At 39.5% G+C, this 57,671-nt stretch carries 45 protein-coding genes and 1 tRNA gene (2 of these 46 cut by a window edge); 13 read left to right on the top strand and 33 right to left on the bottom strand.

Annotated features, from left to right (window positions below; translation table 11 throughout):
- The 3 genes in view from ACFP65_RS01140 to ACFP65_RS01130 are tightly spaced (at most 40 nt apart) and all read right to left on the bottom strand, a layout consistent with a single transcriptional unit that may run on beyond the window.
- On the bottom strand, nt 1-980 hold the 5' portion of the coding sequence (locus ACFP65_RS01140) for an ABC transporter substrate-binding protein (protein ID WP_379915105.1). It extends 400 nt beyond the left edge of the window; the window shows 980 of its 1,380 coding nt (coding positions 1-980); its start codon is at nt 978-980; its stop codon lies beyond the left edge, outside the window.
- Between the two features lie 40 nt (nt 981-1,020).
- Entirely contained in the window at nt 1,021-1,920 is a 900-nt protein-coding gene (locus tag ACFP65_RS01135) for a carbohydrate ABC transporter permease (RefSeq protein ID WP_379915103.1), read from the bottom strand.
- A gap of 1 nt (nt 1,921) precedes the next feature.
- Nucleotides 1,922-2,833, bottom strand: a complete 912-nt coding sequence (locus tag ACFP65_RS01130) for a carbohydrate ABC transporter permease (RefSeq protein WP_379915101.1) — start codon at nt 2,831-2,833, stop codon at nt 1,922-1,924.
- A gap of 228 nt (nt 2,834-3,061) precedes the next feature.
- Here ACFP65_RS01130 and ACFP65_RS01125 point away from each other — a divergent pair, with 228 nt between their 5' ends.
- The gene (locus tag ACFP65_RS01125) at nt 3,062-3,697 is read left to right on the top strand and encodes a glycerophosphodiester phosphodiesterase family protein (protein WP_379915099.1); all 636 of its coding nucleotides are present in this window, start codon (nt 3,062-3,064) and stop codon (nt 3,695-3,697) included.
- Nucleotides 3,698-3,946: a hypothetical protein gene (locus ACFP65_RS01120; RefSeq protein ID WP_379915097.1), complete on the top strand. Its 249-nt coding sequence runs from the start codon at nt 3,698-3,700 to the stop codon at nt 3,944-3,946.
- Nucleotides 3,947-4,121: 175 nt separating this feature from the next.
- On the opposite strand, the gene ACFP65_RS01115 is transcribed toward ACFP65_RS01120, so the two are convergent.
- Nucleotides 4,122-5,237 (bottom strand): SDR family oxidoreductase, encoded by a 1,116-nt coding sequence (locus ACFP65_RS01115; RefSeq protein ID WP_379915095.1) that lies wholly within the window; start codon nt 5,235-5,237, stop codon nt 4,122-4,124.
- A 219-nt stretch (nt 5,238-5,456) separates the two neighbouring features.
- On the opposite strand from ACFP65_RS01115, the gene ACFP65_RS01110 reads away from it, so the two are divergent.
- Entirely contained in the window at nt 5,457-6,149 is a 693-nt protein-coding gene (locus ACFP65_RS01110; protein WP_379915093.1) for a class A sortase, read from the top strand.
- Nucleotides 6,150-6,241: 92 nt separating this feature from the next.
- On the opposite strand, the gene ACFP65_RS01105 is transcribed toward ACFP65_RS01110, so the two are convergent.
- Nucleotides 6,242-16,504, bottom strand: a complete 10,263-nt coding sequence (locus tag ACFP65_RS01105; RefSeq protein WP_379915091.1) for an adhesive domain-containing protein — start codon at nt 16,502-16,504, stop codon at nt 6,242-6,244.
- Nucleotides 16,505-17,043: 539 nt separating this feature from the next.
- Between ACFP65_RS01105 and ACFP65_RS01100 the strand changes: the two genes are divergently transcribed.
- Together ACFP65_RS01100 and ACFP65_RS01095 are read left to right on the top strand one after the other, a co-directional pair.
- Nucleotides 17,044-17,682, top strand: coding sequence for a deoxynucleoside kinase (locus ACFP65_RS01100; RefSeq protein WP_379915089.1), 639 nt, complete (start codon nt 17,044-17,046; stop codon nt 17,680-17,682).
- A 32-nt stretch (nt 17,683-17,714) separates the two neighbouring features.
- Nucleotides 17,715-18,224 carry a methylated-DNA--[protein]-cysteine S-methyltransferase gene (locus ACFP65_RS01095; protein ID WP_379915087.1) on the top strand — a complete coding sequence of 170 codons (510 nt, stop codon included), beginning with the start codon at nt 17,715-17,717 and terminating at the stop codon, nt 18,222-18,224.
- A 57-nt stretch (nt 18,225-18,281) separates the two neighbouring features.
- Here ACFP65_RS01095 and ACFP65_RS01090 read toward each other — a convergent pair whose 3' ends face one another.
- The 8 genes from ACFP65_RS01090 to rsmG all read right to left on the bottom strand — a co-directional run bounded on the left by ACFP65_RS01090 (nt 18,282) and on the right by rsmG (nt 25,449).
- Nucleotides 18,282-19,049, bottom strand: a complete 768-nt coding sequence (locus tag ACFP65_RS01090; protein ID WP_379915085.1) for a CPBP family intramembrane glutamic endopeptidase — start codon at nt 19,047-19,049, stop codon at nt 18,282-18,284.
- A gap of 123 nt (nt 19,050-19,172) precedes the next feature.
- Nucleotides 19,173-20,651 carry an IMP dehydrogenase gene (guaB, locus tag ACFP65_RS01085; RefSeq protein WP_379915083.1) on the bottom strand — a complete coding sequence of 493 codons (1,479 nt, stop codon included), beginning with the start codon at nt 20,649-20,651 and terminating at the stop codon, nt 19,173-19,175.
- A 286-nt stretch (nt 20,652-20,937) separates the two neighbouring features.
- Nucleotides 20,938-21,657: a DUF1129 domain-containing protein gene (locus tag ACFP65_RS01080; RefSeq protein ID WP_379915081.1), complete on the bottom strand. Its 720-nt coding sequence runs from the start codon at nt 21,655-21,657 to the stop codon at nt 20,938-20,940.
- A 30-nt stretch (nt 21,658-21,687) separates the two neighbouring features.
- Nucleotides 21,688-22,788 carry a redox-regulated ATPase YchF gene (gene ychF / locus ACFP65_RS01075; RefSeq protein ID WP_379915079.1) on the bottom strand — a complete coding sequence of 367 codons (1,101 nt, stop codon included), beginning with the start codon at nt 22,786-22,788 and terminating at the stop codon, nt 21,688-21,690.
- Nucleotides 22,789-22,846: 58 nt separating this feature from the next.
- On the bottom strand, nt 22,847-23,050 hold the full coding sequence (locus ACFP65_RS01070) for a DUF951 domain-containing protein (RefSeq protein ID WP_379915077.1): 204 nt from the start codon (nt 23,048-23,050) through the stop codon (nt 22,847-22,849).
- A gap of 18 nt (nt 23,051-23,068) precedes the next feature.
- Nucleotides 23,069-23,950, bottom strand: a complete 882-nt coding sequence (locus ACFP65_RS01065) for a ParB/RepB/Spo0J family partition protein (protein WP_225742964.1) — start codon at nt 23,948-23,950, stop codon at nt 23,069-23,071.
- The gene (locus tag ACFP65_RS01060) at nt 23,940-24,704 is read right to left on the bottom strand and encodes a ParA family protein (protein ID WP_379915075.1); all 765 of its coding nucleotides are present in this window, start codon (nt 24,702-24,704) and stop codon (nt 23,940-23,942) included. The genes ACFP65_RS01065 and ACFP65_RS01060 overlap by 11 nt, the downstream gene beginning before the upstream one ends.
- Nucleotides 24,705-24,732: 28 nt before the next feature.
- Nucleotides 24,733-25,449, bottom strand: coding sequence for a 16S rRNA (guanine(527)-N(7))-methyltransferase RsmG (gene rsmG, locus ACFP65_RS01055; RefSeq protein ID WP_379915073.1), 717 nt, complete (start codon nt 25,447-25,449; stop codon nt 24,733-24,735).
- Nucleotides 25,450-25,818: 369 nt separating this feature from the next.
- Between rsmG and ACFP65_RS01050 the strand changes: the two genes are divergently transcribed.
- A complete protein-coding gene (locus ACFP65_RS01050; RefSeq protein WP_379915071.1) occupies nt 25,819-26,706 on the top strand; it encodes a helix-turn-helix domain-containing protein in 888 nt (295 codons plus the stop codon).
- A 665-nt stretch (nt 26,707-27,371) separates the two neighbouring features.
- Nucleotides 27,372-27,830, top strand: coding sequence for a GNAT family N-acetyltransferase (locus ACFP65_RS01045; protein WP_379915069.1), 459 nt, complete (start codon nt 27,372-27,374; stop codon nt 27,828-27,830).
- Between the two features lie 221 nt (nt 27,831-28,051).
- Here the strand turns inward: ACFP65_RS01045 and ACFP65_RS01040 are convergent, their stop codons facing one another.
- Entirely contained in the window at nt 28,052-29,719 is a 1,668-nt protein-coding gene (locus ACFP65_RS01040) for an FAD-dependent oxidoreductase (protein ID WP_379915067.1), read from the bottom strand.
- A 15-nt stretch (nt 29,720-29,734) separates the two neighbouring features.
- Nucleotides 29,735-30,064, bottom strand: coding sequence for an ArsR/SmtB family transcription factor (locus ACFP65_RS01035; RefSeq protein WP_379915065.1), 330 nt, complete (start codon nt 30,062-30,064; stop codon nt 29,735-29,737).
- Nucleotides 30,065-30,236: 172 nt separating this feature from the next.
- Here ACFP65_RS01035 and chrA point away from each other — a divergent pair, with 172 nt between their 5' ends.
- Nucleotides 30,237-31,427 (top strand): chromate efflux transporter, encoded by a 1,191-nt coding sequence (gene chrA / locus ACFP65_RS01030; protein ID WP_379915063.1) that lies wholly within the window; start codon nt 30,237-30,239, stop codon nt 31,425-31,427.
- 40 nt (nt 31,428-31,467) lie between these two features.
- On the top strand, nt 31,468-31,752 hold the full coding sequence (locus tag ACFP65_RS01025) for a hypothetical protein (RefSeq protein WP_379915061.1): 285 nt from the start codon (nt 31,468-31,470) through the stop codon (nt 31,750-31,752).
- A 43-nt stretch (nt 31,753-31,795) separates the two neighbouring features.
- On the opposite strand, the gene ACFP65_RS01020 is transcribed toward ACFP65_RS01025, so the two are convergent.
- A complete protein-coding gene (locus ACFP65_RS01020; protein ID WP_379915059.1) occupies nt 31,796-33,166 on the bottom strand; it encodes an aldehyde dehydrogenase in 1,371 nt (456 codons plus the stop codon).
- Nucleotides 33,167-33,284: 118 nt separating this feature from the next.
- Nucleotides 33,285-34,205 carry a methyl-accepting chemotaxis protein gene (locus tag ACFP65_RS01015; protein ID WP_379915057.1) on the bottom strand — a complete coding sequence of 307 codons (921 nt, stop codon included), beginning with the start codon at nt 34,203-34,205 and terminating at the stop codon, nt 33,285-33,287.
- Between the two features lie 429 nt (nt 34,206-34,634).
- Between ACFP65_RS01015 and ACFP65_RS01010 the strand changes: the two genes are divergently transcribed.
- On the top strand, nt 34,635-36,260 hold the full coding sequence (locus tag ACFP65_RS01010) for an ABC-F family ATP-binding cassette domain-containing protein (protein ID WP_379915055.1): 1,626 nt from the start codon (nt 34,635-34,637) through the stop codon (nt 36,258-36,260).
- A gap of 197 nt (nt 36,261-36,457) precedes the next feature.
- Here the strand turns inward: ACFP65_RS01010 and ACFP65_RS01005 are convergent, their stop codons facing one another.
- Nucleotides 36,458-36,826, bottom strand: coding sequence for an endolytic transglycosylase MltG (locus ACFP65_RS01005; protein WP_379915053.1), 369 nt, complete (start codon nt 36,824-36,826; stop codon nt 36,458-36,460).
- On the bottom strand, nt 36,819-37,949 hold the full coding sequence (locus ACFP65_RS01000) for an LCP family protein (RefSeq protein ID WP_379915051.1): 1,131 nt from the start codon (nt 37,947-37,949) through the stop codon (nt 36,819-36,821). The genes ACFP65_RS01005 and ACFP65_RS01000 overlap by 8 nt, the downstream gene beginning before the upstream one ends.
- Nucleotides 37,950-38,488: 539 nt before the next feature.
- Between ACFP65_RS01000 and ACFP65_RS00995 the strand changes: the two genes are divergently transcribed.
- Nucleotides 38,489-39,256, top strand: coding sequence for a helix-turn-helix transcriptional regulator (locus ACFP65_RS00995; RefSeq protein WP_379915049.1), 768 nt, complete (start codon nt 38,489-38,491; stop codon nt 39,254-39,256).
- A gap of 69 nt (nt 39,257-39,325) precedes the next feature.
- Here the strand turns inward: ACFP65_RS00995 and ACFP65_RS00990 are convergent, their stop codons facing one another.
- Together ACFP65_RS00990 and ACFP65_RS00985 are read right to left on the bottom strand one after the other, a co-directional pair.
- Nucleotides 39,326-39,853: a hypothetical protein gene (locus tag ACFP65_RS00990; protein ID WP_379915047.1), complete on the bottom strand. Its 528-nt coding sequence runs from the start codon at nt 39,851-39,853 to the stop codon at nt 39,326-39,328.
- A gap of 144 nt (nt 39,854-39,997) precedes the next feature.
- A complete protein-coding gene (locus ACFP65_RS00985) occupies nt 39,998-40,870 on the bottom strand; it encodes a hypothetical protein (protein ID WP_379915045.1) in 873 nt (290 codons plus the stop codon).
- A 267-nt stretch (nt 40,871-41,137) separates the two neighbouring features.
- On the opposite strand from ACFP65_RS00985, the gene ACFP65_RS00980 reads away from it, so the two are divergent.
- Nucleotides 41,138-41,641 (top strand): hypothetical protein, encoded by a 504-nt coding sequence (locus ACFP65_RS00980; protein WP_379915043.1) that lies wholly within the window; start codon nt 41,138-41,140, stop codon nt 41,639-41,641.
- 257 nt (nt 41,642-41,898) lie between these two features.
- Here the strand turns inward: ACFP65_RS00980 and ACFP65_RS00975 are convergent, their stop codons facing one another.
- Both ACFP65_RS00975 and ACFP65_RS00970 read right to left on the bottom strand, forming a co-directional pair.
- Entirely contained in the window at nt 41,899-42,366 is a 468-nt protein-coding gene (locus ACFP65_RS00975) for a LapA family protein (RefSeq protein ID WP_379915041.1), read from the bottom strand.
- A gap of 219 nt (nt 42,367-42,585) precedes the next feature.
- Nucleotides 42,586-42,658: transfer RNA gene (locus ACFP65_RS00970), tRNA-Val, on the bottom strand.
- A 139-nt stretch (nt 42,659-42,797) separates the two neighbouring features.
- Here ACFP65_RS00970 and ACFP65_RS00965 point away from each other — a divergent pair.
- Nucleotides 42,798-44,087 carry a hydroxymethylglutaryl-CoA reductase, degradative gene (locus ACFP65_RS00965; protein WP_379915039.1) on the top strand — a complete coding sequence of 430 codons (1,290 nt, stop codon included), beginning with the start codon at nt 42,798-42,800 and terminating at the stop codon, nt 44,085-44,087.
- 71 nt (nt 44,088-44,158) lie between these two features.
- On the opposite strand, the gene ACFP65_RS00960 is transcribed toward ACFP65_RS00965, so the two are convergent.
- The 10 genes from ACFP65_RS00960 to ACFP65_RS00915 form a co-directional block, all read right to left on the bottom strand.
- Nucleotides 44,159-44,491 (bottom strand): tRNA-binding protein, encoded by a 333-nt coding sequence (locus ACFP65_RS00960; RefSeq protein WP_379915037.1) that lies wholly within the window; start codon nt 44,489-44,491, stop codon nt 44,159-44,161.
- A gap of 124 nt (nt 44,492-44,615) precedes the next feature.
- Nucleotides 44,616-46,754 (bottom strand): cellulase family glycosylhydrolase, encoded by a 2,139-nt coding sequence (locus ACFP65_RS00955; protein ID WP_379915035.1) that lies wholly within the window; start codon nt 46,752-46,754, stop codon nt 44,616-44,618.
- 63 nt (nt 46,755-46,817) lie between these two features.
- Nucleotides 46,818-48,842, bottom strand: coding sequence for a beta-galactosidase (locus ACFP65_RS00950; protein ID WP_379915032.1), 2,025 nt, complete (start codon nt 48,840-48,842; stop codon nt 46,818-46,820).
- A 20-nt stretch (nt 48,843-48,862) separates the two neighbouring features.
- Nucleotides 48,863-51,178 carry an alpha-xylosidase gene (yicI, locus tag ACFP65_RS00945; protein ID WP_379915030.1) on the bottom strand — a complete coding sequence of 772 codons (2,316 nt, stop codon included), beginning with the start codon at nt 51,176-51,178 and terminating at the stop codon, nt 48,863-48,865.
- Nucleotides 51,179-51,188: 10 nt separating this feature from the next.
- Nucleotides 51,189-52,658, bottom strand: coding sequence for a glycoside hydrolase family 1 protein (locus ACFP65_RS00940; protein ID WP_379915028.1), 1,470 nt, complete (start codon nt 52,656-52,658; stop codon nt 51,189-51,191).
- 1 nt (nt 52,659) lies between these two features.
- Entirely contained in the window at nt 52,660-53,571 is a 912-nt protein-coding gene (locus ACFP65_RS00935; RefSeq protein WP_379915026.1) for an ROK family protein, read from the bottom strand.
- Nucleotides 53,572-53,664: 93 nt separating this feature from the next.
- Complete coding sequence (locus ACFP65_RS00930) at nt 53,665-55,341, bottom strand: ABC transporter substrate-binding protein (protein WP_379915024.1); 1,677 nt, start codon at nt 55,339-55,341, stop codon at nt 53,665-53,667.
- 59 nt (nt 55,342-55,400) lie between these two features.
- Entirely contained in the window at nt 55,401-56,333 is a 933-nt protein-coding gene (locus ACFP65_RS00925; protein WP_379915022.1) for a carbohydrate ABC transporter permease, read from the bottom strand.
- A gap of 14 nt (nt 56,334-56,347) precedes the next feature.
- Nucleotides 56,348-57,328, bottom strand: coding sequence for an ABC transporter permease (locus ACFP65_RS00920; RefSeq protein ID WP_379915020.1), 981 nt, complete (start codon nt 57,326-57,328; stop codon nt 56,348-56,350).
- A gap of 144 nt (nt 57,329-57,472) precedes the next feature.
- Nucleotides 57,473-57,671 carry the end of a DUF624 domain-containing protein gene (locus tag ACFP65_RS00915; RefSeq protein WP_379915018.1) on the bottom strand. It continues 467 nt past the right edge of the window, so 199 of the gene's 666 nt are visible here — the last part of the coding sequence; the start codon falls outside the window, past its right edge; it ends in the stop codon at nt 57,473-57,475.

The raw sequence follows: 57,671 nt of genomic DNA, 5'->3' as shown, positions 1-57,671 counted from the left end.
ATAGATACGCCGCCTTGATCTTCTTCAGAAATGGAAGGAAGATAAGCTGTTCCCACTTCAAATTCTCCGCCAACTTCACTAAGAATCGAAGAAAGACTTGCAGTTGAACCAATCATCATGGCTGATTGACCAGATACGAATTCAGTAGATCCTCCGTCACGACCTACATTTGGAGCTGCATCAGATTCATAAAGAGCATACCATTCTTCAAGTACATTTTGCATTGCACCATTCTTGATAAATTCGACTTCAGTTGGAATCGCCTCACGACCATTTCCATTGTTTGCGAACTCAAGTCCTTGCTTCGCAATAAATTGTTCTACGAACCAGCCATAAATATTCAATGAAATCGGCATTTGTGCACCTGCTTCAGTTAAAGCATCTTTCATTTCACCAATTTCTGCTAGAGTAGTAGGTGCTTCTTCAATTCCAGCTGCTTCAAACATGGCTTCGTTATAGTAAAGAACTGGTGTAGAAGAATTAAATGGCATAGAATACAAGTTATCTGCTACTGTGTAATACGCAGCAATGTTCGGTTCGATTTGAGAAATATCGTAATCTTCTGAATCAATAAATTGTTGCATCGGAATCGTCAAGTCAGAATCAATCATATAACGTGTTCCAATATCATAAATTTGTACGACATCAGCATCTAAATTCCCAAGTGAAGCACTTCTTAATTTTGTAATCGCATCATCATATGTACCTTGGAATTCAGATACAACAGTAATATCTTGATCATTTGTTTCATTGAAATTATCTACGATGGCTTCAAGCGCTTCTCCGCCAGCACCACCCATTGCGTGCCAGAATGTGATCGTTTGACCTTCGGCTGAAGCATCTTCTGTTACAGTATCTGATAATTTAATGCCTGCGTCTTCTGCCTGTGCTTCTGTTTCAGCGTCCCCCGCACATGCTGCAAGTGCTAGTAAACTTGTTGCTGATAAAGCCAGTGTTTGAATCCATTTTAGTTTCTTCATTTTAGTTGTTTCTCCTTTTTTGTGTTTTAGTTTTAATGGGTTAACCTTTTACTGAACCTGAAAACAAGCCTTTGACAAGTGATTTCTGTCCGACAACAAAAATCAGTAGTGAAGGAATCAATACGATAACGACTCCTGCAAGCATGAGCACAATGGATTGTGAATCGACACTGTTCATCATGCTTACACCTATCTGCACTGTTCGTGCATTATCAGAACCCGATACGAGTAGTGGCCACATATACATATTCCAAGCATTGATAAAGGCATTTACAGATACAGCCCCAATAGCTGGTTTGCTTAGTGGTAAAAGAATCTGAAAAATGAAGCGCAGATTACTACAGCCATCTATTTTAGCTGATTCATATAGTGCAATCGGAAAACTTTTAAAAAATTGTCTGAACAAAAAGATGGTCGTAGCCGATGTCAGAAACGGTACAATCAAAGCTGGAAAACTATCCAACCATCCCCACTGACTGATTTGCAGGTAATTGGAGACAATCGTCGCTTCTCCCGGTACCATCAAGGTGGCTAGAACTAAAGCGAATATCACTTCTTTTCCTTTTGACTCTAAAAATTCAAAGGAAAATGCTGCGAGTGCTCCAGAAACTAATTGTCCCCCCGTAATACTCAATGACACAATAAATGAGTTGAATATATATCTACCTAAAGGTGCTGCTTTAAAGGCATCTCTGTAATTAGAAAACTGCCAAGCTTCTGGTAAAAACTGAAACTCTGAAGTATAAACTTCTGATGGTGACTTCAATGACATTGTCACCGCATATAGCAATGGAAAAAGTACGACACTGACCAATACAATGTTGACTGCTAGTAACGCAAATTTTGTTAGATTTTCTTTCATTTCTTGTTTTTTGATCAATGCCAGTTGTTCTTCGTCCATTACAAATGGTTGTGTATTTTCTTCTATATGAACCGCCAACTTAAGTCTCCTTTCTCTGCGTTCTGAACATGAGCACAGTTAAGATAGATATGATAATAAATAAAATAACTGATTCTGCGGAAGCTAGTCCGAACCGGAAATTCTGAAAAGCATTGCGGTAAATATCATGTACAATAACATTTGTTGATTGTCCTGGTCCTCCAGAAGTTAAGATTCTGATTTGTCCAAACGATTGGAAAGCTCCGATAATATTAACAACAATGACATAGAAAGAAATATGTTTTAATCCAGGCAACGTGATATAGAGAAATTGATTCCATCCATTTGCCCCATCAACTGATGCACTTTCATACAAGCTACCATGAATATTTGACATCCCTGCACTAAAGTACAAGAAATTGATCCCACTGTTCAGCCAGCCTGTTAAGACCGCTACACTTAATAGAGCCCACTTTGGATCTGCTAGCCAGTTGATATTTGTTCCTAGTAGTTGATTGACTGCTCCGATATTCTGATTCAACATAATCCCAAACACCATAGCGATTCCGCTGGAAGCAATCGCCATAGGCATCGCATATACAGTAGAAAAGAATCGGAGTCCTGGGAACGTTTTATTACATAAAACTGCTGTTAAAAATCCAAATCCCATTCCAATTACCAATACGATCATCACGTATTGTGCAGTGACCAGCAAGCTGTTCATGAAAGACTCTGAGGTCATTAAGTCGGTATAGTTTTTAAGTCCTATAAATACTTTTTCAATACCACGGTTGTCTGTTAAAAACATACTTCGGTATATCGTTCGCAAGAATGGCCAGTATGTAAACATAAAAAAGATACCAATAGCAGGTATTAAATACATATAAGGTTCTACAGACCATTTGCGTTTCTTGTCTTTTTGATTTATCCTTTTTCCTTTATCTGTAATGAGTGGTTGTTGATTGAGTTGCATAGCGTTCCTCCAATTAAAAGTCCGTATTCTATTTCTCAACAGGCTAATCTTAACAAGACTATGTAAAATTCTTGCCAATCTCCTTTGGTATTATTGTTAAGATTGTAAAGTTTCTTTATCTATATATAAGTTAAGTATGATTTGTAAAATTAACGTGAATAGACTATATATCCTGTCTTTAATACGCTATGCTAATAGTTCACCCCCTTTGACAGGAGAAATGATCTAATGTTTCGTAAGTATTTTTCTATTATTGTAGTAGCTTTGCTAGGTATCGGTACTGCGTTTTTCTTCTATAAAAATACCCTTTCTGAGAAACGACCTACTTCTTTACCAGATGATTTTGTCTTAATTGCTCATAGAGGCGCCAGCGCATACGCGCCTGAGCATACGCTGCCTGCTTTTCAAATGGCATACGATTTAAATGCTGATTATCTTGAAATTGATTTACAACAAACAAAAGATGGCGAACTCGTCATCTTACATGACGAAACACTTGATAGAACGACTGATGGTACCGGGCGCGTTAGTGACTTTACTTATGAAGAACTAAAAACCTTAGATGCAGGTACTTGGTTCAACGAAGCTTATCCTGACAAAGACAAAGCATATGAACAATTTGAGGGATTGCCTATTATCCGTCTAGAAACTCTTTTTCAAGAATATGGGCTGAATGCCAACTATTATATTGAAACGAAGAGTCCTGAGATTTATCCATATATGGAAGAAAATTTATTGAATCTTTTAGACCAATATCACTTGTTAGATGACGCTGGAGATGCGCAAAAGCTTTTACTTCAATCTTTCAGTGAAGAAAGTCTTCAAAAAATTCATCAATTGAATCCTGAGATTTCTTTGATTTAGTTGTATCATTTCAAAAATACTTCCGCACAGTTAACGAGTGATCAGCTAGCATCTGTTGCCTCTTATGCTAGCGGAGTTGGGATCAACTATGCCGCTTTAAACACAGACTTTTCAAATAGTCTTGCTTCAAAAGACTTACTTTTGCATGTTTACACGGTTAACTCTTTTGAAGAAGGTCTTGATGCTTATGGTATGGGCGCTGATGGGATTTTCACTAACACTCTAAAAGAATTCAAACCTACTGACTAAAAAGCGTATGTAACATATAAATGGTTTAAATGCATTGAGTGCTCGTTTTCTACTCATCTATTATTGATTGAGTTAATCCTTTACTTTGAAAGTACTTGATTGACCGTATATCGTTAGAGAGTGAACGCAAAAAAGCCAGAATAGCTTGAGTTCAGCTATCCTGGCTTTTGTTTTCTTAAAAGAAGCTTTTTTTGAGCTTTTTGATTTCCATTACTTTTTTGACTTCCATTGCTTTTTTAACTTCTATCACTTTTAATGCCGCTACTGCAGCTCCAATTGCCACAAGTCCAATAGTTGAAAGTGCAGGATGTTTTTTTGCTTTAACCATAAGGCTTTTCGGTCTATGCCAACCTAAATTTGCTCCGCGTTCGTAAAGATCTTCTTTTGGTTCAAATAAATTTCCTGCTTCTGGAGCTGGAGACGACTGATTCTCGTCGTAATTTGTTTGGAATGTATTGATTTCCATCAGTTTATCCGTGATTCTTGGATGAACCATCCCGAAGATAGAAAAGAATTTCGCTTGTGTACCTACATACATGTCGCGTGTAGGATGTTCAGCTACATGTAAAATCGCTTCTGCAACACTTTCTGGCGGGTAGACAATTCCTTTATGTGTCGGTTTTTTATCGATATAGCTAGTTGCATGATCTGTATACGGTGTATCTATTCTGGCTGGGTGTATCTGAGAAACAACGACCGGCGCATGCTCTTTTTCAAGTTCCATACGAATCCCATCTGTAAATCCTCTGATAGCATGTTTACTAGCAGAATAAATTGACTGTACTGGGAAAGCACGATTGCCGACGACACTCCCTAAATTGATAATTGATCCTGGTTCTCCTTTTTCTTTGTAATGTGCAACGGCTTTTCTAGTTCCGTATACGATACCCCAGAAATTAATATCAAAAAGATGACGCATATCTTCTACTGGTATCTCTGCAGAATATCCATATAACGCTACCCCTGCATTATTAACCCAAGTATCAAAGCCACCGAAGTGTCCAATAGCTCTATCTGCAATTTTATCAATATCTTCTTCCTTAGAAACATCTGCCACTACATATACAGACTCTGTTCCCCTTACTTTCAACTCTTTTTGAAGAATGTTCAACGCCTCTTCATTTCGAGCCGCAAGTACTAATTTTACACCTTGTTCCGCTGCCATTCTCGCAGTAACAAGTCCAATTCCACTTGTTGCTCCAGTGATTACCATTACTTGATTTTTTAATTTTTTCAATTTCAACTTCATACTATTTAAGGGCATTCCTGTATCTATCGTTCTCTGATCCATTATAAAGTCCTCCTTAAGAATTTGTTCATCTAATTTACACTTATCTTAAGGAAAAAATGTAGACGTATACAACTAATACGCTTAAAGTAACGGATATTATTTCATTTATAATTAAAAACCTCTTTTTCTTTTCGTACGTTCACTTTTTCTAACACATATGTCCATTAAATACTGTATACTGTGTATATCGTCATAATCTAAATCTAAAAGGTGAGATACATGTCTGATAAAACAAAATCTAAAATCATTTCTTTTCTTGCTGCTTTTTTACTTATTATAGGCCTTATGTTCTTAGCTGCAGAACCTTTGCAAAATTTTTTAGTGCAACGAAGGAGCGCAGAAACGTTAACAGTTACTACATCTGATATAGAACAAAACCTTTCTTATGCAGATGGGAATTTTGATTTTGAATCCGTTGAGGAAGTCTCTATCACAGATGTCCTCAAAGCGCAGTTGTCTGCTTCAGATTTACCTGTGATTGGTTCGATTGCCATTCCGGAAGTTGGCTTGCACCTTTCTATTTTAAAAGGTCTCTCAAACAACAACCTTTTGACTGGCGCAGGAACGATGAAGCAAAATCAACAAATGGGACAAGATAATTATGCACTGGCAAGTCATAATATGAAGGATCCCACTTTACTATTTGCACCTCTTCACAGGGCCGAAATAGGTATGAAAGTTTATCTGACAGATGCTTCAAATTTTTACGTGTATGAAATTGTTACCCATAAAATCATTGATCCCACGCAAGTTTCTGTAATCGAAGATACAGATGAAGCCTTGGTCACCTTGATTACCTGTAACTATGATGGTGATAAACGACTTTTAACTCAGGGTACATTACTTGATACTATTCCTGTTGACGAATCAGAAGAAATTGCTTCCTATTTTTATTTAAACGAATCAATCTAATTCAATTTCATTTCATGCTAAAAAGCCACTACCCTAAGATTTCAGGGTAATGGCTTTTTTAGTCTATGCTCACTTAATTTAGTCTACTATTTTTACGCTTTATTTTTTCTTTTTCTATTTTTGAAGAACAATGCTCCTGCAAGTCCAATCAATCCTAAACCAATTGCTGTCAGAGTGATTGTATCTGCGCTAGAAGTCTGAGGTAAGAATCCACTAGGTCTAGACGATGGTCCACGAACACTATCTCTACCTGGTACGGTTCCAATCTGTCCTCTTCCTGCTGACATAACCACTGTATCACTCATCATTTCTTCACCGTCTCTTGTAATCACAGTGTAAACTCTGATGATTTCTCCTGAAGCGACTGGTCTTCCTAAAGGAATATTGAAGCTTCCATCAGCATTGACGGGTCCTCTGATAACTGTTCCATCAGGTAAGACGACTACAACTTCGATTTCAGAGCCTTCTGGGAGTTGAGATGGCGGTGTAGTTGTTCCACCAACTGAAGTATCCCCTGGTCTGATTGGATTGACTACTGGTGTTCCCGGAACGCCTGGTTGTCCTGGTGTTCCCGGTCCTCCCGGTTGTCCTGGTGTTCCTGGTGTTCCTGGTCCTCCCGGTTGTCCTGGTGTTCCCGGTCCTCCCGGTTGTCCTGGTGTTCCTGGTCCTCCTGGTTGTCCTGGTCCTCCCGGTTGTCCTGGTTCGCCTGGTCCTCCTGGTTCGCCCGGTTCACCCGGTTCACCCGGTTCACCTGGTTCACCTGGTTCGCCTGGTACCAAGCCAGCTACCGTTGCAAACGCTGGAAGGCTCATTCTCATTTCCTCTCCGTTGAAAGCAACCATTCTAACTGTAATCCAACTTCCAGGAACCAAATCAATTCCATCTAATGATAATCTAAAGAATCCATCTTCATCTACTAGAACTCTAAATGTTTCATCATATCCTTCAATCGTAATATATGCCCATAATTCCGTTCCTTCAGGCAGATTGGATGCAATATCTGGTGTTCTACCAACTAATTCAGTTGAATTTTCAAATACTGGTCGAATTGTAGGAACGGCCGGTTCAAAATCAGCCCATTCGTTACCTGGTTCCTCTGGATCTACCGGTACTTCTCCTGCACCTACTGTTATTACAGATGGCATACTGGAAACTGTTTCGTCTCCATTCATCGCTACGATTTCAACATTTAGCAAATCTCCTGCAGTTAACGTTACACCGTTGAGAGAGAAAGCAAATGTTCCATCTGGATTAACCATGACCATAAATACTCTTCCATCTGGTAGTGTCAGTCTGGCAAACAGCACTGTTCCTTCTGGATAACGATCTAGTGTATCAGTTGTTCTACCTGTTAGAACTGTAGAGTTTTCAGTTACCGGATCGATTGCCGGAATGAATGGTGTGATGCCATCGAAAATACCTTCATCTGGTTCTTCTTCTCCGGGTTCTTCTTGACTAGATCCGATAGTCACTTCGGCTGGCAAGCTTTCTACTCTGTCACCGTTATATTCTCCTACGATGATAACCGAGATGGTATCTCCTGGTTCTAACTCTCTACCTTCTAGATCTATTTCAAATGTTCCATCTTCGTTGACAACACCTGTTAAGACTTCTCCATTTGGCAATGTCACTTCAACAGTGAGCGTAGCACCTGCCGGTAAACTAGATGGTAGGTTTGGCGAACGTCCTGTAATGGTTTCAGAATCTTCTGTAATTGGATCTACAGCTGGAACGCCTGGAACAAAGTCTGCCCATTCATCAACTGGATCTACAATTTCTGGTCCAACAGTAACAGTTGAAGGATCACTTGTTTTCGTTTCATCTCCTCTAGAAGCTTCGATAACAACTGTGATTGTGTCTCCTTCACTCAGCTCGACATCGATTGGTACAGTAAACGTTCCATCATCATTTACAGGAACTCTTACTTCTTCTCCGTTAGGCAATGTTACGACGACTTCCAGTTCTGTTCCTTCTGGAAGGTTCGCTGGAATATCTGGTGTTGAACCTGTGATTTCTTCTGCGTTTTCTGGTACCGGATTAACTACTGGAATTGCTGGAGTATAGTTATCCCAAGCATCATCCTCATCAAGTGCACCTGCAGTGACAGTTACAATAGAAGCCCCACTGGTTATCGGATCATTTCCCTCTCTTGAAGCAATGATTACGACTGAAAGTAAGTCGCCTTCTTCTAGAGCCACGCCTTCTAGTGGGAATTCGAATGAGCCGTCTGGATTTACTACTACATCAATTTCAGTACCATCTGGCAGCGTAAGAACAGCTGTCAAAGTTGTACCTGTTGGTGTATTTTCTGGTGTATTTGCTGTAAATCCTGTTAGTAAGGTTGAATCTTCTGTTACTGGATTCAAGCCTGGAATCGCTGGTGTAAATGCCGCCCACTCTTCATCCGGATCAACTGGATCAGTAGGATCGACTGGATCAATTACACCTGAACCAATCGTGATTGTAGCAGGAGTACCTGTAGCTGTTTCATCTCCTAGTGTCGCAACAATCGTTACTGTAATCGTTTCTCCTTGTGTTAATTCAATCCCATCTAACGGTAAACTAAACGCTCCATCAACGACCGGTACCGTTTCAGTTCCACCTCCTGGTAACGTAATCACCGCGTTGAGTACTGTTCCTTCAGGAAGATTGGCTAAGATATCCGGTGTTGTTCCTGTCAATTCAGTAGAGTCTTCTGTTACTGGATTAACAGTCGGTACCGCAGGAATATAATCTCCCAATCCGGGTGCTGGTTCTGGATCGACCGGATCAACCGTACCTGTACCAACAGTCGTACTAGCTGTACCACTGAATCTTGGTTCTTCCCCTTCTCGTTCCGCTCTTATCGTTGCTGTAATAATTGACCCAGCTTCGAGTGAGCCTGCTGGAACTTCAATAGTGAAGACTCCATCTACAACGTCTGCTTCAACTTCTCCAATTCCTGGAATACTGAGTACTGCAAACAGTGTTGCATCCGCCGGTACTGCATCTCCAACATCTACTGTATTCCCGCTAACAACTGTCGAATCAGCATCCACTGCATTAAGTGTCGGAGTCGCTGGTGTATAAGCCTCCCACGCTTCATCTGGATCTTCTGGAAGTGGATCCGGTGTCCCTTCACCAATTGTAATAGTAGCTGGCGCACTAGTTAATGATTCTTGCCCTTCTAACGAAGCCGTAACGGTTGCAGTAATCGTTTCTCCCGCTACGAGTGCCGCACCTGCAAGTGACGTACTGAATGTGCCGTCTGCTGCGACCGTCTCAGTAACTGTTCCTAATCCTGGAATAGTGAAAGTGACTGTCAGTACTGTTCCTTCTGGATAAGTTCCTGCAATATCATTTGTGCTACCGTTTAAAACTGTGGAATCTTCTGTAACTCCTGCTAAACTAGGAATCGCCGGAGAGTATCCTAACCACGGATCAGCCGGTTCCTCAGGTTCTTCTGGAGTACTTGGACCACTTGATCCTACTGTTGTTGTAGCTGGTAAACTGACTTTCTCTTCTCCTTCACGGACAGCAAGGATGGTTGTTAAAATTTCTTGTCCTGGTGTTAAAGCATTTCCTTCCAAATCAACTGCGAATGATCCATCTTCTCCAACTGGCGCTGTAAGCGTACCTCCGCCTGGTAAAGTTACTACCGCAGTTAAAACTGTACCTGCTGGTACTTCCCCTGGTCGATTCTCAGTTGTTCCTGTAACGGCCGTAGATGCATCCGTTAATGGATTAACTGTCGGAACAACCGGATTGAACGCTTCCCATTCTTCGTCTGACGGATCTTCTGGAACTACTACAGTACCTGTAGCAATTGTAGTAGTCGCTGCTGGACTGTCAATTCTTTCCCCAGCTCTTTCAGCAAAGATTAATGTTGAGATAGTCTCCCCTACTGGTAAAGTTTGTCCTTCAAGCGATACAGCGAACGTTCCGTCTGCTGCTACCAGAGTGTTCAATACCGTACCATCTGGTAAAGTAACTTGAGCATTTAAAGTTGCGCCTTCCGGCAATAATCCTGGAGTATTCAGTGTAGAACCTGTCAGTTCGACAGAATCTTCTGTTACTGGATTGACTGTTGGTGTTGCCAGTACTAAATTATCCCATTGATCGTCTGGATCTATTGCACCTGTACCGATTGTGATTGTAGAAGCTGGACTTGTTCTGGTCTCGCCATTTCTACTCGCAACCACGGTAACAGATATCGTTTCTCCAGCAGTCAATGACTGACCAGCTAGCGAGAATTCAAAGTTACCAAGTTCATCTATTGTAGCGTCTACTTCAGTTCCATCTAGTAAAGTTGCAACTGCAGTTAATGTTGTCCCTTCAGGTGCATCACCTGGTAAATTCAGTGTTGTTCCTGAAAGTACAGCCGAATCTTCTGTTACTGGATTTAAGAATGGAGTAGATAGTTCATAATTTTCCCAAGCTTCGTCTGGATCTGTTGGTTCTTCCGGATCAATTGCTCCAGCTCCAACCGTTGTTGTTCCGATCCCACTTGAAATCTCTTCTCCACCTAATGCTCCAAAGATCTGAACGGAAACTGTTTGCCCTTCAAGTAACTCAAAGTCTCCTAAAGGTGCTGAGAACATGCCTGCTTCGTCTACATCTACTTCTAGTGTACTTTCATCAGGTAATGTAATGACTGCTCTTAACACAGCACCTTCTGGAACGTTAGCAGCGATATTTCCAATCATTCCGCTAACCTCTGCTGAATCCTCTGTTAAAGCATTCAATGTTGGAACACCTAGAACGAAGTCTCCCCATGGATTTTCCGGATCTACTTCTCCTGGTGTTACTGTACCTTCTGCAGGTGTACTTGAACGTGTTTCGCCTTCTAAAGTAGCAACCGTTCTCACTTCGAACGTATCTCCAACCGCAAATACTGTATCTGATAAGTCAAATGTGAAAGTACCATCTTCACCAATATCTGCTGTAACGATTGGTCCATCTGGTAGTATTCTAAATTGAGCTACCAATCCTACACCGTCTGGTAAGTCGCCTGGAATATCAGCTGTTGTGCCTGTTAATGAAACAGCATCTGCGGATAATGTACCTACTGTTGGTGTACTTGGTAAGAATCCTTGCCAGTCAGGTGTATCTGGATCTGTCGGCTCTTCATCTTCGCCTGCTGCTACAACGGAAACAGCTGTAGGACTGGTTGATGTTACTCCATCTAAAGTACCCACTATTTCAACTGCTACGATATCTCCCTCAGATAATTCTAATCCGTCGAGATCATAAACGAATGTACCGTCTGGTAATACTGGTGTTTGAACAACCGTTCCATTTGGTAGAGTGATATACGCAGTAGACTCCGCGCCTTCTGGAACATCTTCTGGTGCGTTACCAATTGCTCCACTAATGGTGTCTGAATCTGCAGTTAATGGCTCAATAACTGGTAAACCAAATTCGAAGTCTCCCCATGGATCCGCTGGTTCTTCATCTTCTCCTGCTAATACTGTAGTAGAGGCTACGCCACTTGATAAGCTAACACCTTCTAGAAGTCCTGTAATTTGAACAGAAACTTCGTCCCCTTCAACTAGTACACGATTACCTAGTGATACTGAGTACGTTCCATCGACTACTGGGGCTGTCAATACTTCTCCGCCAGGTAGTGTAATACGAGCTGTCAGTACGGCACCTTCTGGAATATCCGCAACATCGTTACCGATGACTCCGCTAATGACTCCAGTATCTTCTGTCACTGGATCAATGGTTGGTAAGCCAAACTCAAAGCCTGCCCAAGGATCTGCTGGCTCTTCATCTTCTCCTGCTAGTACTGTTGTTGTTGCCGTAGGACTTGTAGCTGTCGCGCCTGCAAGATTCCCTACGATTTGAACAGAAATTTCTTCGCCTTCAGCTAGCGTTACTCCACCTAATGAAGCTGTAAATGTTCCATCTGCTGCTAGAGGTGCTAATAGTATATCTCCATTTGGCAATGTGATTTCAGCTGTCAAATCTGCTCCTGCTGGAACATCTCCAATTGGATTTCCGATGGCTCCGGTGATGGTTACGGAGTCTTCTGTTACAGCATCAATAATTGGCGTGCCAAATTCGAAGTCTGCCCATGGATCTGCTGGTTCTTCATCTTCTCCAGCCAATACTGTTGCTGTTGCCGTGCCACTTGTTGAAGTTACCTCATCAAGGGTTCCAACAATTTGAACAGCGACTGTTTGACCTTCAAGTAATGCTAAGTCTCCAAGTTCATAAGTGTATGTTCCATCTTCTGCTACATCTACTTGAACAACAGCACCATTTGGTAAAGTAATAGAAGCTACTAGCGTGGCACCTTCTGGGATGTCCGCAATATCATTACCAATTGCTCCAGTAATGGCCTCGGAATCTTCAGTTAATTCATCGATGGTCGGTAATTCAAATGTGAATCCTGCCCATGGATCTGCTGGCTCTTCATCTTCTCCGGCTAATACTGTTGTTGTTGTTGGTGCACTTGTCGCTGTTACGCCTCCAAGTAAACCTACAATCCGTACAGATACAATGTCATCTTCTTCAAGCACATTGCCCGCAAGTGACGCTGAATACGTTCCATCTGGCAGTACTGGGGCATTGATCGTTGTTCCACCTGGTAGTGTAATTACCGCTGTCAATTGTGCTTCCGCTGGAATTTCTTCTACTGGATTTCCAATCGATCCACTGATAATTTCTGAATCTTCACTTAGTGGCGCAACTGTTGGTGCTTCTAGCGTGATTCCTTCCCACGGATCTGCTGGCTCTTCTACTTCTCCAGCTAGTACCGTTGTAATTGTTGGTGCGCTTGTCGCTGTTACGCCTCCAAGAACTCCTACGATTCGTACAGAAACAATGTCATCTTCTTCAAGCACATTGCCTGCAAGTGATGCTGAATACGTTCCATCTGGTAGTACCGGGGCATTTATAATTGTTCCACCTGGCAATGTGATGACAGCCGTTAATTGTGCCCCTTCTGGAATTTCTCCAATTGGATTTCCAATTGCCCCATTAATGATTTCAGAATCTTCACTTAGTGGCGCAATTGTTGGTGCTGCTAGCGTAATACCTGCCCACGGATCAGTTGGCTCTTCTACTTCTCCAGCTAATACCGCTGTTGTTGTCGGTGCACTTGTCGCTGTTACTCCTCCAAGTAATCCTACAATTTGCACTGAGACAATATCATCTTCTTCAAGTTCAATTCCAGCAAGTGATGCTGAATACGTTCCATCCGGTAACACTGGGGCATTAATAACTCCCCCGCCCGGTAGCGTAATTACAGCTGTAAGTTGCGCTTCATCTGGAATATCTTCTACTGGATTTCCAATCGTTCCACTGATGATTTCGGAATCTTCACTGAGTGGTGCAACCGTTGGTGCTCCAAGTGTAATACCTGCCCATGGATCTGCTGGTTCTTCAACTTCTCCAGCTAGTACTGTAGTCGTTGTTGCTGCACTTGTCGCTGTCACACCTTCAAGTACCCCAACAATTTGTACAGACACAACGTCACCTTCTTCAAGCACGTTTCCTGCAAGCGATGTTGAATAGGTCCCATCGGCTGATACCGGTGCTTGCACTACTGTTCCATCTGCAAGTGTAATGAAAGCCGTCAATTGAGCGCCTTCTGGTACTTCTGTAATTGGATTTCCGATTGCTCCGCTGATAACTTCAGAATCTTCGCTGAGCGTTGAGATTGTTGGTGCTGCTAAAGTGAAACCTGCCCATGGATCTGCTGGTTCTTCAACTTCTCCGGCTAATACCGTTGTAGCTGTTGGTGTACTCGTAATGCTCACACCTTCAAGCACTCCGATGATTTCAACAGTAACAATATCATCTACGCTTAACTCATTTCCTGCAAGTGACACCGAGTACGTCCCATTCGGTGATACTGGTGCAGTTAATACGGTTCCGTCCTCTAAAGTAATTGAGGCCGTTAATAAAGCACCTTCTGGTATATCAGCAATTGGATTTCCAATCGCTCCTGTAACAATTTCAGAATCTTCACTAAGTGGTTCAATCGTTGGAGCGGCTAACGTAAAGTCTCCCCATGGATCTGCTGGTTCTTCTTCTGCTGGAAGAATAACATCGAAGTATACATCGCTGTCTCGGAATTGACCATCTGCTGTTGATGCTCTAATAATAGAAGCAAAATCAGCGCCTTCTGGTAAGTCAATTTCAGATACATCAAATGTAAAGCTACCATCTGCTTGAATTGTCGCAGACAAAATTTCACCATCTGGTAACACTCTCATGAGTGCTATGAATTCAACTCCATCTGGTAAATCTTCTGGTAAATCTGTTGTTGTACCAGATAACGTTGTAGAATTGGTTCTCAATGTTCCAAGTGTAGGCGTTGCTGGTACAAACCCATCAAGTGGATCTGCTACAGTTACCGTTCTTTCCACAACTGTACTACTTCTTGTTTCGTTACCTAGTCTAGCTACAATTGAAACGAAAACAACGTCGTTTTCTAGAAGGGTATAGTCGCCCGTATCAATCGTAAAACTACCATCTTCGCCTACAGGTGTTTCAAATGCCCCAATTCCAGGTACGAATCCTTGAGCAAATAATGTAACACCATCCGGTACTTCACTTGGTAAATCTGTTGTAGAACCGGAGATTTCTGTAGAACCTGCTAAGATGACATCTTGAACAGTTGGAGCAACAGGACTAAATTCTTGCCAGTCCGGCTCTTCTGGTTCTTCTGGCTCTTCAACCGCTGGACCCACTACTCTTAAGGCAGCGTCCCCTGTTCGAACATCTCCCTCTAAAGTAGCACGAATAGAGATACTGAGTACTTGCCCTTCTTCTAAAGCAAGACCCGTAAGATCAAAGTCGAACGTTCCATCTGGATCGACTGTTACCGTTAAAGGTGTAGCGCCTTCAACATCAATTTGCAGAATCGCTTCAAGCACTGTTCCTGCCGGTATTGCATCCAAATCATCTGTCACGTAACCAGATAATGTTGTTGAGTCTACTGTTACTTCTTCTGTTGTCGGCACTCCTGGAGTGTATCCTTCCCAGTCAGGTCCTTCTGGTTCTTCAACTACCGCAACAATTGTGGTTGTTGGTGTACTGACTAACGTACCTGCTGGGTTTGTCGCGCTGATAACAGTCGAAACGACTTCATTTCCTACAAGTGTATTATCTCCTAAAGGAATCGTGAAGCTACCGTCTTCCCCAACAACTGCAGATAGACTTGTTCCATCTGGCAATGTTGAAATAGCTGTTAAAATAACGTCGTCTGGTATATCTATGTCCGTTGTTGTACCTGTAATTTCAGTTGAATCTTCGGATAATGGATCAACTGAAGGAGCAGCTGGACTAAATGGCCCTTCTAGAACAACCCCATCAAATATATAAGTTACAAAAGGGGCTTCCGTTTGAACATCTGTCAAGATATCGATATCTAGTAAAGCTGGACCTGTAAGAGAAACGACTGCAGCTCGTATATCCGCTGTTTCTACGTCCGGATCAGCGACCGTCACGCCTCTTAATCTAAAGAATGAATTTCCACCAATATTAATATCTACTGTTTGAGTCAAAATATTATTGGTACCAGCCACAATACCATTCACTAATGGTATAACTGTTGTCGTAACTGTCCCAGTAAGTGTTCTAAGAAGAGGATTAACTAACGCACCTAGCAATGGATTGGTTAATCTTAAGCCATTGATTGCGGCAGTTAATTCATTTAAGATATTAATGTAATTTTGTTGAATAGCTTGTCCTACACCCTCTGTAAATTCTGCTGTTAATACCACAGAACCATCAGGAGCCGTTCTTTCAATGACTGGAACTGTTGCATTATAAGGTAAAGTTAATGCTGTTTGAAGTGCTGTAACGGCTCTGTTTAGTCTGCCGATTCCACTAACACCTAAACCTTCGCCAACGCCCCCGAGTAATGCTACTAAGCTATTCGTTGTAGTCACAACTCCATCTAACTCTGTATTGTTAAGAGCATCTATGGTATTCGGAAGCAATAGATTGATGTTGATATCTACTACTGCGCCAGTTGTCTGGATTTCGTCACTTAATTCTGGCGGAATAACAAATACAGCTGTTTTAGGATCTAGTAAATCAACTTCTATTCCCCCAGCTTGTCCACGCAGTGTTACGTCTAAATCATAGTTACCTTCTTCATTTTGAGAAATTCTAGTCCCTTCTGCTTCTGCTACACCAACATTACTTTGTAGCGTACTGCCTGCGCCAAGTAGACTGATGTCGGCTAATGCTGCATTCACTTTTTGGTCTGAAAAACCAACAAACTGTCCATTTTGAAATAGCGGAGCAATCGGTTGAAAAGCTAACGTCGTTGCGATGGCTGTATAAGATGCTCTTTTAACATATTTAGTTACTTTTTTATTTTTCACTTTTTTCGTTCGAGTATACTTTTTCAATTCTTTATCCTCCTTCAAAACTCTTGCTCGGTCTTCTTTTTAGTAATGAAGCAGCAGGATAACACGCTCTTATTGTGTTTTTTATGTAGATATCCTACTTAGTGCTCTACTCTCTCCCTTCTGAAAAATTTGTTACGAAATTAATCTTTTGAAACACTCCATTAATTTTCGTAACTTCTCGAGCAAATCGTATCAAAAAGCACAAAATAATTAAATTGATATCTAAAACAGTTTAATATAGTCATAATCATTTTCAGTAAATATATCAAAATAACCCATTTGTTTGAAAAAATCTAGTCGACTAGTTCAGATTTGTAAAGGTTATCATTACAAAAAATATTTTGTCCTGGTTTTTTTAGACACGATTTAATGTGAAATTTTTCATAATAAATATTACAAATATTATTTTTTTGTAATAGTCTCTAAATTGACCTATTTTTCGCTGTTCGGAAAGATCTTTTAGAGATTTTAAGGTTAGTTGAGAAGCCCCTATGGTATGATGTTAGAGAGCACTTTTTTTAAGAATGGAAGGGGATAAGATGTCAGTGATTGTTTTAGCAGGTATGATTGGAGCAGGTAAAAGTACATTTACAACATTTATTTCGGAAGAATTTCAAAGCGAGGCTTTTTATGAACAAGTTGTAGATAATCCAATTCTTGAGAAATTTTATGCCGACCCAAAGAGATGGGCATTTTCTTTACAGATTTTCTTTTTGAATACACGTTTTAGAAGTATCAAACAAGCATTGATACATAAGCATAATGTTTTAGATCGCTCTATCTATGAAGATGCCTTGTTTACTAAAATCAACTACGAAGAAGGCAATATGAGTGAAGCAGAAATGAATCTGTACACGGATCTTTTAGATAATATGATGGAAGAACTCCAAGACATTCCAAAAAAAGCCCCGGACTTACTAATTTATTTACGTGGATCTTTGGATACACACTTGGAGAGAATCGAAAAACGAGGACGCTCATTTGAGCAAGTTGACGGAAATCCTGAATTACTGGAGTATTATACTAAATTACATAGCCGTTACGACGACTGGTTTAATGCTTACAATCAAAGTCCTACATTAGTGATTGATATTGACTCGATTGATCTTGATCGCAATGAAGATAAAATTTTTGTTATGCAAGAAATCAAATCTGCATTGACGGAGTATTCTATTTAGTTACAAGTCATTGAAAATAAGGAGGAGAGTCTATGCAATCCGAACTATACTTTTCAGAAGTTATTTATGATCATTGGTCGTTTTACATTTTAGCTAACGATAATGGGTTGATTTTTGTAGGGTCTTCTCCTAAGAACAAACAGGAGCTTGAGGATTGGATTAGTCGTCTACCTCTTGATAAGTCTTTAGTAAGAGATGATCAGAAACTTTCTCTTTATGTCTACCAGTTTGAAGAGTATCTTTCTAAAAGAAGAGAAAACTTCACCTTTCCAGTCGAGCTTATTGGGACGTCGTTTCAGATAATGGTTTGGAAGACGTTGCTCGAGATTCCCTATGGTCAGACAGTCACCTACAGTGATATCGCAGCTAAGTTAAACAAAAGTGTTACGCATTCCAGAGCAGTTGGAACGGCTATCGGTAAGAACCCTTTACAGATTGTTTACCCTTGTCACCGTGTAGGACCAAAAAACGGGGCACCGAGAGGTTTTCGAGGTGGTTTACCGATGAGAATGGATTTGCTTGAATTAGAAGGCAACAAATAAAAAGACCGTAATATCCTCTATTTAAACAAGAAGATATTACGGTCTTTTATTTTCTTTTTATACAGCTACGTATAATGCTATGAATGCAATAAAATTATTTAACATATGATAAACAATGGAAGCTTCTACACTTTTTGTTCGTTTAGCTGCGTAAGCAAACATGAAGCCCATACCAATATATGAAAAGGCAGACGGGATATTCGTTGGGACGTGAACTAAACCAAATATAACTGAACTGACAATAACAGAAAGCCAAGAAGCATCAAGTGAATCTCGACGGAACATAATCAATCCTCTAAACAGCCATTCCTCAACGATTGGAGCAGCTATCACAACCATTAAAAACATCACCCATGCAGGAGTCACTCCAACGAGTTCTTCGATAGCCTCTTGATTGATGGCTTCTGAGTTTTCAAATATTATAGACAGTAATGTACTTCCAACATTCAAAAAGATAAATGAAACAGGTATGTACCAAGCTAAAAACTTCCAGTCTTGTTTATCTAATCCCGGAATTACTTTCCATTCATCTCGACTCAGTTGTTTTCGATTGATTAATGGAATCTTCCTACCAATAATGATTAAAGGTAATATAAATAATGGCAATATAGAAGCAACTGAGCCTACGACATTTATAACTGGCTCCATAGCTTCAAGAAGCTCAGTTTGTGAAAGGTTTGCGACAAGGTCCGCATTTGTTGCTAAAAGAAGAATGGGAACAATAATACCTAATATTAATTGCAATGCAATCGGAGAAAGCAACCACATCAACGCTTGTTCTCTCTTTAATATCTTTCTTAAGGGATATCCTTCAAATATGTTCATCTCGTTCTCCTTCAAATTAAGTTTATACCTTATAGAATAGCAAACTCCTCCTTTAAAAGATAGTCTATTTTAGTACAAAAAAAGCATCGAGAATCGTCTCGATGCTTTCAATGATGGTTTTGATTATACTGAATAGTTTGGTGCTTCTTTTGTTATATGCACATCATGTGGATGGGACTCTTTAAGACCTGCTCCAGACATTTGGATAAACTGTGCATTTTCTCTCAATTCCTTCAAGTTCGCTGCACCAACATATCCCATACCAGAACGTAATCCGCCAACCAATTGGAAGATGATATCTTGAACGCTACCTTTGTATGCAACGCGTCCCTCGATTCCTTCTGGCACCAATTTATTTGCTTCTGTTTCGCCACTTTGGAAGTAACGGTCACTTGATCCTTTTTGCATCGCTCCAAGACTTCCCATACCACGATAAGTTTTAAAACGACGACCTTGATAGATTTCGAATTCACCAGGAGATTCATCTGTTCCCGCAAGCATACTACCGAGCATGACTGCATGTCCCCCCGCCGCTAATGCTTTTGCAATATCACCTGAATATTTGATTCCGCCATCTGCAATAATTGGTTTACCATATTCTCTTGCAACTGAAGCTGAATCGTAAATCGCAGTAATTTGAGGAACTCCGACACCTGCAACCACTCTAGTTGTACAGATTGATCCAGGTCCAATCCCAACTTTTACGACATCCGCACCTGCTTCAAACAGTGCACGTGTACCTTCTGCTGTTGCAACGTTCCCTGCAATCAGTGTAACATCTGGAAACTCTTCGCGGATTTTTTTCATTTCTCTTAATACACCTGCGCTGTGGCCGTGTGCCGTATCGACTACAATAACATCCACTCCAGCGTCAATCAGCGCTTGAGCACGCTCAAAAGTGTCTTTGGTAATGCCTACAGCAGCACCTGCTAGTAAACGGCCATGCTTGTCTTTTGCTGCATTTGGGAACTGCGTAATTTTTTCAATATCTTTGATTGTAATTAAACCACTCAACCAGCCATTTGCATCAACCAAAGGTAGTTTCTCAATTTTGTGTTCTTTCAATAAAAGCTCTGCTTCTTCAAGTGATGTACCTTCAGGAGCGGTCACTAAATTCTCTTTTGTCATCACTTCTTGAATTTTTTCATTCATATCTGTAATAAATCGCATATCTCGGTTTGTTAAAATCCCAACAAATTTTCTATTTTCCATGGTTTCTACAATTGGTACACCACTAATTCGATAAGTAGACATTAATTTTTCAGCTTCCGAAACCAAATGTTCTGGAGTAAGGAAGAATGGATCAATGATGACACCAGATTCCGAACGTTTTACTTTTCGAACTTCTTCGGCTTGTTGTTCTACTGTCATATTTTTGTGGATGATACCAAGACCACCTTGACGAGCCATCCCAATGGCCATCCCTGATGCCGTAACAGTATCCATACTTGCACTTAGAACCGGTAGATTCAATTTAACAGAGTCTGATAGTTCTACTTGTAAATTGACATCGTTTGGCAAAACATGACTTTCTGCTGGTAGTAACAGCACATCATCAAACGTAAATCCTTTTTTATTGAATTTCGTTTCCCAATTTCCCATATTATTCTCCTCCAGTTATACTTTATCCCTTAGCTATCGTAATTTTTAATAATTAAATTACCACCCATATCTGGTCAGGTCAACACCCGTTTCACCCATGTAAGAACTTTCTAATAAACTTGATAGAGAATTTAATTGTTAGCGCTACAATAACGAACTATTTAACGATAATTTATTTTATAATACGTCTTTGTTGATTCGATTTATATTCCATTTATTCAGTATAGATAAAAAAAAGTCTCTCCAAAGTTGATTCGCTTCGAAGAGACTCTTTCATAATTAAACTTTAAAACATCGTGCCTTGAATATTCAATCTACGTTTCAAATACCATTTGGCCGCAATTGCCACCACACCTATAACTAAAGTAATTGGTGAAGGAATAACTGGATTAATTGCTTCTGGAATCAGTGCCCCTAGAGAGATAAAAAGTACAAAACCCATCATCGCTAATACTGTTGCCAGAATATATTTAATGAATCCACCTTTTTCTCCTGGTACCGGCGCATATTTGGTAATGATCATAAAGGCAAAACCACCTAAAACAAAGTTTAGAATAAGCACCATCAATTGCATACCTACTGCTTGATTATCTCCTCTACCAAACATCCCAGAAATACCTGAAAGGATCGCAAACATTCCACCTAACAGTAATCCACCATCAATGTACAGCTTCCAAGGTTCTGATCGAACGACCTCTTTTTGCTCGCTGGATGTTGGATTCTCTGTTAAATAATTTGCTTGGTCTGTTACAGTTCCGTAAATTTTACGAGCTGTAAGATGATGATCTTGTTGCTCAACAATATTTTTCAACATATCGTTAAAGATGAGTGTTTTTCTTTCTTCTGAAACACCGCGTTCATCTAAGCTTCGGTTTAGTTTCAACATATACTCACTATTTTTATTTGTAAGCTGTTCTCTCATTTTTGCATTTTCTTCTTGCTTAGCCGCCAGCTCAGCAATTTTTTCTGGCTGTTCGACAGGCTCTTGTTTTTTCTTATTGAACAAGATGATGTCCCCCTTTAAATGTGCGCATTCTTATACGTTAAATCTGAAAAGAATGACATCTCCATCTTGTACGACATATTCTTTTCCTTCTGAGCGTAATTTACCTGCTTCTCTTGCTGCTTTCTCGCTTCCTAAAGCATCGTAGTCAGCGTAAGCGATTGTTTCAGCACGAATAAATCCATGCTCGAAATCACTGTGAATCACGCCGGCCGTTTGCGGTGCCTTCATGCCTTTACGGAAGGTCCACGCACGTACTTCTTGTTCACCTGCAGTGAAGAATGTCGCAAGTCCCAGTAAATCGTAAGAAGAACGAATCAATTTATCTAGTCCTGGCTCTTCTACGCCAAGATCTTCTAAAAACATCGCTTTTTCTTCATCGTCTAGTTCGGCAATTTCTTCTTCGATTGCTGCAGAAATGGTTACAACTTCTGCACCTTCCTCAGCTGCGATCTTTTTAACCGTTGCTAAATATTCGTTACCTTCTGCATCCGCAATATCTTCTTCTGAAACATTAGCTACGTACAAAACAGGTTTACTGGTTAACAAGAAGAGTGATTTCACAATTGGCAATTCTTCTGGTGTAAATGAAAGCATTCTAACTGGTTTGCCTTCTTCTAAAACAGGGATAATTTTTTCTAGTACAGCTACCATTTCCATAGACTCTTTGTCCTTGGATTTAGCTTGTTTTTTAACTCGGCTATATCTTTTTTCTACAGCATCTAAATCTGCAAGTGCAAGTTCCAAGTTAATCGTTTCAATATCATCAGCTGGATTTACGGATCCAGATACGTGCGTAATGTTTTCATCTTCAAAACAACGAACAACGTGACAAATCGCATCTACTTCACGGATGTTGGCAAGGAACTTGTTTCCTAGTCCTTCCCCTTTACTGGCACCTTTTACAATACCTGCAATGTCTGTGAATTCAAAAGTAGTGGGTACGACCTTTTTAGGATTAACGAGTTCTTTTAATCTGTCTAGTCTACGGTCTGGTACTTCTACAATTCCTACGTTGGGGTCAATAGTCGCAAACGGATAATTCGCTGCTTCAACCCCCGCTTTTGTAATGGCATTAAATAACGTCGATTTTCCAACGTTTGGTAAACCGACGATTCCTGCTGTTAAAGGCATTCTTTGTATTCACCTTTCTTTTCCTTATAATTTTTAGTTTAGCTATTTTATAGAATAACTAAGATTCAGTTGTATCTGCTTTAACTAGAACCTTTTTCATTTTTCTTTCAAACTCTCGTCTAGGCATCAGTACTAACTGGCCACATCCCTCACATTTTACACGAATGTCTGCGCCCATTCTAATAATGGCCCAACGATTCACACCACAAGGATGCTTTTTCTTCATTTCAACGATGTCATTCAATTCGTATGCTTTATCCATTTACTTTTGCCTCCTGAATCAATCAAAATCAATATTTAAATCTTCTAATATCCGATTCAAATCATCTTGAGAGACATACTCAATTTCAATCTTACCTTTTTTACCCTTTTCTCGTATCACTACGCTCGTTCCAAATTTATCTGTTAACAATTCTTCTGAACGTTTGATGTAAATAGATTTATCTACTTCTACTTTTGCACTAGGCTCTGTTTTAGGCTTCTGATTTGCTTCCGCTACCAGAAGTTCTAACTGTCTTACTGTAAGGCCTTCTTTGACCGTGCGTCTTGCAAGCTTTGTCAGTTTTTTCTTATCTTTAAGACCCAGTAGTGTTCTCGCTTGTCCATTAGACAATTTGTTTTCCTGAAGAAGGTTTTTCACTTCTATCGGCAATGTTAATAATCTCAAATGATTGGCGATGTAAGAACGGCTTTTGCCTAATTTTTCAGCTACTTTTTCTTGAGTCATGGACAATTTTTCCATCATCATATTATAAGCTTCCGCTTCTTCAAGTGATGTCAGATCTTCCCTTTGCAAGTTCTCAAGTATCGCAACTTGCATCATAACTTCTTCGTCTAATTCACGAATGATAGCTGGAACCGTCTCTTTTCCAGCAATTTTTGATGCTCTAAAGCGACGTTCTCCGGCTATAATTTCATATCCTTTTACGGAAGATTTTCTCAAGATAATGGGTTGAAGTACACCAGATACTTCGATAGAACTTGCAAGCTCGTTCAGTGCTGCCTCGTCAAAATGTCTTCTAGGTTGATAGGGATTCGGACGAATTTCATCAAGTGCAATCAATTCTACGCGCTCGTCATCACGATTCACTTCTTTTTCGAAATCTGGCACATCAAATAACGCATCGATTCCACGGCCTAGTCCTTTTTTCTTATTTACCATTCGTCATCACTTCCTTCGCTAACTCTTGGTAGACTTCTGCACCTTTCGACCTTAAATCATAGTCAATGATCGAAAGTCCATAACTTGGTGCTTCGGACAAGCGAATGTTTCTTGGGATGATTGTGTTGTAAACTTTTTCACGGAAATATTTCTTTACTTCGTTAACGACTTCGAATCCAAGATTTGTTCTTGCATCCAGCATCGTTAAGAGTACGCCTTCTACTTTCAGTTCTTTATTGAAATGTTTCTGAACAAGGCGAACAGTATTCAATAACTGACTTAATCCTTCTAGTGCATAATACTCACACTGAACCGGAATTAAAACAGAATCACTCGCTGTAAAAGCATTGATTGTCAAATGACCTAAAGATGGCGGGCAATCAATCAATACATAGTCATAACCTTCATCAATGGTCTCAATGGCTCTTTTAAGTCTTGTTTCTCTAGCCATAAGACTTGTCAGTTCAACTTCTGCTCCTGCCAGTTGAATCGTAGCAGGTACAATAGAGAGATTTTCTCTACTAGTAGGCAAAATGACTTCTTCTAGAGGTATTTCGTTGATCAAAACATCATAAATATCTTTATCAACCTCTCCTTTACGAATGCCTAAACCACTTGTAGCGTTCCCTTGTGCGTCCATATCAATCAATAATATTTTCTTCCCTGCATAAGCAAGTGATGCACCCAAATTGACAGTCGTAGTTGTTTTACCTACACCACCCTTTTGGTTCGCAACGGCAATAATCTGCGCCATTTGAATCCTCCAGACTTTCATTTTCTAATTATAATGGGGTCTTGTTTGGTGTCCCTGGTTTTCTAGGGTATTTATTTGGTGTTTCTTTCTTTTTGTCGATCATAATAATGTGTCTTTCGCCTGCTTCGCGTGGCAACTCAAAAGCAAAGTCATCTTTGATCTTCCCACCGAGTGTAGCAATGGCTTTTTCCGCATCCTTTAATTCTTCCGGTGCGTGTGCTGCTTTCATCGCAATAAAGGATCCACCTTTTTTAACAAGCGGCAAACATAATTCGGCAAGAACGCTCATTCTAGCAACAGCTCTAGCGGTCACAAAGTCATAAGTTGCTCTATATTGTTTGTTTTGACCAAATGTTTCAGCGCGGTCATGCAAGAGCTCTACATCCGTTAAGTTCAATGCATCTACGACAACTTCTAAAAAGTTGATTCTTTTTTTCAGTGAATCTACGATTGTGATCGATAATTCTGGATAAAGAATTTTTAGGGGGATACTGGGAAAGCCAGCACCTGAGCCTACATCGCATAAGCTGTGGACCCCTTTACTAAAATCTACATAAAGTCCAGCTGTCAAAGAGTCGTAGAAATGTTTTAGATACACTTCTTCTTGCTCTGTAATGGCAGTCAGATTGATTTTTTCATTCCATTCTTGAAGTAGTTCTAAATAAAGTTTGAATTGAGTCATTTTTTCGTCAGTGATTGGCAAACCACGACGTTCTAACTCGGCTCTAAATTCTTCTGGATTCATAACCAAATCTCCTTTTATATTGACTCGTGAAACAGCTATTTGTTTCACAAAATCACTCTCTTCACTTTATACTAAATCCCTTATGAATACAATGCTTTGAGCGTAATTGTTTCATAAAAATCGCAAAAAAAAAGACACAGTTCGGTACAGAATTGAATCGTAATCAAAATTTACTGAATCCTTTGATCCACTTTAAAAAAAGCGTTCTACTTTATTTAATCACCCTGCTAAACGATCTTGCAAAATAAATAAAATATTTATATGTACATTTATCCCTATTTCAAACGGGTAAAATGAATCGTTATATGGTAATCCAATCCAATAAATAGTATAATTTTAATAAATAGAACTTAACAAAAGAGGGTAACTATGGATCATTTCGAAGAGAACCAAGCACCTTTTAATCAACTATCCGGAAAGCTACTTCGAAAGATACGAGAATCAAAAGGGTATACTCAAAAGCAAGTTGCTCAAGGCATCATGCGTCAATCTACTTATTCTAAAATCGAGCGAGAAGAGACCGAACCTTCTGCTCCAAAATTGTTCGCAATCTTAGATCGCCTCGAAATGACAGTGGAAGAATTTCTATTCATTCAAGGAAACTACAGCCATTCTAAAAAAGGTTCGCTCATTTATGCGTTTGTTTCTCAAAGTTACAACAATCCTAAAGAATTAGAAAAATTGAAAGACGAAGTTTCTCATTACTTGAAATACAATGAGGATCCCGTTATCAAAGATATCGAAGCAATCTATACAGGTTTAATTGTCTTTGCTCAAACGCACGATATCCGGCTTTCTAGAAAATATGTCCAACCTGTCTGGGATCGTCTTGAACGCTTTGATGACTGGAGACTCACTGAAATATATTTAGTAAATAACATCTTGTACTTTTTCAACGCAGACTCAGCCATTCATATCTCAGATAGAGCGATTACTCAATTAGATAAGTATGAAAACTATAGAGCTAGTAACGATTTAAGATTCAATTTTCAGTTTAATCTTGTTTACTTACTGATCGATAACCGCCAATATAGTAAAGCTTTGGCTTCTTTGGAGGATTTAATTCTTTATGCAAAAGAATTAAAGAAACATGACATGCTTGCGGTCTGTTACGCCAGAAAAGGCGTCTCTTTGATCCAATCTGGAGACCCTACTGGAGAAAAATGGATTCATAAAGGAACGAATATACTCGAAGTTATAGAAGAAGAAACCTTGAAACAACGCTTAGAGGAGGAAGTTCGAGCTTTCTTAGCATGATCCCTTTACGTAACCTTTACTAAACGTCCTCAAAAGGGAACAAGAAAAGCAAATTGGTATAGCTTGTTCCCCTTTCTTAACGAGTTTTAACATTATATGACTATATTTTAAAAACCGTTTTCTTTTGTAGTACAATTAGAAACAAGTTATGAAATCGACGGCTTGACTCCTATCTATTTTTTCTCCTTGCTTAAAGCCGATATAAGTCGATTCGTAGCATGATAAATACCTCTACCCTAGCGTGTATAACGCCTCTCAACTTTATACGCGCGACCCTTAAAAGAGTCTGGACTGAAAAGTTCAGGCTCTTTTGTTGCGTATAAGGATTTTCAATTCTTTTATTTTTTTCGTTAGCTAAGAGCTCTTGGCTCGCTTTCCTCCTTTACACTTCAGATAATTAATCTCCTAGATCAAACTGCAATCTATCACTTCTTATTTATAAGTAAATCAGCTCAAAATTTCCCTCATTAATACTGTTTTTACGCCATTTCTCTCGCTTGATTCGTTTTCAAAATAGTCCCTTTAAACTGACATTTGAGAATCCTTTTATTTTATGTATACTGTACAGGAAGAACAACATTTCACGAGAGGCAGTTAACTTCTCATTTACTGAAGGTGCGAAGCTTAGAGAGCTCGTCATCGACTAGGAGGATTACTTTAATCATATGTGGCAGTTTAAACAATTAGAGGAATTAAGCGCTAAAGAGCTTCATTCGATTTTAAGAGAACGTACCAAGGTTTTTGTTGTAGAACAGGGAGCCGCTTTTCAAGAAGTGGACGATATTGATCTACAAGCTACCCATTTGGTTAAACGATGCAAAGATACCATCAATGCTTATTGTCGAATCTACTATAAAGACAAAAAGATCTGGCTTGGTCGTGTTCTTGTACCTGAGCATTCCAGAGGAATCGGAAACGGAAGAGAATTACTTAAAGTCGCTTTAAATTATATCTCTGTTCGTTATCCTAAAAGAGAAGTTCAGATTCAAGCCGAAGCTTACTTGAAGGATTTTTATGAATCATTTGGGTTCGAAATCATTTCCGATATGTATTACGACGAGAACATCGCTCATTACGATATGTTACTCAAAGTAAAAGAACCCATCGCTTTAACAAAATTTTAAGCGTCTCTGACTAATGTTAGTGTATATAATACAAATTGGTATAGGCATCTTTCTGAGGAAAGATGCCTATACTGATTACTTATTAGTTTTATAGATTTAACGATCATATCTTGAAAAGGCAACACCGGTTTCTTTTCCATTTTATTAAATTCTACTACTCAGTATAACAAAGGATCGATCCATTTTTTATCAACGGATCGATCCTTTGTCTTTTCTTTAACTCAAGAACCTTTTCTAAGACTTTTTTTATAATACTGATAATTCGTATGACCACCAGATAGTACATAGACAGTTTTAAATCCAACGTTCAGTAATACATTTTGAGCAGTATTGCTGGTTACGCCTTTGTTGCAGTAAACGACTGTTGGTAGATTCTTATCAAGTACTTCAATTCCTTTGCGCAATTCTGGCATAGAAAGATGCATCGCTTGTTCTACATGAGCTTTTTCGTACGCCGACTTGGAACGGACATCAACGATTTGAATCGGTTTCTGCTCCTTCAAGTGCGTCAATAATTCTTCAGGTGTTATCACTGGAAGTTCATGGCGGGCATTTTCCAGTACCATCCCTGTATAATGAACAGGATCTTTAGTTGTACTAAATGGCGGCGCATAAGCTAGATCCAGGTGGAACAAGTCTTCTGCATTTGCCTTAAACGTGATAGCTGTCGCAAGAACATCGATCCGTTTGTCTACACCCTCTGGACCAACAATCTGGGCTCCTAGCACTCTTCCCGTCTCTTTATCAGCGACGCCTTTGATTAGGAGATTTTTCCCGCCAATATACGTTGCATGAGCCGGTTTGATATTGTGAATCGCAATTGGGTCAAATCCTGCTTTTTGAGCTTCTGAATAAGACAATCCTGTGTAACCAACCGTTAAGTCAAACAATCGGAAAATACCCGTTCCAAGCGTTCCTTTAAAAGATAAAGAACCTCCTGTAAGATGATCCCCTACTATTCGTCCCATTTTATTTGCTGTAGAACCTAATGGATGATACGTTGGTTTTCCAGTAATCAGATGATAACTCTCAGCAACATCTCCAACAGCATAAATGTCTTTTTCCGACGTCTGCATAACCGTGTTGACGCTTATTGCTCCTGTATCGCCAAGTTTGATTCCTGCCGCTTCTGCTAGTGATGTATTTGGTTTAACACCCACTGCCAGAATGACCAGATCTACCGGAATATCTTTTCCGTTAGTTGTGTGCAGCTGTGTTACTTTCTGATTTCCTTCTAAAGTTTCCACTTTATCTCCCAAGTAAAGATCCACTTCATTTTCTTTTAGCTTTTCTTGTAAGTGATAAGACATATCTGCGTCGATTTTGGGAAACACTCTATCTGCTAATTCGATGATCGAAACTTTTATCCCTTTTTGTGTAAATTGTTCAGCCATTTCTAAACCAATAAATCCTGAACCAATGATTGCCGCATGTTTGACTTCATTATTTTGCATATACTGATCAATTTTTTTCGTATTGTCCATCGTCTTTACATGAAAGACATTGTCAAATGTCCCTTGATTGAAGGGCGGAGGCGTCAGTGAGTACGATCCAGTAGCTAAAATCAGTTTGTGATAAGCTTCTGTTTTCGTATTCCCCGTTTCTTTGTGGAACACTTCAATTTCTTTTACTTCAGGATGAACTGCAGTAACACGATGATTTGTATGAATATCAAATTCGAAACGTTTTTTGAACCACTTTGCATCTCTGGGAATCAATTCGTCGACCGTATCCACTTCTCCACCTAAAAAATAAGGCATTCCACAAACTGAATAAGATATATCATGACCTTCTTCATAAACGACGATTTCAGCTGTTTCATCATTTCTTCTTGCCTTTGCAGCGACAGAAGTTCCTGCAGCAACTGAACCGATAATAACGATTTTCATAAGTGTAGTCTCCTTTTAGCAGCAGTCTTCCTCTGCAGATTTTAAAAAGTAACAAAATTGATCAGATAATAATTCATTTGTTTTCTCTTCATCTACCCAGTAATAGCTCCAAGTCTTTGAGATTTCTTTCTGAATCAATCCCGCGTTTAGTAATATTTTTAAATGATAAGATAGTTTAGATTGCGGTAAATCAAGCAACTCTTCCAGGTCACAGACGCAGGATTTCCCATTCATTGCTAGTAAGTGTAAAACGGATAACCGTATTGGATCGGACAGTGCTTTGAATTGTTTTGCGTAAGTTGCTACATCTGGTAAATCGATTTTAGTCGTTTTAATATGAGACATCCTTTATCTCCTTCATCAAATTATTTTGATGAAGTAATCATATCAATACTAATTTCATATCTCAACTAGAGAATTGTAAAGTTTGTAAATTTCCCTTCAAGCATAGATATACCTTTCTTTTTATTGTATCTTTGAATAGACTATACAAAAATGATTATAAGGAGCACCTCATATGCAAAGGACCTTAAAAGACACTTCAACACCCTGGAAAGCTTTCTTGCTCGATATTTTTATTTGTTCTTTGGGAGCATTCGGTGGACCCGAAGCACATTACAGTGTTTTCACCGACCAACTCGTCACAAAAAAACGGTATCTCACTGAAGAAGAACTGGTTGAATTAATTGCCCTATGTAGTTTCCTTCCCGGACCGAGTAGCACTCAGACAATCGTTGCCATTGGTCACAAGACAGGCGGCCCCTTGCTGGCTTTTTTGACCATGCTTGTCTGGGCATTTCCTGCATTAGTAATTATGACCATACTATCTTTTTTATATCAGTTTCTAGATATGCAAGATATCTCCACTGATATCTTACGCTACATAGGCCCGATGGCTGTTGGTTTCATTATTGTAGCCTCTTACCGTATCGGTAAAAAAGTCATTAAAGATCAACTCACTTTAGGCTTACTCGTTTTCGGCGCTGTAACAATCTACTTTATAAGAGATCCTTGGATTTTTCCTTTAGTATTGACCATCGGTGGTCTGGTCAGTGTCCTCGCTTCAAAAGAAAAGCAGTTATGGAACCGCGTTGCACTCAAACCGCCTTATGGTTATCTCGCTTTATTTTTATTTTTCACAGGCGGTTCTTTGATTCTCGCTACGGTTTTCCAAAATGAACTGATTCAAATTTTCGAGCGTTTCTATCGTTATGGCTATCTTGTCTTTGGTGGTGGCCAAGTCGTCATTCCTGTTATGTACAGTGAACTTGTAGAAGTTAATCAGCTGATGAGCAGTCAGGAGTTCTTGACGGGTTACGGCTTAGTTCAAGGTATACCCGGGCCTATGTTTAGTTTCAGTGCTTACGCAGGTGGCTTATCCGTTCAAGCTGACTCTGCTTTTCTACAAATTTTAGGTGCGGTTGCTGGTGGAATCGGCATTTTTCTTCCAGGCCTACTGTTGATTTACTTTGTCTATCCTATGTGGGCATCTATCAAAAATATTAAAGGATTTAAAATTGCTTTAAAGGGTGTAGCTGCAGTAGCCGGTGGACTGATCGCGATAGCGGCTGTCTTATTGACTCAACAAAGTGGTCTGAGTTGGGATAATCTTCTGATTATAATAACCACTGTATTACTACTGATTACAAGAAAAATCCCTGCTCCAATCATTGTTTTGATTGTACTATCTATCGGCTTCTTTTTCTAATATACTATAGCTAACTAAAATAAGGTTAGGAGCGATTCGGATGTTAGATTTATTGGAAATGGTACTAGAATTTGTATACTTTTTAGTAACTTCGATGACTCGACACTTTTTCAAGAACCAAAAAATCCATTCTTCTATCCGCTTAATTTCAGCACTGATTCTATTTGCTTTACCTCTTTTACTTTTAATGTATGCTACACCCACTTTTATAGAGTTAAATGAATGGTGGATCTATCTACTAGCGTTTTCACTAGAATTGTATCTAGGTTATCTTACCATCAAGTACGTTCGAGGCATTTTGCTTGGATTTGAAAAAGAATCTTAAAAAAATAGGCAGTCCTAATATCATTTAGGATTGCCTATTTTTTCTACTTCATGATTTTTTTGATGATATCTATCCCTCTTTTAGCATTGGGATATCTGAAGGGATTATCGAATTTAGTTGTTTGTTTTAACAGACTTTTTTGATGCGTAAACGTATCAAAACTGCTTTTCCCATGATACGTACCCATCCCACTCGTTCCAACGCCTCCGAAGGGAAGATAGGGTGTAACGATATGGAAAATCGTATCATTGATGCAGCCTCCACCAAATGACAGAGAACCAATAATCCTATTCTCTATCTGTTTATTTTCTGTAAATAAGTAGAGCGCTAGCGGGTTAGGATTTTGTTTGACACCTTCTATGACTTCATTTATATCTGTATATTCTAAGATCGGAAGTATCGGTCCAAAGATTTCTTCTTGCATGACTGTATCATCAAAAGTCACTTTCTCAAGAATCGTCGGTTCAATCACTAACGCTTCTCCTCTATTTTTCCCTCCATAGACAAGCTGACCTTCTTTCAAGTAGCCTTTTAGTCTATTAAAGTGTTTTTGATTCACAATATGCGTGTATTGCTCGTTCTCGATTGGTTCGTATCCATAGAGTGCTTTCGTTTCTTCGATCACTCGTTCAAGGAAAGCTTGTTTAATATTCTTGTGTACATACACATAATCTGGCGCCACACAAGTTTGTCCGGCATTCATAAATTTTCCCCAGGCTATTCTTTTAGCCGCCAGTTTTAAGTCGGCATCTTCGTGAACAATCCCGGGACTTTTCCCGCCCAACTCCAAAGTGACCGGCGTTAGGTGTTTTGACGCTGCTTCCATAACAATTTTCCCAACAGGCACACTACCTGTAAAGAAAAGATAGTCAAACTTTTCCGATAGTAGTGCTTTCGTTATTTCGGCATCTCCCTGAACAACAGTGATATACTCTGCCGGATAACAATCTGAGATCAAATCTGAGAGCACTTTTGAGGTCTCAGGAGTCAATTCGGATGGCTTAATCACTGCACAATTACCACCAGCAATCGCTCCAATTAATGGAGACAAGATGAGTTGAATCGGATAATTCCAAGGACCGATAATCAGTGCAACTCCATAAGGGTCAGAATAAACAACCCCTTTGGAACCTGTATGCGTAAAGGCCGTTTTGACTCGCTTTGGTTTGATCCATTTTTTTAAATTTTGTGTGATGAATCTGATTTCTTGAAGAACGACACCAATTTCAGACGAATACGTTTCAAAAGCGGATTTATTCAAATCTTTTTTCAAAGCATCTGTCAGTCTTTGTTCGTTTGAAACCAAGGCTTCTCTTAGTCGTTTCAATGCCTGTATTCTAAATTCCAGTGTTTTTGTTGTGCCTGATTCATAGAAAGCTCGCTGCTTAGTCAAAATTTCTCTATAGTTTTTCATCAGATCACTCCTACCTCTTTATCTGTTTTCTATCAGTTTAGTCTACAAGATAGAGATGAAGATAGTATTAAGACTTATCGATAAAAATAGAGAACGCAACAACATTATTTTTGACGAGTTAAATAATCGTTTCTAATTTACCGGCTTGTTTCTGGAGATTCTGAGACTCCGAATCGATTCGATTGAATTCCGTGATGGTTCCATCGATTTGTTTTTCACTCATCAAAATATGATCTTTTAACTGATCATTTCCTTCTACAACTAGATCAATATTATTTGTAACCGCTAAAATATCTTCTCCAATCGTATAAGCAGACTCAGACACTTTTTGAGAAAGATTCTTCACTTCCTGAGCGATGACTCCAAATCCACGCCCATAATCGCCGGCATGAGCTGCTTCAATCGACGCATTAATGGCCAACAAGTTTGTGTTTGAAGCAATATCTTGAATGGTTTCAACGATACTCTGAATAGATTTATTTTTTTGTTGTAGCTCACTCAGATTACTTGTACTAACCGTTGATAAATCAATCATTCCTTTGCTTCCCGCTAATAGTTCCCGACCTTTTTTGATCCCTTCTTGAGACGACTCTGTTAGCTTGCTAGACATATCTAGCAAGTCTGTTGTGACTGTTTCAATATTTTTTTGTCTCTCTGTAATATCTGTTGCTACTTTTGCGACCCCTACAACTTCCGTGTTGTCTGCATTATAGATTGGAAAATAGGTCGCCTCCAACCAAACTTCTTCTGCGTGTACATTACGACGAACAATTTTATCTTGAAAACTCACACCATTCAATAAACTCGTCCACAATTCTTCATAGGCAGGACTATTTACAAATTCAGGGAAGCAGAACAATTTATGTTCTTTTCCGTATAATTCTTCTTTATGATACCCTAAAACATTTGCAAAATTATCATTCACATAAGTCACTCTTTTATTTGTATCAAAGCGAATAATCGCAATATTTTGTTCTAGTGCATTTACAATCAATTCATCTTGTAAACCACTTTTTTCAACACCTATACTCTCCATCATTTTCAAACGACTCCTCTATCTTCTTAGACTTTTCTATATTGTTGCCCAAGAATACAAGATTTTAAGGGCGTCAAAAGTTGAAAGTAAGATTATTATATGTTCAAAGTAGTTAAATGTCATTTAATACGAATTAGGAATAACGAAAATCCCTTTTGTTCATAAGTAGACTGAACGAAAAATTTTACAAAAACCGTTTATTCATTTGATATTTTTGTACGGAATAGTATAACTTATGAATAAATTCGTCTTTTTTTGGACAATCTAATTGTACACAACAGATAAATTGTGACATTTTTAAAAAATCAATCTTTTTTTCTTTTTCCCCTCTCATAAACAATGCATTATTTTGAAAATGACGTATAATAGAACGTAATGGGCATAAATTGCCTTATTGCGGTAAAGATCAAAAAGAAACGAGGCTATCATTAAATGATCACAGTAACAGATGTAAGTTTGAACTTTTCAGATAGAAAATTATTTGACGATGTGAATCTACAATTTAACAATGACAATTGCTACGGTGTTATCGGCGCTAACGGTGCTGGTAAATCTACCTTCCTAAAAATACTTTCTGGAGAAATCTCTCCAACTTCTGGAAATGTCTCTCTTCCAGCTGATAAACGTATGGCTGTTTTAAAACAAAACCACTATGACTTTGAAGAACAAACTGTTATCGATACAGTTATTATGGGACACAAACGCTTATATGAAATCATGCAAGAAAAAGATGCGATTTATACAAAAGCTGATTTCTCAGATGAAGACGGTATTCGTGCTGCTGAACTTGAAGGTGAATTCGCTGAATTAAATGGTTGGGAAGCTGAACCTGAAGCGATGACTCTATTAAAAGGTCTGGGTATCCCTGAAGCTTTGCACAATCAAAAAATGAGCGAACTGACAGGTGGACAGCACGTTAAAGCCCTACTTGCTCAGACTTTATTTGGAGATCCTGATGTTTTGCTACTAGATGAGCCTACCAATGGTTTAGACGCGCAATCAATCAAGTGGTTAGAAGATTTCTTGATCAACTTTGATAACACTGTTATCGTTGTTTCCCATGACCGTCACTTCCTAAATAAAGTTTGTACGCACATGGTTGATGTTGATTTTGGTAAAATCAAATTGTTCGTTGGTAATTATGATTTCTGGTTAGAGTCTAGTCAATTAGCTTCAAAACTTGCTGCAGATTCTAATAGCAAAAAAGAAGAAAAAATAAAAGAACTTCAAGACTTTATTGCTCGATTTAGTGCAAATGCTTCTAAATCAAAACAAGCAACTTCACGTAAAAAAATGCTAGATAAAATCACTCTAGATGATATTCAACCTTCTTCTAGACGTTATCCATTTGTTGGATTTAGTCCAGAGCGCGAAATTGGAAATGACCTTCTGCGTGTAGAAAACCTTTCTAAAACGATTGATGGTAAAAAAGTTTTGGATAATATTTCATTCAACTTAGGTAGAGACGACAAAGTTGCCTTCACAAGTTTGAATGACGTAGCTATCACGACCCTTTTCAGAATCATTATGGGAGAAATGGAACCTGATACTGGATCATTCCAGTGGGGTGTAACTACTTCTCAATCTTATTTACCAAAAGATACCTCTTCTGAGTTCAATAACAGTAGTTCAACAGTCTTAGACTGGCTTCGTCAATACGCTTCCAAAGAAGAGAATGACAATACTTTCTTGCGCAGTTTCTTAGGCAGAATGTTATTCTCAGGAGAAGAAGTATTGAAACAAGTATCTGTCCTTTCCGGGGGAGAAAAAGTCCGTTGTATGCTGTCTAAAATGATGTTAAGCAAGTCAAATGTACTTGTAATGGATGATCCTACAAACCACTTGGATTTAGAGTCTATTACGGCACTGAATAATGGGTTGATCGACTTCAAGGGCGCTATTCTCTTTGGATCACATGACCACCAATTTATTCAAACATTAGCTAACCGTATCATTGAAATTACACCTAATGGAGTCGTTGACCGTTCAGAAACAACTTATGACGAATTCCTAGAAAACAAAACTGTACAAGACCAAATCAAAGCGTTATACGCTTAATAAACGACGAAAAAGCCAAGTGCCGCTGAGCACTTGGCTTTTTTTATAAGATAAGTACGTTCATTTTTGAACGAACATCAGGTAATGATTTCTACTTTTCTATCTTTTTTAATACAATTAAGTAAGTTTACAAATATTTTTTGGGTTTTAAAACAATTAAAACATCCATTTTTTATTTTATTATATTTTCAGTTATATTATTTTTGTATTTCATCTAGTATGGAAGCAAGTGACTGAGCAGGAGAAAACACATATTCTCCTGCAACAAATATGCGATCACTCGTAAAGCGCGCATAATAATTGAAGACAAAGGCACTTTGGATCACACCTTCTCTCTCTAGCTTTCTCGCAATATCTGCGCGAGACTGACCTCTATCAATCTGCACAACAATTTGTTCTGTACTCGTTTCGTCTAACGGTTCAATCGCACCAACCCAATAACGATAACCTGACACCCCTAACAAGACAACTAAGAAGAATAAGAGATACTTGATTCTTCGGTAAAGCAGATGCACGGATACAGTTTCTTCTACAACTGATTCTGGATATTCAGCGCCTTTATTCATAACTATCTGAACCAGCTAATGCCGATCCACTCCGCTTATTCAAGTCAGTTTGCGGGTAACCTTTACTATATCGACCATCATCTTCCGATTCACCCAAAACGTCTTGAACTTCAATACCATCGGGAATATCATTAATTGTTTGTTCTTCCAACTCTAATGACTCAGATAAAGATTGTTGAATATCTTCAAAACTACTTGGTTCGATTTTTACCAGGTCTCTTCCAGCATTTCTAAAGCTTGTCCATCCGAACACATGAGATTCTGTATCAAACGACTCATTCAAACCCGTCTGCAAGACACTTTTGATCTCGTTCATTTTCATGTTGGTTCTCATATTCGAACCGATACCTCTTAGAATATCATTGTACTTTGTAATAGAACCTAAATCAGTTGCTTTGTTAATGACGGATTTAATGACTAATTGCTGTCTTTGACCACGAGCAATATCATCATCAATTTTCCGAGTACGCGCCAAAGCTAATGCTTGTTCGCCATCTAACGTCTGCAGACCTTTTTCAAGTGTAACGGCCTTGCTATTATCTTTAGAATCCATTTCTACAATATCAAGCGGGACATCAACATCTATCCCTCCAAGCGCATCAATCACATCTAAAAATGAACGGAAATTAAAGGTAGCATAATAATTAACCGGTAAGTCTAAAAAAGTTTCCACGGTTTCCACCATTGCATTTTCTTCTCCAATAGCATATGCCGTATTAATCCGGTCCATCTTCACTTCTTGACCTTTATTCATAATTGGAACATACGTATCTCTAGGGATTGAAACCATATCCAATTGGTGCGTTTCAGGATTCACTGTTGCATAGATAATCGAATCCGCCCTTGCAGAACCAAGCCCTCTTTCATCATCATCGTCAATCCCCATTAGTAAAATCGATATTGGTTCTTCAATCGGATTCACTTTTTCAACTGGTTCAGATCGCTCAATTTCTTGATAAGACGATTCGAGTACGCTCTCGGTTGTTTTGAATAAATTCGCTGCATAAGCAGCCCCGCCAACTAAAAGCATAACGAGCGGAACCACGAACAATAGAATAAAACCTGTTCTTTTCTTGTTCAACTTACGACTGCTCCGATTATGAGCATTTCTCTTTTTAGACATTTATAAAACTCCTCAAACCCATTTTAGTAGAACGATGCGTGTTAAGTTAAGCTTTGAATATAACAACCGCCACCGCATTTCGATCATTTAATAGCTTATCAGATGAAGATAAAGATTCTATGAAGATTGTTTGTGTTTAATTTTTCATCTAAAAATATAACTATATTCTACAAATAATATAACTATTCAGAATGTTTATATAGTCACACTTGCATAGAATCAGTTGAAAAATTTGGAGGAAATGGAAAGTAAATCGGGAAAAATAAACAAAAACCAATGTAGAAAAACAAGTATCTATCAAAAGATAAGACAAGCACGTCGCACATAAAATCAATAGTAACACTCTAAAAATCACTTAGTCATTTCAATTTCAAGTCTCAACAGAAGGTACAAATGCTTATAAAAAATGTGATAATGGAGGTGCAACAAATTGTAGCAGCCCGTCAGATCAACCTTCTTTATAAAAACAGTAAAACTAACCTAGCATTCCTTAGCTGTCTAGTTTTATAATGATGAAAAGGCAAATAGGAGAGTGGACAATGGAAATCGGTGAGCGTTTAAAAGAAAAAAGGTTATCAGCTTCACTGTCTCAAAAAGAATTGGGTGATATTTTACATGTGTCTAGACAAACCATATCCAGTTGGGAGGTTGGAAGAACCTATCCGGATCTTGAAACGTTAGTGGCAATCAGTGAATATTATCAAGTTCCACTGGATGAATTATTGAAAGAAGATTCAAATATCATAGAAGAAATTTCTCGGAAGGTAAAAAGAAGTGAACGAAGAAAAGTATTAAATGTCGTACTCAGCGCACTATTATTGATCGTCATAGGTTTCAGTACAACCTACTATTTAAATACGCGCCAATATACTCAAGTCAATGAAGAAGGATTAAGTCCGAATGACCTCATTGAATCTTCCTGGGAGTTGAATTATTCTCTTTCAAGAGAACTAGATCAGTCCTTCTTATCATTTGATCAAAATAGTGTAGCAATATATAACTCTCATGGTTTCAATGGTACTTTGAGAAGTGATCAAGAGGAAGACGACTTAATCCTTGGAGCGAAAGAGTTACTTGAGAAAGGCATTGAAGACGGCACAAAAGAATATCCGAATATGACAATTGAATTGGATAAAAATTACTACGTCGTAGCAGCGAATGGTTATTCGCAACGGTTCAAAAAATTAAGTGACAGTATGATTCAAGACTTAGAAGGTAATGAATATTATAGAGTCGCTTCTGAGAATACCCATGATAGTTTACGTTGGATGGATGAGGTCATGCAGGAAGAAATGGCAAATGACTAGTTCAAATGGTCCCAAGATATATTTATGATTTTTTCATTAAAAGAAGCTAGACATCGTTGAGTTGTTAAATCAGCGGTGTCTAGCTTTCTCTATATCCTTTAAGTACTGTTCACACTCTTTTGGGTGCTTGAAAACGATTAACTCATAATCACTCGGTAATCCCGATTGAACAAGCTTGAATAACCTTTCCCGTCTCTGTGTTTTGAAATTCCATACATATTTTAAGAATGGTAAATCGATTCTTTCTGGACAACCCGGTGCCATATCCTCTCGGACTTTTCCGTAAGTACGGATCAATCGCTTCAAAACTCTATAAGCGTAAATTCTGCGCGGGTAATCAAGAAAAAATACATGCGTGCTTTTGGATAATCTAGAAGGCAGCGTTTTTCCGTAATTACCTTCTATAACCCAGCACTCATTCTCATCGAGAATACCATTTACCTCTCCCATTAACTTCTCTTTTGACTTCTCAACCCAGCCTGGATCAAAAAACAACTGATCCATATGAAAAACAGGTAATTCAAAAGCTTCCCCTAATTGTTTAGCTAACGTAGATTTTCCAGACCCTGAAGGCCCTACAATCGTGACTCGTTCCATTGGTTCTCCCCCCCTAAAAAGCTATAGGGTACTATTCTATACTTTTATTGAACGAAACGTCAACGGTTTCTAGATGGAAAAACCTTCTGATATACCTAATTCATAGATACACTCTTAAAGTAAAAGCCAAATATACTAACGCTGTTATTCTCTTACACCAATATTCTCCATTCCTTCTTGCGCTTCAAATATTGGAATATCAAAGATTTGCTCATTTGAATACTCTCCTTGAATAGAAAAACGCAAAACTGATTTATTGGTTAAATCATATGGACTGAGACTAATGGTAAAGTACCCTTCTGTATCTATATCCGGAGAAAACTCTAACTCTTCATATTCCGGTGGTGTATCCGCAGTGGCGAGAGAAAGTTCCACAGTATCTCCAGCATTTATTCGACCTTCATAAAACGTGGTATTCTCATGCACACCCGGAAGCATCAGTTGCTCTAAGACACTTTCGTCTATACTTTCTCCTTCAGCAACCAATTCTTGATGGTGCGCTTTTCTTTCTTCCTCACTCATGGAGGCAATTTCACTGGTGGCTGTATTCGGATCGTAAGGTCCTACCTCAATTTTTTTTACTTCACCTGTGGTTTTATTGATTTCATGCATTGAAATTATTGGCGCCCCTTTTGTTTCATCTGTAGATACAGAGGTATACATTGAAGCCGTATAAACCTCCCCCTCATCCACTATATTGAAATTATAAGACTCGGCTTCTGTAGGTCCACTTTGTTCGTTTATATAAGCGATCACTTTCTCTTTAGCCTCTTCTTCCGTCATCTCCGTATCTTCTTGGTTTGATTCATCTGATAAATCACTATCTGAGTTTTCTGAAGAATCTTCCTCAGCTTCTGTTTCCTCAACATCAGCGTCTTCTTGAGTCTGATTTGAGTCCGTTATTTCAGAAGTTTGTTCACTCTCTAATTCGTTTGTTTCATCGGTTTCAGCTGTTTCGTTATTCCCGCAAGCTGATAATAATAGTATCAATGTACTGAACAAAAACACTTTTTTCACCTAGTAATCTTCCTTTCGTCTAAATAGAATGTCTCTACAAAAAAAATTAGTACAAATCATAGTGGTTCTCATACTCTCTTACAAAAAACATAACAATGATACGCTACATTAACAACTCATATGATCTGCATTTATTTCACCTATTAAAGTTAGGATTTTTAAAAACCAGTATGCTATAGTTACACCATCTAGTACCGAGAAAACTACATATAAAATGACGTCTTTTACTCTTTGATGATTTCAAATAATTGGAAGGAGATATGTATTATGAAGTTTAAATTTCTATTTTCAGTACTATCACTCGTTGTTTTTCTAACAGTCGGCGGATGTTCCGATACAAATGGAGAAGTTAATGAAATCGAAAACGCGGAGCAAGTTAATGAGACTAGTTCATCATTTGTTTCTTTAGATCCCTCTGATATTAAACCTCCAGAATTAATCATTCATGCTGGAGACGAAGTCGTTGAACCGATACTTGGCACATACAGTTGGAGTATAAAAAATGGTCAGGGAATAGAGGCAGATAGCGATAGTCCGCCAGAACTTGTCAAACTGATCCAACCTACCTCTATAGATGCTCCTACACCACTTGAACTAGACTTTGAAGAACAACCAAACTACTATACATTAAACATCTGGAAGGAAGATGGAACGGTTGAAAGTGTTCAAGATGGCGATATTTCTTCGATCGAAGGAGAAGCTGTCTTTGAGGTTTTGGCACAATGGGACGCAGGTTCCGCGAGATATGCATTTTTACTAGACATCAATTAATTTTTCTTATAAAAAATGTTTATATGTTAAAAGGCAGTAACGTTTTCTCAATGAGAACGTTACCGCCTTTTTTGAATCGTTATTTATAATAGTACTTGCCAGGATCGAACCAATGGTGCCTCCCTTTAAATAGCTTAAGAGCAAGAAAGTACCTCCATCAATGTCGAGATGCGATAACGAGTAGACTTAAAAACAGCAAGCATAAAAATAAGCTTATCACCATTGATCAACAATGATAAGCTTATTTTACTTTTTAGTTATCTTGGCTTCTTTTTAGTTCTAGTTTGATGGTCTTCTTCACGCGCCTCTACCCAAGTATGATTATCTTCAGGTACTTCTACCTTGGTTTCCTTCACTGGAACGGCTCTATTACCACTTTGGTCTTGAGATAACCTTGCATTTAGTCGTTGTATTTCAGCTTCTTTTTTCTGCAATTCGATCTGAGTTTCTGCGTCTTGTTTCACTTTATCAACGGACTCTTTTCTTTCTGCCTCAGCGCGGTCCATCTCTTCTTCTTTGTCTTTTAAAGCTTTTTTGTTACGTGCAATCACAGAACTTGCTATCAATCCGGCTATAATCATACCTATTAAAAGCGTACCGACAATCACTAACCATACTGGTATATCGAAACTAGTAAAGTAAAGATCGATCATAACCATTTCTGTTATATTTAAATATGCAACAACACCCACTAATATTAATAAAACGATTGCTAATACGATCATTTCTAACTCCTCCTATAATATACTGAATTGCAAACTCTTTATAGGCTCATTCTAATTCTAAACGATAAAAAAACATAATCATACGCATGTAATATTCAGGGTAACTACTAAATGTATTCTTTTATATAAGAGAATAATTAGTCTTCAGGAAATAAAAAAAGCCTTATAATCTTGTAAACCAACAATTGGTCAACGATTATAAGACTTTTTCAAATAGTATGGTCCCTACTGGGCTCGAACCAGCGACCCCTACCTTGTCGAGGTAGTGCTCTCCCAACTGAGCTAAGGAACCTTTTTTTTCGTACTCCCCTAGTATACTTCTTTTTGCAGAGCTTGTAAAGATTGCCTTAAGTTAAAAAGATTCAATCCTTTTCTTTTTCTGCTTTGTACCTCATAATAAGAGTAACGAAATTCAGAAGGGACAGAACCAGATGGATACGAGCAAGTTAACGAAATTCTATAAAAAAACACACGAAGAAAAGGTTTCAGCACTAAAAGAGGCTGGTGTGATCTCTTTAGAAGAAGCCACTCTACTAACTGAAAAAGGTCTCGACTTAGATCCCTCAGTCGGTGAGCATATGATTGAAAACCATATCGGTAATTACTCTCTTCCGTTAGGGGTTTCCACTAATTTTGTGATCGATGACAAAGAAGTTCTTGTGCCGATGGCGATCGAAGAGCCATCCGTCATCGCAGCGGCTAGTTTTGCTGCAAAGATAATTGGATCTGCCGGTGGCTTTACGACTGCAGTGACAGATCGCTTAATGATTGGTCAAGTGACTTTGAAGAACGTTGAACATATAGAGAACGCTATTTTTGAAATAGAGAAAGCTGAACAAACGATTTTGGAGCGCGCTAACGAGGCGCATCCTTCTATTGTGAAACGTGGTGGTGGTGCGAAATCCCTTGAAACACGTGTGCTTAAAGCGGATCCCGAAGAAGGGACTCCAGCATTCCTAGTCGTTCATCTTCATATCGATACACAAGAAGCAATGGGTGCTAACATCGTCAACACGATGATGGAAGGTATTGCGCCTTATATTGAAGAACTGACCGGTGGCAAGGCATTATTACGCATTCTTTCCAACTATGCGACTGAGTGCTTAGCAACGGCAACTTGTACCATTCCAGCTCACAAATTAAAAACCGGTACGTATTCTGGCGAAGATGTGCGCGACCGAATTATTGAAGCGGCTCAAGTAGCCTGGGCAGATCCTTACCGAGCGGTCACGCATAACAAAGGCATCATGAATGGTGTTGATGCCGTCGTCATCGCATCTGGAAATGACTGGAGAGCCATCGAGGCGGGTAGTCACGCCTACGCCGCTCGGTCCAGACAATATCGTGCACTGTCTAAGTGGCATGCTAACGATCAAGGTGATTTAGTTGGGACACTGACTTTACCGCTTGCGGTTGGAACAGTCGGGGGATCGATCAGTATTCATCCTGGCGCTAAGTTAGCTAGAAAAATCCTGATGGATCCCGATGCTAAGAGATTAGAGAGTATTTTAGTATCTGTAGGTCTTGCTCAGAACTTCGCTGCCGTTAGAGCACTCGTCACCGATGGTATACAAAAAGGCCATATGGGCTTACATGCTCGCTCACTTGCAATCAGTGCTGGCGCTAAAGGTCCACAGGTTGAAAAGGTTGCGGAACAACTGAAGCAAGCACCGCATATGAATTTACAAACAGCAAGAGACTTTTTAAAAGAGTTACTATAAACAGAATGCACTAAAAAACGACCAAATCGCAGATCACGTTTCTGCTATGCGGTCGTTTTTTGTTCGTTACATCAACTGATTTTCGTCCCATTGGGTACCGCTTCATCCAGATTCAGTAAGACGACTTGTTCGTTTGCGAGTACACCGCCAAGTATCAATACCTCAGATTTGTAACCTGCAATGCGCATAGGCGGAAAATTGGTGACCGCTACGACTTGTTTTCCCATAAGCTGTTCGGAATCGTACCGGTCTGTGATCTGTGCAGAGCTCTGTTTAACGCCTAACTCATCGCCGAAATCAATGCGTACTTTATAGGCTGGTTTTCTAGCTTCTTCAAAAAACGTCGCTTCTAGTATCGTTCCGACTCTGATATCCAATGATTGAAAGTCGTCAATGTTTACCATAAAAATCGCTCCCTACTGCTATTTACACTTTATGGTAGAGAACTGTCCAGACTTTTTCAATGTTCTTTTTTATCGCTTTTCAACAAAAAGACGCTAGGAAATTTTTCTCATAGCGTCTTTCGCTTTATTTTCTTTTTTTATTCCAGAAAAACATACCTAAGCCACTACTTAAAAATAGGGATCCGACTAATCCGGTAATCGGGACCGCCATTCCTGTTTTAGGAAGCATCTGCGCTTTAGTCACATCTTCTTTTCCGTGAGAACGCGTTAGTTCATCCGTTAATCGTACATGATGAGCGCCCTCGTTATTAGAAATGGTTTCACTCATCTCTGCAGTTGCTTCTTCACTAACGACTGCTTCCGGACTTGTTTCTGGTTCCGTTACAGTTGGACTTTCAGTTTCAGGTGCGGTCATACCTTCTTCCGGTTGTGTCGTTGGTTCTTCTTCAACAGGCACTTCCTCTACTGGAAGCTCTGCCTCTGGTTCCGGTTCTAGCTCTGGGTCTGGAATGACTTCAGGTTCTTCTTCCGGCACATCCACTACCGTTATAACTTGGCCACTAATCACATCATCTTGAACGGTCAATTGATACCCAATCACTATTCCATCATAATACGTGAAAGTTAAATTATACAGACCATTTGATAAAATTGACGTATATCGCGCCAACATATCCACTGTATTTTCATCTTCATTGGGTAAAAATTCACTACTATGTTCCAAGAATCCCCACCAGTTATTATTCGAAACAATGACTCCTGCTTCATTTTGAGAAACCACTGACTTCAGTTGGCTCCCATTAAAAGCTGTTGGAATACGGATGCCTTCGCTGACCGTACCTTGTGCTTCAGACATCACTGGTGCTTCGCTGTAAATAAGCGTTTGATACCAGTCCGCACCACCATTGAATTGCAATCTAAGCGTTGTTTCGCTTCCTGTCACACCACTGGTTCTTTCTAACAATTGATTTAGATAAGCTTCCGTTAGTTGAAGCGTTGTTCCTTGAAGTGTGTAATCCATGCCTTCCGTTAAGGCAGTACCGCCTTCACTAACCGCTTGCAGTGTTCGTCCATTCAATGTAAGTGGAATACTCAAACCGCCTTCAGGGTCTGTAGGATTTAAGAATATTGTATCCAATCCTTCTGAATAAGCGGAACGCCCTTCCATTGATGCTTCAATCATATTCCCAAATAGTGGATTCTTCCATTCGTACGTATAACGATCGATATGCTGACCGTTATCCCAAAGAATTAGGTTAAATCCTTTTTCTTCAGCATAGTAATTGATAAACTCCAAGAATTTCAACGTTTCGCCTAACTGGTTTACTTCGTCACCTTTATCATAACCCAGCAAACCATATTCTCCGACCACTACACCAATCCCATTTTCCGTAAAAGTCGCAGCAATGCGGTCAAACACATTGATCAAACTGGTTCTGGCAGTGACACCATCCCACAATTCTTCGTCAAACTCCGTTGTTCCCAAATTCGCACTAAATACCCATTCACTATAATAATGAATCGTCGCAATCAGGTTTTCATCATCAAATCCAATGATTTGTTGGTACAAAGCATCCAATCTGTTTTGCGCTGCATCGGTTACTAATGTGGGTAAGACGAGCATTCTTTCTGCATTTTGCCCACCTGAGTTTCGAACGATCGTATGGAACGAATCGTTGATTGTTTCAAGATGACTTAAAGCAGTCGCTTCATCATTTGTATAGAATTGTGGTTCATTAATCGATTCAAACATGACACGTTCGTCATAGTCTTTAAAACGATCTGCCAACTGTTCCCAGATTCGAACGTATTGAGTGTACGCTTCTGCTTCCGTACTACCGTCCCAATCTGCTAGCCAGATCCATGAATCGTGATGCACATTGACCATGACATACAGATCTTCTTCCAGTGCCCAGTTGACAACTTCTTCATAGCGATCAAGGAAAGCTTCATCTAGTTGATAATCAGACTCCGCTCCGCCAACACGCATATGCGCCGTGAAGGGTAAACGGATACTGTCATAACCTTTGTCTTTCACGCTACCAATCAGCTCTCTTGTCACAACTGGGTTAGACCAAGACGTTTCGCCGGTATCCCCCGCTTCGTCAAAGCCATCGAACGTATTTCCTAGATTCCAACCACTACCCATAGCCTCTACATAACGCTGAGACGGTGTATTTTCTGCTGCATGAGCTTTCTTGGTTGAAGCCCAAGGTATGACGACCATTAAAGTAGCGAGTATTGCCATCAATCTTTTCATCATTGACTGTCCTCCCGGTTTTTTAGCAGTAAAAACATCGGATGTCGTTTTCAATAATCGGTCTGATTATGGTGCGATCAGCACGTTTACCGCAAAAGATTCAAGCGTTACCGTCTTCTCCACCGTCTCATCATTCAGTAGGTTTTTGTATCCTTCGAATGGAAGCTCAATTTCGTGACGTGTTTCAGTATGATTCATCACAAAGTAATAGTGGTTCTCTTCTTTTACGCGACAAGCAATTTCTACCCCTTCTGGTAGATCATCAAAGCCTTCGATTGCTTTCTCGTTTAGTATATGTCCAATCAATTCATTCAGCAAGCCCTGTTCCGGTACGGTTGCAACATACCAAGCTTCACCTTGGCCAAATGCGTTCTTCGTTACAGCCGGCATACCTTTGTAGAAATCGGAGCCATATTCTGCCATGACTTCTGCAGCTTCTGGATGAATGAGATCACATAACATCCGACACGTGTAGAACGATTGTTTGAAAAATTCTGCTTGCGTATGCACAACATTCGTTTGTCCAGGTGCCAAAGCATCGATTTCTTCTGCCCAGATGCCTAGTACATTTCTTAGTGGACCTGGATATCCGCCTAAATGAACATTGTCATTTTGATCCACAATTCCGCTCATAAAGGTCGTAACAAATGTACCACCGGCCTCAACAAACTGCTCGATTTTTTCTGTCAGTCCTTCTTTCACCATATATAAAACAGGTGCAAGAATGACGTCGTACTGACTGAAATCGGACCCTTCATGAAGCATATCGACTGCCACTTGTTTAGCGTAGCAAGCATCATAGTACTGTTGGATTTGTTCAACATAACGCAGATCAACCGTTGGACCACTTGTATATTCCAAAGCCCAATACGTATCCCAGTCAAAATAGATCCCTACTCTGGCTTTCGTTTCTGCACCAATCAATTGATCACCCAGTTGCTCCAACTCTTTTCCAAGCTCCGTGACTTCTCTGAACACACGCGTATTTTCATGGCCGGCATGTTCAATAACAGCGCCATGGAATTTTTCTACGGCACCTTTCGAGCGGCGAAGTTGGAAGAACTGAATTGTATCGGCTCCATGAGCGATCGTCTGGTAACTTTGCGCACGCATCTTACCAGGACGTTTTAACGAATTATACGGTTGCCAGTTTTGTTGGCTCGGTGTTTGTTCCATCAGCATGAAACTTTGTCCATCTTTCAGTCCACGCATTAAATCATGATTCATCGCTACGTGACTAAGCGGTGTATTATGGCTCGGATAATTATCCCAAGAAACAATATCCAACTCTTTTGCCCACTTAAAGTAATCAAGCCCTTTATAGCTTCCCATCAGATTCGTTGTTGCGGGTGTTTCTTCGTCAAACAAACGAATAATGTCTCGTTCCATCTTGTAATTATCCAGCAGACCATCCGAATTGAATCGACGATAATCAATCGATAATCCTGCAAAGGCTGCGGCTGTATCGCTGATCCCATCACCTAAATAGTTTGGAGGAATAATATCGTCAAAACTATACAGTGTGTGGCCCCAAAAATGCATGTTCCATGCTTCATTAACTGCTTCGATAGAACCGTATTTGTTTTTTACCCAAACACGGAAAGCTTTTGCACAGTTGTCACAGTAACATTCGCCACCATATTCATTGGAAATGTGCCAAAGTTTGATACTTGGATGCTCTCCATACCGCTTAGCGAGTTTATAGACCAGTTCACTAGCGAATCGCTTGAAGTTTGGGCTGTTCGGACAATGATTGTGTCGATGTCCGAATCCATGTTTTCTACCTTCGAAATCTACTCGAGTAACGTCAGGATATTTTCTACACATCCAAGCTGGCAAAGCCGCTGTAGAAGTCGCTAATACAATATCTACGCCATCATTTGAGAGTCTTTCAACGATTTCATCCAGCTCTTCAAAATGATATTCTTCTTCAGATGGCTGTAGTTTCGCCCATGAAAAGACGTTGATCGTCGCTGAATTGATATGGGCTTTTTTAAACATACGGAGGTCTTCATCCCAAATTTCTTTTGGCCATTGTTCTGGATTATAGTCTCCTCCGTATAGCATGCGGTCAAATAATTGTTTACTCATTGATTCCCTCCTGAAGTATCTTATTTCGTTAACTGAACCTTGATTTCTGAACCATCTAGATAAACCATTGTGCCCAAGTCTGTTGCTTCCATTTTGCCATTATCCACTGAAACTACATCATGAACATTATGGAATAAAACAGCTTTTACATCTATGTTCTCAACCTTAACCGTATAAACGCCTTCAGCTAATTGAACATGTGCTGTTCCGATAACCTTACCGGAACGGTCTACAATACGCGTTGTCGCTTCTGCCCCATCAGGTACTTCAAAGACATGTAAGGTAACTGCTTCGGCATAATTATATTCTGCTTGCGTATTTTGATTGCCTTCGACGATAATACTATTCGGTCTTGCCAGTAATGGTAAAGTATCATAACCATGTGTTTCGTTATGCCATTTTCCACCTTCAATTCTCTCATTCGTCAAATAATTCGTCCATGTGCCTTCAGGTACGTAATAGTTAACCGTTCCTTTGTCATTAAAGATTGGCGCTACCAGTAAAGAATCACCCAGCATAAATTGTCTATCTAGCGTATGGCTCGTCATGTCTTCTGGGAATTCAAGGACCATTGAGCGCATCATTGGTATCCCTTCAGTCGCTACAACGGCTTGGTTCATCAAGTACGGCATTAAGCTCAGTTTCAGTTTTGTGAAGCTACGTGTGACATCTACTGCTTCTTCATCGTAGATCCAAGGCACTTTGTATTCTTTACTACCATGGTACCGACTATGAGAAGAAAGTAGGCCAAATTGTGTCCAGCGCTTGTACAAGTCAGGTGTACACCCTTCTTCAAATCCACCAATGTCATGACTCCAATAACCAAATCCGCTCATACCAAAGGATAAGCCCGCTCTTAATGACTCCGCCATGGAAGGATAATCTGACGTACTGTCTCCACCCCAGTGGACTGGGAATTTCTGTCCGCCTACTGTTGCAGAGCGAGCAAAGACAACCGCTTCGTTGTTTTCGTTTTTAGATTTTGATAAGTCAAAAACAATTTGATTGTACAGTTGTGTGTAATAGTTGTGCATCCGTTCAGGATCTGATCCATCATAGTAGACAGCATCTACTGGAATCCGTTCACCGAAATCGGTTTTAAACGAATCGACACCCATATCCATCAATTTCACTAGGTGATTTTGATACCACGTTACGGCTTCTGGATTGGTAAAATCAATAATCGCTAGTCCTGCTTGCCATTTGTCCCACTGCCAAACGTCTCCATTAGGTCGTTTGATAAAGTAGCCTTTTTCCATTCCTTCGTCAAATAATGGTGATTTTTGCCCCACATATGGATTGATCCAGACACAAATTTTGAGTCCTTTTTCCTTGAGTCTTGTCAGCATTTTTTGTGGTTCCGGGAAAGTCCGTTTGTCCCATTCAAAGTTGACCCATTCGTATTCTTCCATCCACAGACAATCGAAATGGAAAACCTCCAAAGGAATATCTCGGTCAATCATGCCATCGACAAAGTGATTGACCGTTGCTTCATCATAATCTGTCAAGAAAGAGGTACTCATCCATAAACCAAATGACCAAGCTGGTGGAAGTGCCGGCTTACCGGTCAAATTCGTGTAATTTTCAAGCACTTCTTTCATCGAGTCACCTGCAATGATAAAGTACTCCATTTCTTCTCCAGGCACGCTGAATTGAACGCGAGAGACTTTTTCACTACCGATTTCGTAACTGACTTTTTTCGGACTATTGACGAATACGCCGTAACCTCTATTTGTCATATAAAAAGAAATATTTTTATAAGCTTGTTCTGTTCCTGTTCCACCATCTGCATTCCAGATATCGACAGTCTGGCCATTTTTAACGAAAGAGGTAAAGCGTTCGCCTAGTCCATAAACCAACTCACCTACATCAATGGTTAATTGTTCACTGATATAAGATTGATTTTCAAGTGGCTTGCGAATGTACGCTTGTCCTCTTGATTTACTGGAGGTCAATACTTCTCCGTCTTTTTCAAAGCTAATTTCAAATTGATTGCCTTTTTTAACGTGAGCAGAAAGCGCGCCACTTTTCAGTGAAGCTTCTGTTTCTCCATCCGTAATTTCAACAGAAGGATTTTGTTTATCCAGTTCAAATGATGGACCTACTGCGACAGATCCTTTGTGATGATAAACTTTGACACCAATAATATTTTCGTGTGGTGAACTCAGTTCTACCGTCATCATGCCACCATCCAACGTACCGCCTTTATCTGCGATATGTCTGAATGGTGCATACACGGTTAATTGTTTATCTGTTTTTCTTGTTGCATATACATGGGCTGGGTATTCAACTTCGTATCCTTCTTTAACCAGCCATCCTCCGTCTAGAAACTTCATCCTGTCACTCCTATTTTATATTTTCGCCGTTTTGTTTGATGACGTCTTTGTACCAGAAATAGCTTTTCTTCGGTATTCTCTTCAAATCTTTTTCATCTTGTTCTGTTCGGTTGACGAAAACAAAACCATAGCGTTTCTTGTAGCCATTCAACCAGCTTAGTAGATCCGTGAACGACCAAGCACAATATCCAATCATTTCTACGCCATCTGTAATGGCTTTTTTCATCTCGACAACGTGTTGATTAAGGTAATCAATGCGGTAATCGTCATTGATCTCGCCTTCTTCTGTCAGCACATCTTTTGCACCTAAGCCGTTTTCTGTTACGAAAATCGGAAGGTCATATCTTGCGTAAACTTGTCTGAGTGCTAAACGGAAACCAACTGGATCGATTTCCCAGCCCCATTCTGTTTTTTCAAGATATGGATTATCAAGCGATTGATACATTGGAATCTCAGGGCTTTGCGATTGTTCTTCTTTTGGTTGCATCAAGTAAGGATCTGTTGACGAGAATTTCTTATCCTGTTCATTTTCCTGCGCAGGCTTTTCAATCTTATTCTGTTTAACCGTTCCGCCGTGATAATAGTTGATTCCAAGGAAGTCTGGTTTTGCTTTTTTAAGTAGTTCCTTGTCTTCTGGTGTTACAGTCGGTGCGATACCTTTGCGCTCCAACTGTTTGAAAACCGCTACTGGATATCTCCCTTTACAATAAACATCTAGCCACCAGCTGTTGCTGAATTCATGCGCATTTTCTGCCGCTAGCACATCACTTGGATCTGCAGTCAGTGGATAAACCGGGCCGTAACCGAAGCTTGGACCAATCTTTCCCTTAGGGACCATTTCTTTAAATAAAACAATGGCTTCCGCATTCGCCAGATTGATGATGTGATTAGCTTCAAACATCCGCTTCGTATCCGTTACATTTGGTGGATGTGTTGCCCATCTATAGCCCATGCTTGTAAAGACATTCTGTTCATTAAAAGTCACCCAATAACGCACTTTTTCTCCTAATCGTTCATAAAGCACTTTACAATATTCTTTGAAAGCTGAAATCGTCTCTCTAGATTCCCAGCCATTATATTTTTCTTGAAGTGCAAGCGGTAAATCCCAGTGATATAAGGTTAACACCGGTTCAATTTCATATTTATTCAGTTCATCTACTAGATTTTCGTAGAAAGCTAATCCTTCTTCGTTAACCTGACCTTCTCCATCCGGCAATATTCTAGCCCATGACACAGAGAAACGGTAAGCTTTTAATCCCATATCCGCCATCAATTTGACGTCTTCTTTGTAGCGATTGTAGTGATCGATTGCCACATCTCCATTGGTACCTTCGTACGTCTTGCCTTCTATTTTAGTGAATTCATCCCAGATAGAGGGTCCTTTTCCATCTGTATCATATGCTCCTTCTATCTGGTAAGCCGCCGAAGCTGCTCCCCATAAAAAGGATGACGGGAATGCGTCTAGTTTCTCTTGATACATGTTATGCTCCTTTTTCTTCGCTTATTTTTGTATTCGTTTTGTCCATTAAAAAGATCCATGCTCCAATAATACCCGCATCGTTTCTATAGACTGCTATTTCGATTTCTGTGCGGTGGTCATCCCAGTGAATATTTTTTTCTAATTGCTCTTTGAGGATTGGAAGCAGTTTTGGGTTCGCACTAATCCCACCACCGATAACGATTCTTTGTGGGTTAAACGAAACAGAAACATTGAATATGCCTGTTGCTAGGTAATACGTCCAGCGATCAACGAGCGCGTTAACTTCATCATCCGTATCCATCTCTTCTAAAATCGTTCGAGCATCCACCAATGTTTCTTGTGAAACATTTTTCAGTGCTTTATATTCTCGAATCAAAGCCGCAGTAGAAGCGTATTCATGCATCGTTTTGTCCGGATGTTGGTCTATCCCCATACGCATCATGCCAAACTCTCCGATTTTGTACTCACTTCCATACAAAATATTTCGGTCATAAGCAACGGCGCCTCCGATACCTGTCCCTACGGTCATCAAGACAACATCTCTCAGTCCTTCGGCTGCACCAAAAGTTAGCTCAGCCATTAATGCACATTTTGCATCGTTCTCCACAAAAATTGGATACGATATGTACTGAAGCAATAATTCTTGTATGTTTTTTCCATACAAATGCAAAATTGCTCCAGCTGTAATCAGTTTCCCTGTCCCTCTTTCCACTACGCCAGGAATACTCACGCCTACTCCTTGAATGGTCATTGTTTTTTCATACAGGTGGATCTGATCAACCATCGATGCGACAAACTCTTCTGTAGACGTGTGAATCGTTGGAAAAAATCCTTGTTTCAAAATATCGCCCTTATCATTGATTAAAGCGTGCTTACAGTTTGTACCACCGATGTCAAAACAAATATAGGCCATCGTTCATGCTCCTTCACAGTCTGATAAAAAAAGAGATGAAAAGTATATGTTCCTATAAAAGGAGGATATATACTTTTCATCTGTTTGAACAAGTTATTCAGTTTCTCCCCATAGTTCTAGTCTATCTCTAATGATTTCCGTCATTTCAGCATTGGCTTCTTCTATACCGATCGATTCCAATTCAGCTTGCATTTCTTCCCAGATACCATTAAAATCTGCTGGATCTGCTAGGATTGCTTCTGTGATTTTTTGAGTTGTATAGTCATCTGCTCTTTGTTGAATCACATTAACGTTACTCCCTGTCGGTAAAGCAATCTCCCAAGCACGACCATGTTTTGGTGTTTCAAGGTCTTCTGTAGCTGGGAACAAGTCTACCCAAAGGTCAATGCCGTACCCTTCCAGTGCTTCTTTTTCAGGTTCAGAATACTGCGCGATAATATCTTCTGCGCCCATTCTACCGATTGTTTGACCATTAGAATCCAATGCAGCTGATCCCCATTGTGGGAATGGGTGAATATACGCTCCGATTCCTGATTCAAGTGAATAGTTTGGATTTGTTTGAGACTCTTTACGGTCTTCTTCTAATTGAACTCGTTTACCGTCTACGATTTCATAGTGAACTCCTTCAACGCCCCAGTTCATAAGAATTTGAGCTTCTTCTGTTGCAAACCAATCCAAGAACTCAAAAGCTTCTTCTTGATGTTCTGTACTAGAGGTGATTGAAACACCTGTCATTCCTGTAAAGCCGTAATCTTTCAATGTTTGAACTTCAGTATCTTCGTCCAAACCTACAGGTAGTGGTGCCCATAGAGACCACTCATCTTCATCTGCTCTGAGAGCCGCTTCTGCTTCCGTAAAATTCCAGTCCTGATCGGCAATACCCAGCACTCTGCCTGAAGATAGTTTGGATACATAAGTATCATTTGTGTGAGTGAATGATTCTTCATCCAACATGCCTTTAGCATTCATGCCATTTAACCACTGGAAGTATTCTTTTAATTCTGGACGTTGGAATTTATACGTTGCTTCTCCATCATCTGCTACATACCATTGTCCATCACCTTCGATACCACCAACAGCACTTGCTGGATCTCCAACTGTAATCAACCAGCGCCAGTCACTACCCGATAGAGATAATGGAATCCATGGTTCGCCGTCTTCATTAGTCGGATGCATTTCCATATATTCTGTTAAAGCATTTTCGTAGTCTTCAAGCGTATTGATTTCTGGATAACCTAGTTCTTTTAGAACTTCTAATTGGAGACGCATTGTACCACTTGTCTCCAGATACATATTCTCAACACCAGCAGTTCCTACATGATAAATACTTGGATCATCAGAACTACGTCTTAAACGGTCCAACTGATCGCCGTACAAGGCTTTAATATTGTCGCCCTTTTCTTCGATCATATCTTCTAAAGGAATCACACCACCAGCATCAATTAGTTGATTCAGTCCACCTTTTCCGTAAATTAAATCGGGATAATCGCCACTAGCAATCATCAGTGCGACGGCTTCTTGGTCATCCCCACCAACAGGGTAAGAAAACTCTAGTTTTACACCTGTTTTTTCAAGGATTTCTTGCGCAACTGCGTTATCGAATGGATCATCTTGACTCATATCTGAACTGAACATTTCCAATGTCAGTACTTCATCTTCCCCATCAGCTGATCCCGATGCGCCTTCCCCATTACTGTTTCCATTACCACAAGCTGCCAGCAAGAATAAGCTGGATAACATAACTGAGCTTTTCAACGTAAGTGCTTTCATTATTTTCTCCTCTTTTCTTTTTCTTTTCTTTTTCTTTTTAAACTGCTCAAACTCATTGGTTATTTTACTGCACCGAGTGTTAAACCAGATACAAAATATTTTTGAAGGAATGGATACACACAGACGATCGGTAAGGTTACAATAATCGTAATGGCCATTCTAATAGATTCCGGATTGACTCGTACGGCCGTTCCGCCTGTTTGACCCAGTCCGCTGACATCCGCTGCTCTCATAGAAGAGGCATTGTTCAGAATCTGCATCAATTCATACTGCAAGGTTGTCAAATTGACATTGGCTCCTGCATAAAGGTACGTATCGAACCAGTTATTCCACTGTCCAACAGCTACGAATAAGGCGACTGTCGCAAGTACTGGTACACAAAGCGGCATAATAATTTTAGAGAAAATTGTGATCTCGTTTGCGCCATCCATTTTTGCGGATTCTTCTAACGCTTCCGGTAATCCATCAATAAAGGATCTTATCACTATGACATTGAAGGCATTAATTAGTCCTGGGATAATGTACACAGCAAATGTATTGACTAATCCAAGACCTCTAATCACTAGATACGTTGGAATCAATCCTCCACTTACATACATTGTTAAAACAAGTAGAATGCCCAGTGGTCTTCTTAACACATAACTTTTTCTACTTAATATATACGCTAATACCGCACAACAAAATGTTGCTGAAATCGTTCCAAGAACGGTTCTTAATACGGAATTCCTAAACGCAATCAATAGATTATTATTAGAACCAAATACCTCCCGATAATTCTGTAAAGTGAATTCTCTCGGGAAAATCGTTAGCCCCCCTCTTGCTGTGTCTACAGAACTATTGAAAGAAATTGCAAGTACATGTAGGAAAGGATAGAGTGTCACGATGACAACGATAACCATCAGTACTGCAATTGCATAATCTAGTGGAGTTGCGCGGTCGCTCCATTTTTTCTTCTTTTTCTTTGTCACAACTTTTTTCATTGGTGTATCCATATTGACCCTCCTTTCTACATAATTGAAATGTCGCTGGTTTTCTTAGCAATTGAATTAAAGGTGAAAATCAATGCAATAGAGATAACAGATTTGAAGATCCCAATCGCTGTACCGTAAGAGTACCTAAACATTCCGATACCGTAATCTAACGCATATTTTTCGATAACGATCGCTGCATCTGCTACAATATTATTTCCTAAAAGCATTTGTCTCTCAAATCCGATGTTGATGATGTTTCCGATATTCATGATCATTAGAATCACGATAATCCCTTTGATTGATGGTAACGTGATATGCCACATTTTTTGGAGGCGACTTGCCCCATCCACGTGAGCAGCTTCGTACATTTCCTGATCGATACTCGTCATCGCTGACAAGTAGATAATGGCATTCCAACCGGTTGACTTCCAGACATCTGCACCTGTTACAATTCCCCAGAACATATTCGGTTTAGCCATAAAGTTAATGGGTGAACTTGTAATATTCAAGAATTGTAATAGCTCATTGATGACACCTGTATTGGCTAGAACGGTTGTGACTAAGTTTGCGACAACAACCCAAGATACGAAATGTGGTAAATAAGAAATTGTTTGCGTGAACTTTTTGAACCTTGAAAATCTTAATTCATTCAGTAATAGGGAAAACGTGATAGCTGTACCTGTTCCGAATATGAGTCCTAATCCACCCATGCCTAATGTGTTCTTTAATGCTGTGTAAAACAGTGAGTCATTGAATAGTGCCGTGAATTGCTTGAGCCCTACCCATTCAGATCCGAAAAATCCGTTTTGGGGTCTGTATTCCTGAAAGGCTACCAACCAGCCGATCAATGGTGTATAAGCGAAGATCAATAACCAGATAACAAATGGTAAAGTCATTAGGATTAATAATTTTTGTCGTTTAATAGCTGCCCATGTAATTCTTTTCTTCGGTATTTTTCTTGGCCTAGATTTGACCAATCCCTGCTTCTCCACGTCCATCACTTTGGAAGATTCCATCTATACCACCCTCTTTGTTTTATTTCTTACCCTTATAATAATTGATAACGCTTACAATTAATATAGTACTATTCAGCCCTCAACATAGTAAAAAATGGACACTTTATCAAAAAGTAACCATTTTTTACGGAGAATCTATTCAACTCATTGAAAATCCTGCATCAGCTTTTCCAGTATTTTATGATTGCTTCGCATAAAGTAATAGCCTGCAATTGCAAACAAGCACAACATCGCATAGCCAGCGAACCCATAGAGAATTACCATAAAGGCAACCAGTAAGAATAAAAGCGACAATGAATTCAGTTTATTTCTGAAGAGTAGTAGGATAGAAAAAATCACGAGA

Source organism: Marinilactibacillus sp. GCM10026970 (assembly GCF_042660675.1).
In the GTDB taxonomy this organism is placed as follows: Bacteria; Bacillota; Bacilli; order Lactobacillales; family Carnobacteriaceae_A; genus Marinilactibacillus.
The sequence above is the reverse complement of the archived record's forward strand: the minus strand, read 5'-3'. Positions and strand labels throughout refer to the sequence as shown.

What these genes read in the sequence shown, in the direction of transcription:
- ACFP65_RS01130 (WP_379915101.1), bottom strand. Translation starts at nt 2,833, where the DNA reads ATGCAACTCAATCAACAACCACTCATTACAGATAAAGGAAAAAGGATA.
- ACFP65_RS01125 (WP_379915099.1), top strand. Translation starts at nt 3,062, where the DNA reads ATGTTTCGTAAGTATTTTTCTATTATTGTAGTAGCTTTGCTAGGTATC.
- ACFP65_RS01115 (WP_379915095.1), bottom strand. Translation starts at nt 5,237, where the DNA reads ATGGATCAGAGAACGATAGATACAGGAATGCCCTTAAATAGTATGAAG.
- ACFP65_RS01110 (WP_379915093.1), top strand. Translation starts at nt 5,457, where the DNA reads ATGTCTGATAAAACAAAATCTAAAATCATTTCTTTTCTTGCTGCTTTT.
- ACFP65_RS01100 (WP_379915089.1), top strand. Translation starts at nt 17,044, where the DNA reads ATGTCAGTGATTGTTTTAGCAGGTATGATTGGAGCAGGTAAAAGTACA.
- ACFP65_RS01095 (WP_379915087.1), top strand. Translation starts at nt 17,715, where the DNA reads ATGCAATCCGAACTATACTTTTCAGAAGTTATTTATGATCATTGGTCG.
- ACFP65_RS01090 (WP_379915085.1), bottom strand. Translation starts at nt 19,049, where the DNA reads ATGAACATATTTGAAGGATATCCCTTAAGAAAGATATTAAAGAGAGAA.
- guaB (WP_379915083.1), bottom strand. Translation starts at nt 20,651, where the DNA reads ATGGGAAATTGGGAAACGAAATTCAATAAAAAAGGATTTACGTTTGAT.
- ychF (WP_379915079.1), bottom strand. Translation starts at nt 22,788, where the DNA reads ATGCCTTTAACAGCAGGAATCGTCGGTTTACCAAACGTTGGAAAATCG.
- ACFP65_RS01070 (WP_379915077.1), bottom strand. Translation starts at nt 23,050, where the DNA reads ATGGATAAAGCATACGAATTGAATGACATCGTTGAAATGAAGAAAAAG.
- ACFP65_RS01065 (WP_225742964.1), bottom strand. Translation starts at nt 23,950, where the DNA reads ATGGTAAATAAGAAAAAAGGACTAGGCCGTGGAATCGATGCGTTATTT.
- ACFP65_RS01060 (WP_379915075.1), bottom strand. Translation starts at nt 24,704, where the DNA reads ATGGCGCAGATTATTGCCGTTGCGAACCAAAAGGGTGGTGTAGGTAAA.
- rsmG (WP_379915073.1), bottom strand. Translation starts at nt 25,449, where the DNA reads ATGAATCCAGAAGAATTTAGAGCCGAGTTAGAACGTCGTGGTTTGCCA.
- ACFP65_RS01050 (WP_379915071.1), top strand. Translation starts at nt 25,819, where the DNA reads ATGGATCATTTCGAAGAGAACCAAGCACCTTTTAATCAACTATCCGGA.
- ACFP65_RS01045 (WP_379915069.1), top strand. Translation starts at nt 27,372, where the DNA reads ATGTGGCAGTTTAAACAATTAGAGGAATTAAGCGCTAAAGAGCTTCAT.
- ACFP65_RS01040 (WP_379915067.1), bottom strand. Translation starts at nt 29,719, where the DNA reads ATGAAAATCGTTATTATCGGTTCAGTTGCTGCAGGAACTTCTGTCGCT.
- ACFP65_RS01035 (WP_379915065.1), bottom strand. Translation starts at nt 30,064, where the DNA reads ATGTCTCATATTAAAACGACTAAAATCGATTTACCAGATGTAGCAACT.
- chrA (WP_379915063.1), top strand. Translation starts at nt 30,237, where the DNA reads ATGCAAAGGACCTTAAAAGACACTTCAACACCCTGGAAAGCTTTCTTG.
- ACFP65_RS01025 (WP_379915061.1), top strand. Translation starts at nt 31,468, where the DNA reads ATGTTAGATTTATTGGAAATGGTACTAGAATTTGTATACTTTTTAGTA.
- ACFP65_RS01020 (WP_379915059.1), bottom strand. Translation starts at nt 33,166, where the DNA reads ATGAAAAACTATAGAGAAATTTTGACTAAGCAGCGAGCTTTCTATGAA.
- ACFP65_RS01015 (WP_379915057.1), bottom strand. Translation starts at nt 34,205, where the DNA reads ATGATGGAGAGTATAGGTGTTGAAAAAAGTGGTTTACAAGATGAATTG.
- ACFP65_RS01010 (WP_379915055.1), top strand. Translation starts at nt 34,635, where the DNA reads ATGATCACAGTAACAGATGTAAGTTTGAACTTTTCAGATAGAAAATTA.
- ACFP65_RS01005 (WP_379915053.1), bottom strand. Translation starts at nt 36,826, where the DNA reads ATGAATAAAGGCGCTGAATATCCAGAATCAGTTGTAGAAGAAACTGTA.
- ACFP65_RS01000 (WP_379915051.1), bottom strand. Translation starts at nt 37,949, where the DNA reads ATGTCTAAAAAGAGAAATGCTCATAATCGGAGCAGTCGTAAGTTGAAC.
- ACFP65_RS00995 (WP_379915049.1), top strand. Translation starts at nt 38,489, where the DNA reads ATGGAAATCGGTGAGCGTTTAAAAGAAAAAAGGTTATCAGCTTCACTG.
- ACFP65_RS00990 (WP_379915047.1), bottom strand. Translation starts at nt 39,853, where the DNA reads ATGGAACGAGTCACGATTGTAGGGCCTTCAGGGTCTGGAAAATCTACG.
- ACFP65_RS00980 (WP_379915043.1), top strand. Translation starts at nt 41,138, where the DNA reads ATGAAGTTTAAATTTCTATTTTCAGTACTATCACTCGTTGTTTTTCTA.
- ACFP65_RS00975 (WP_379915041.1), bottom strand. Translation starts at nt 42,366, where the DNA reads ATGATCGTATTAGCAATCGTTTTATTAATATTAGTGGGTGTTGTTGCA.
- ACFP65_RS00965 (WP_379915039.1), top strand. Translation starts at nt 42,798, where the DNA reads ATGGATACGAGCAAGTTAACGAAATTCTATAAAAAAACACACGAAGAA.
- ACFP65_RS00960 (WP_379915037.1), bottom strand. Translation starts at nt 44,491, where the DNA reads ATGGTAAACATTGACGACTTTCAATCATTGGATATCAGAGTCGGAACG.
- ACFP65_RS00955 (WP_379915035.1), bottom strand. Translation starts at nt 46,754, where the DNA reads ATGATGAAAAGATTGATGGCAATACTCGCTACTTTAATGGTCGTCATA.
- ACFP65_RS00950 (WP_379915032.1), bottom strand. Translation starts at nt 48,842, where the DNA reads ATGAGTAAACAATTATTTGACCGCATGCTATACGGAGGAGACTATAAT.
- yicI (WP_379915030.1), bottom strand. Translation starts at nt 51,178, where the DNA reads ATGAAGTTTCTAGACGGAGGATGGCTGGTTAAAGAAGGATACGAAGTT.
- ACFP65_RS00940 (WP_379915028.1), bottom strand. Translation starts at nt 52,658, where the DNA reads ATGTATCAAGAGAAACTAGACGCATTCCCGTCATCCTTTTTATGGGGA.
- ACFP65_RS00935 (WP_379915026.1), bottom strand. Translation starts at nt 53,571, where the DNA reads ATGGCCTATATTTGTTTTGACATCGGTGGTACAAACTGTAAGCACGCT.
- ACFP65_RS00930 (WP_379915024.1), bottom strand. Translation starts at nt 55,341, where the DNA reads ATGAAAGCACTTACGTTGAAAAGCTCAGTTATGTTATCCAGCTTATTC.
- ACFP65_RS00925 (WP_379915022.1), bottom strand. Translation starts at nt 56,333, where the DNA reads ATGGATACACCAATGAAAAAAGTTGTGACAAAGAAAAAGAAGAAAAAA.
- ACFP65_RS00920 (WP_379915020.1), bottom strand. Translation starts at nt 57,328, where the DNA reads ATGGAATCTTCCAAAGTGATGGACGTGGAGAAGCAGGGATTGGTCAAA.